This is a genomic window from Actimicrobium sp. CCI2.3 (assembly GCF_035019065.1).
Taxonomy (GTDB): Bacteria; Pseudomonadota; Gammaproteobacteria; order Burkholderiales; family Burkholderiaceae_D; genus Actimicrobium.
On sequence record NZ_JASJWR010000035.1, the window covers coordinates 1 to 57,166 of the forward strand.

The following is a 57,166-nucleotide window of genomic DNA, read 5'->3' on the forward strand; positions in this document are numbered from 1 at the left end:
TTGGCACCGCTTCGCGCTAAATCCTGCATTTACTACGAAGCAAAATTGGTCAAGACGTTGCTCGTGAGGCGCTTACCCTTGACGGCACCCGGGGCGTGGCGGTGCGCTGCGTGCAGACGCCGCAGATGAATGCGCAAGGCCAGATCCCCGGTGCTGTGTAAGCTCGGTCCGCGCCGGGTGGCTGCGTAATAGCTACTCCTGCTGATACCGACGACACGACACAGAGCCGCCAGACCGTACTGCGGTCGGAGTTGTTCGATGAATGCGTACTTCACAGCTTGCGGCGAGTTAAGTACGCATCGAACTTTTTTAGGATGGCCAGCTCCTCCTCGGTTTTTTTCAATGTGCGACGCAAGCGAATCAGTTCGCCTTCCTGCGTCACGGGTAAGCGCCCAGGCCCGTTGAAACTATCAACGTCGTCCCTGGTATCGAACACCTTCGCTCATTTGTAGAGCTAGTTGCGTCGAATCCCCAGCTCCAGCGCCAATGCGGTCGGATTTTGCAGACCGGCACGCATGCGCGCCAAGGTCGCCAGCTTGAATTCTTTTGCGATCACCGTAGGTGGCTGCCTCGTGACGACCGCTCCAGACGGTTCCGTCACACTAACGGACGATAGTTTATTTTTCATGACATCCTTTCGGGACTGTGTGTCCCTCTCTTGAAGTGTCCATCAAAACTAGGCCATCACAAGCGTGAATCTTGGCGGTCAAATCGAGGCCAAGTGCCTTCATTACTGCGAGGGTGGTTTTCAGGGTTGGGTTGCCGTTCTCACTGAAGGAACGGTAAAGCCGTTCGCGGGAAAGGCCGGTTTACCCGGCAATTTGCGCCATACCCTTTGCACCAGCGACAACGCCAAGTGCATGTGCGATGCAACCGGCTTCGTTCGTTTCGAATGCTTCAGCCACGAAGGTTGCCATTGCTTCGTAAGAAGCCAAATCCGTTCTCAGTGCTACTTTAGCAATAAATTACTTAGGTTATTACACTTCCTTTGTCTTTCGTCAGCCATGGATGGACTGTGCCACTAAACGCACCCCGAGCGCAGCACAGACACGGCTGACGGTATCGAAACGTGGTTCACTTCCCGGCCGAAGTGCTTTGTACAGCGCTTCCCGTGTAATGCCCGAATCCCTCGCAACCTGTGTCATACCCCGTGAACGGGCAATATCGCCGAGTGCGGTGGCCAGTAGCGCCGAATCGTTTTCTTCAAGAACGGTGGTGAGATACGCTGCGACAGCGTCTTCGCTGTTTAGGTACTCGGCTGCATCGAACTCAGGGAGTTCGGAAACCTTAATTTTCTTGGTCATAATTCAATCCTCCAAAGATTTTGCCAAATCAAGAGCCCTATTAATGTCGGCTTGTTGCGTTGACTTGTTGCCACCGTCGAGCATCACGATGATAGTGTCACCACTCTGGACGTAGTACATGCGCCAGCCGGGTCCGAGTGTTCGCGCATTTCATACACTCCTTCACCTACGGACTGTATGTCGCCCAAGTTACCAAGCTGAACCTTGCGCAAGCGCTTGATAAGCCGTTGTCGGGTCAGTCCATCTTTGAGGCACTTGAGCCAGTCAGAGAACTCTTCGAGGCGTTTTACCGTGTAGATCATGTCTAGAATGTAATCGAACGATTACACTTAGTCAAGAATAAATGTAATTTGAGGATGATGTGGGAATGTGTTGGCACCGACGCGTTTTTGACCACCCGACCAATTTTCACTGACCCACCCGAACTGGCGCAGAGGCAGACGCAGCAGGGCTTACCAAAGGCCCGGGTGGGTCAGTCGACGTCGGCGCCCAAGGTCAAAAACTCGTCGACGCCAACACTCGCTACTAAAATTACTACCCCTCCGTGCGCTTTCCCTCCCAAAACCGTTGCGACGCCAGCATGCGCCGGCGCTCCTCGCTGGTGGTGTAGCCAGTCGTCGTATCCAGTGACGCATGCCCCAGATTCTGCTGCACGATATCCAATGGCATGCCCGCCGCAACGGCATGCGTGCCGTGCGTGTGACGCAGCCAGTGGGTACTGGCCTGAGCGAACCGCATCGCGTCTCTCGTATCGGTGGCCATCATCACGGCCGCGCACTCTGCAAAAAATGTTTTTAGCTGGCCGTAGACGGTGCCGCTGCTGACCCCCTCCTTATTGTCCACGATGCGCCCCGCCCGGCTTGACCACGGCGCCTGCGCCGCCACATCGATGGCCTGGCCGATCAGATACGCGCCGCGATTGCGCTCGTGCAGCGGATCCCGGTCCAGTGCGCGTGAGGCCAGGTAGCGCGACAGCGTTCCTACGACCTCGATGGGTACGTTGACGATCCGTTCTTTATTGCCCTTGCCGAGTACCGTCAATTCCCATCCTTCGACGGCCTCCCCGCCGTCCGGTGACGGATACGACACCCACTGCAAGTCGTCGACCCGGGCTTGTACGCCCTCGACCAGCCGCACCCCGGTGGCATAGTAAAACGCCAGCACGAAACGCAGGCGCTGGTCGACCGAGCTCTCGCCCAATTGTCCGGCCTGCTCCTCGATGAACTGCCACTGTGCCTGACTGAAACTGCGGCCGCGATTGACGCCCACCCGCGTGGGCGTCGGAATGATCACGCCGTTCCACGGATTGCCGATCACGTAGCACTGGTCGACCAGAAACGTATAAAAACTTTTCAGAATAGTGATCGCACTGTGCTGCGCACTGGGCGACAACGGCCCCTCGAAGGGCCGCCACAGTGCGCTCCATTTTTGCCGGCTGCGCGGTGCGCACCAGCGATCGTGTGGCGACGGATCGGCCAGGAATTGCCGGTACGCTGCGCAATCTTCCAGCGACATCGACGACAACGGTTTTTTATGCTGGACGATGGCCCACAACATGAAACGTTCGGCTTCCTTCAGGTAGGCGCGCTGGGTGTGCGACAGATACTGCAACCAGTCCAGGTGCAACTCGGGTGCCTGCGGGTCGATACCGCGTTTTTTCTGCAATTCGCGCCGGGCCTCCATCGAGATGCCGCGCCGCGTCTTGATCCACAGGAGAAGCGCCTCGTGGTCGTTCTGGGCGCGCATCATGCACAGTGCTTTCGGCGCCCGATAGACGCCGTTGGCGCCGTTGAGTTCTTCCGGGACAATCAGCTTGTCGATCGGCACGATTGCTGTCGCACGCGGCACAATACGGGCCAGCTCGTGCGCAAACAATGCCGAGCGCTTGACCAGCACGTGATGGCCGATGCGCACACCGAGACTGTCCTCATGGGCGCGTAACCAGTCCATGATGCGCGCAGCCTTGACCGGACCAATCCAGGCAATAGAAGTGGACCAGCGTAGGCCGATGCCATTGATGTGCGCGACCAGCTCGCGCAGCGTGAACAGACCCGCCTGCTGCAGATAGCCTGCCTGTTCGGGATTGAACCAGGCCGCGATCGGATCACTGGATTCCGGTGGCTGCGCCACCAGCTGTTCCAGCCAGCGCAACGCATCAAGCTGCTTGTAGAGCAGCGCCGTGCGGCGATTGCGGCGCGTGGACGCGTCGCCGTGTACTGCCGCGTACGCCTCGAGCTGCTCGGCTTGCGAGAAGTCCTCGATACCCCGCTCCACAACAAAGTCGTCCAGGCTGGGCAGCTCCGGCTCGCTATCTCCTATCCTGGAAAGATCGAGCAGCACCAGGCGTGCGGTGCCGGGGCGCTGATGACGGCGCGCGGCAGCAGCGAAGGCGTCGCGCATCCAGGCGATGGTACGGCGCACCGAACTGGTATCGCGATGGTCGCCCTCGATGCGCAGATAGCGGTGCCAGCTCGCGCGCGTATCCAGTCCTTCGATGAGCGCGCGCATGAACGCAAAATGACCGATGTGCAGCCGGCGCGAGACCGGTTGTACCCGCTGCAGCACCAGTGCAGGCGAAGGATCTACCGGCGGCAGGCCCGCGCTGGCATCGGCCGGGGTGGTCATTGCAGTGGCCGGATCACGCATGGATGTGCGCCGCGTCTCGCAGCCGCGTGGCCGCAGCGGCGATCACTGGCCGACTTGCTGTCGCGACCTCATTCCACCACGCCACCGACGCGTTGTGGCCGATGTTCGGAGAGATGGCAGAGCGAGGAATCTGTTGGATGGTGGTGAGTGACATGGGCTTTATCGGTGATGTTGTGGGCGCGATATGGTCGATCAGCAGCGTGCCGGCATGTTCCCTGCCCTGCCCGCAAGCCGTTGCCTGGCGCGGGTTACGGACGGGTGGTGCCTGGATGCCTTAATTCTACCGGCTTTTCTCTTATGAATGATAATTAGACTTATCATTTATACGAGGCGCGGATCAGAAACATCTTGACAACAAAAACGGGAAGCACGTTCACGCAACTATCACTGCAAAACCACGCCGAGATACCTACCCGCGCAGCCGATAACCCCGCTGCTGCCGGCGTCGCGTAATCACCTCAATGACCGCCAGCCCCGCAGCAACATTCGGCACCACGGTACTTTTACCGCCACCACGCTCACTGACACGTCTGCCCCAGGCTTGGCAGAGTACCCACGTGCCAAACAGATCACGACTTAACAGCACCGTATAGACACGCGTATCTGTGACGAAACTACGCCACAGCGGGTTGTCAGACATCACGTCCAGCGACTGCGTCAGCGTGTCAGCGTGTCAGCGTGTCAGCAGTATCAATCATAGGTGGTTACCTCGCCATGAGATGACTCATTCCGGCACAAAAGACTACACTTAGCCATTACTGCGTAACGATGATGTCGTCGCACCAAACTTGCCGTCGTAATACTCGGCCTGCCCGTTCGGATAGAGCAAGACGCCGTTGACGGTTTCCGTCTCGGCGTCGACTAGCAATCGCTCAAGCAGTGCTCGCTGCGTTACGCCGTAACACTTTGCAAAACGCTCCAGTGCCCGTTTGGCGTGCAGGCTGACCACCTGGTTGATGCGCTCACAGTGGCCCTCTTCGTCCTGCAGATGACGCTTGCGGTAAGCGGATTGACGGCTTGCATTGCTGGTGACCATAGGTATCGTCCTCGATGACATCTTCACGTAGTGGCTACGTTACGCAGTAACTTGGCAGAATGCGCCAAATAGTCAATCACGCCGCATCAATCAATTGCATCAGCAATGTTGATGCCCGTTACGCCTTGAGGGGATCACAGGTGGCGTGGCGCATCCATACGGTCATGCAAGATACGAACGACTGCGATGCCATAAGTCGTGATCTGAAAGTAAATCATGTGCCGCTCACTATTTCGGCGACGATAGCCCGGTCGGATGAGGTCGCATGCCGGGGCGATCTTGGGCGACGCCGCCAATTCGGCAAAGGCCGTTATCAAGATGTCGATATAACAATTGGCCTGCTCTGCCCCCCACTGTTGCCGAGTATGGGGCTCCACGCCGGAACCCTCGGAAATTTTATCGTAGGACTCGGCAGATCCAGTTTCAGCTTCTTCGTTTAAACCGATACTGTTTCCAGTTCAGTTTTGTGACCGACCTAGATCATGATTTCCGGTGACTAACGTTTGGCGTTTGGCGCTTATCCCCATCAGTGCGGGCTTTACGCACCCCACAAAAAAATCGAGGTTTCCGGCGTGTAACCCCAGTTGGGAAAATTACGCAGATTTATGTGATTGTCACGCAAATGAGATAACTAGAAAACAGAGCGACGCCATGACGGCGCTTACAGCGCCCTCCCCCGGAGTACGTTCACACCGCCTACTTTGCTCGGCGAAAAGGTAGTTAGAGCAACATTAAGTTAGCCAAAAAACTTATTTCAACACCCTGTCTTTCAATGATTCTGGACTATTTCAATTGCTGTTCTTGCCGAGAGTACGCCATTGAAATTCAGATCGGTGTGGATGAATGCAGGGTCCTTCGCCGGCATGTCTGGTCGATGCATGCGCTGGTTGCAATGAATTCTTGTCGAAAAACCTGCTGGTTGCAGATCGGGCCGTATTGAATCGAGGTCACCGCACTGACTGTTTGATCGCCATCTGGTTTTCAATGCAAATATTTGAGCTTGGACGACGCGAAACCAACCTTTCCCGGTCCTTGATTTGGAAATAATCTACGCTATCGCTAGCAAACGTCGAATAATGACCATGTTCGCCTGAAAACCAGCCGGATATCGTAGCAACTCCAGTGGTACCCCCTCATGCTGACGCCGATCACTCATGCGCCCCTGCCCTGCCCTGCTGTTTTCCGACCTCCTGGCCAGCATTGTGCGGCCCCTCGATTGATGGGAGTCCCACGCCATGGCAAACGCGTCAGAAAACTGTTGGGCGGGTTGCATGTCATAGTCTGCGGCCACAATGCGCCGAATGACGGCCGTAAGTCGTACTTGCGTCCTGATCGGCTGCGATCGGTGCTCCAGTTCCAATGCAAATATCCCGTAGCGCAAGCACGTATGGTCCGTCAGGAACCGCGTCCGTACAAGCTTTTGAACGGCCCCGATACACAGGTCATGTTCAGCGAGGAATCCGGGTATCGGCAGGCCGACGGGAGAGTGACGCCAATACCCCTGCGAAATACGTGGCAGTTCGGCCCTCCATAGCGCTTGCCTTTCATCCGAATTTGTCTGGCAGATGTCTTCGGTATCAGTTGGTTTCATCGCTGCTCCTGTCATGGATAACATCACCCTCTGCTGTTACGCTCAGTTTTAAGATCTGGCAATCGCCATTGTCTGTCTTGCAAGTGATACCGAATGACCGCAGCAACATTTCCTGTGCGTCCAGTCTTGAACCTGACGTGCCTTCCCTTGCAGGAATGAACCTGGTCCCCTTTTCTGGTGGCACTTTTTTCATCCGACCAGAAAATCAATCATTTCCTGGTCCGTCACCGCACCCCAGGTCTTGTCGGCATACCACTGACAAAACGCCGTGCGCAACGCAATCGAGACCATGCACGCCAAGCCACGCCTTGTAATATCCTTGCGATAGCCATCCACCGTGCTCTGGTCCCGGAACTCGCGCAATAACGCCATTTGGTCTTCACCGCCCTGCTCTTCCCACAACCGCAGTGCATCCTGAATACGCTTGGCGGCAATTTGGGCACCCACCTGAACTTTCCGCTCTTGCGGCGAGAGTACCGGTGCCGGTAAAGCAGTCATGGGCACGACGGTAACGGCTACCGGAGCAGCTTTGGCATATTCACCGCTCAGGGCCTTTTTGAAAAACGCCGCCTTGGATTTCAATGGAGCGAGATTCGGGGCGAGTGCCCGCTGTTCTGTCAGAGCCACCGTCTTCATGACCAGTTTCAAGTCATGGTCGGCATACAGTGATCGTGCCTCTTGCTGGCTAATACCAAGGCGGATGATCGATTCGAGAAGTTCACCATCGAAAGGCTTGACCGCTTCGCGTTCCAGTGCCGGAGCGACTTTTTTCGTCACCTTGAACTGGAGCGATTCAATCCGGCGTCCATTCTTGTGCTCGATTAACTCAACGATGATGTCGCTGACCAGATTGACTTCGGCAATTGCCGGACGCAATGTCTCTCGTGCAAAATATTTGTACTCTTTGGCGTCGCGCTTGGAATTTCCCGTCAATCGCGGTTGCCACCATTCCCAAGCTTCCCGATTCGTCACTTTGGTCGGATTAGTCAAATAACGCGAGCAGATCTCGTAAAGCGCAATACTCGCTCCAGTCGTGAGCTTGCTGTGAATTTCCAATGTCAGCTTCGTATAAAAACGCGGATCCATCAACCGTTCACGAATGATGTTCGGCAGTGACCAGGCAATAGTGGTCGCGTGACCGGCAGTGATAACACGAGCCTCGGAAATCAGGCCGCTAATTCCCCACTCCTCAACCTTGCCGTCCTTGTTATTCCATTCGATTGCTGTTTCCTGCATCTGCCGGAAACAATTCTTGAGCCACTCGGAATCCTTTGACGTCGTCACATAGGCCATGACTTCGGTAATCGACCTGCTGTAGGTGTCCTTGATACCATCCTGTTGCGAAAAATACAGCAGCAAATTGAATAGCCGACGCGTCCCAAGCGTGATCTTGCCCCGTGTAGGGTTGATCGCGATTGTTTCATTCGGTCGTCGCACTGCAGCGTTTGTGGTGTCAGGGGAGTCCATGACCAATAATGTACATGAGAAGTGGAAAATAACGCCACGAATAATTCACTTAACTGCACAACCCCCAAAAACCCTCACCTGAGGCCGTACAACCCCCATATCCACTCACCAGTCACCCCCAAAAAACCTCACCTCAGCGACCATCACCCCCAAAAAACCTCACCTGGACCCCCAAAAAAAATCACCTAACTCTCTGAAACTTCAAGCTGTAAGCCATGTTTGAGCAATTCAATTAGTTTAAGTGTTTACATCTTTAATAAACACTCAATGCACACAGTGAGTTTTTGTCATGATTCTTTACTGAAACGATACCTGGAGATAAAACAGCCTGCATAACGACGACAACTTGGTTACGGTGAGGTTTTTTGGGGGTTCTATCTTAGATATGCACTGGTATAGCGTGGGTTCAACCTATACAATTGCTTAGGATGAAATAGGTTGAATTATTTATTTTTAGCATGTTTTGCACACACTGGAGTCATATGGAATTGAACATGAAACCGGTCGTCGTCAGTGGCGACGAACTTAATGCGCTGGCAGAACGGTCAGGGCGGATGTTAAAAAAAATCCGCGATTCGATGTTACAGCCATTCCCCCGAAAACAATCACCTACATTTACGAGCGGCAAGTTACAAAGCATCTGCGGGATTGATAAAACACGAATGAACTACTTGCTTGGAAAAGATTTTCCACAAGGATTCCAGTCAGGTAAAGGACGCCAGCGTACATTTACTCTTGAAGAATCGATTGCCTGGGTTAAAGGCACGATTGGTAAAGACCAACAGCGCCCACAGGGACAATTAGGCAAAGTGATTGCCGTAGCTAACTTCAAGGGCGGAGTTACAAAGACGACGACATCCATGATTCTGGCCCAAGGACTCGCGCTGCGCCATGCGCGTAAAGTCTTGATCATCGATCTCGACCCGCAAGGTTCGACCACCACGTTTTTTGGCATTAATCCGCATGCCGAGGTCGAAGCGGACCAAACAGTACTGCCTCTGATTGATAACTCACAACCAGACCTGACTTTTGCCCCAATGCAGACCTATTGGACTGGTGTCGATCTGATTCCAAGTTCAACGGACCTGTTTAATGCCGAGTTCATCCTGCCGGCAAAGGTACATAGCGAGGATCCAAGTTTTCAGTTCTGGAATGTACTGCGAAATGGCTTGATTCCCCTCCTCCCGATGTATGACTATGTCATTATCGATTCAGCACCAACACTGTCGTATCTGACAATTAACGCCCTCTTCGCTGCAGACTCGATCATTGTTCCCGTGGTACCGGACACACTATCATTTGCATCGATGGTGCAATTCTGGACTCTTTTTTCCGATCTAGTCAATGGACTCAAAGATATTTCCAAAGGTCCAAAACAGAAAGTATTTGATTACATCGATATCCTGATTACCCGGATGCCAGCCAAGTCATCGGCACAAATGGTGCGGGACTGGATTATCAAAACATACGGAGATCATGTCTTGCCCGTCGAGATTCCTGAAACATCGTTGGCTATGACTACCTCCGCCGAATTCGCGACGATCTACGATATGCCCAATTATCAAGGCAGCACCAATGCTTATGAACGGATCTGCGGACCATACGATCGACTGGTCGATATTGTAGATAGCAAAAGCTGTCTGCTATGGGGCATTGGCGATACACCGACAAAGGAAAAGTGAAATGGCATCTATTAAAGAACGGCAAGCGAACAAGGCTGCTTTGATCAATCTTGATGATGACGAACCGCAGCAACAAGCAGCTGTGCGCAGCGAACCTCGAACGGCACCGGGGCAGTTAATGAACCTGCAAGGAAAGTACGCTCAAGCTCTCGACGAAAACAAACAATTGCAGGAGCGATTACAAGCAGCCGTTCCTAGCGAATTGCCGCTTGACGACTTGCACGAGAAAGCAGGGCGGCGCAGGAAACTTACCGATGATCAATTTACCGAGCTCGTCAGCAACCTGAGAACTAATCCGCTCGTTACTCCCGTGACGGTACGAAGTCGTCCCGCTGGCGGCTACGAGATTGTGTCCGGTCATAACCGTGTGCAGGCATTTCGGGAATTGGGTCGCGACCGGATTCTTGCTGTCGTTATTGAAGCAGATGACGATCAGGCGGAACTCAATGCGTTCTATGCGAATTTGCTTCAGTCAGATTTGCCTGACTTCGAAAAGTATCTGGGATTTTGTCACATCGAGGAACGTCATCCAACACTCACACGTGTAGAGATCGCCGCGAACGCCGGTGTGTCCAAGTCAACCATTACACAGCTGATGAGTTTTAGCAATTTGCCTGCTGAGACTATTGATATCTTGCGCACGCATCCGCACCTCGTCGGTGCTAATGCAGCACAAGATCTCGCTAAGCTTAGTGAGCAGGGTAGGGCGGTTCAAGTTACAGATGCAGTGCGTCGTCTTGCCGCCGGCGAGTTTGATCAAACACGGGCGGTGAAATTTGCACGCCTGGATGCTGCGGTTAAATCAAAAGCAAAAGCATCCGAACCGCTACGGATCCGTTCTGGAAAAAATACGTTTTGTGATGTGCTTCAAGCTGACAAGGTGTTGCGACTGGTGTTTTCTTCGGCAGAAGATGCCGCGGTTACCCAGACGGCGATTCGTGCGGTATTACAAGCTTTGGCGGACGCAAAAAAAGAGAAGTAAGACGAGTTGATACTATCAACCCCATTATAATCAACGACTTATAAAAAACGTATAGTCCATTTGAAGGAAGAAGACACTAAGTGGACGGCGAAGAATAGTGATGAAAATTGCGATTAGTTGTCTGGTGCCTGGTTTTTTAGTTCAATAAATAGCCCCCTCACGAGCAGCACAAAATTGCATCATTTATCGCAAGCAAGGTGCTTCAGTCAGTTCATGGAGCGTTCGAGTTAGTGGACGTTGTCTTCGAACACAAAATTTAGTTATTTGTTCAAGACGATCGACGGCTTTTCAAGTTTATTTATGGTCAGGGAATTGCGGCGCAATCCCACTAAAAAACACGGATATGCAATGCGAGTCATCCTGGTCGATTTCTTGATTTATAAGTCATTGATATAAAAATACAAAAAAGTCCGAACGGATTTTTTTAGAGAGTTATTCGGTGGAATTGACAAATGCGTATTGATTGAAGTTAAAACAATTTCCTCATCTTTCGTTGGTAAGGGTGCTCCCAACGCCAGAAAAACGGCTCGCGATACGAGGCTAATCGATACTCTCTGGTTTTGCATCCTGCCATGCGAGCACATCGCACTGTGTCGTCATCACAGTTTAAAGACCAAGCCTAAGGTTCAAAACCGACCGGAATAATAAGCGTAACTGTTGCTGCATAGCAGTCTGTCTTTGATAATTGGAGGTGCTGCGCTAGCTAAATAGCAAAACGTCAGGACGCGTCAACCCGAGCCAAACTAGGATAACGACATGTAGAGGTATAAGGCCTTGCACTACCATTCAAAATCGCCGTACGACAATCGGAATGTGTAATCGTGGCGGGACTAACATCCATAAGTCTGACGCTCTCTACATCGGACTACACGGCGGTCAGCCGCCGAGCGGGGGCGTTACCAATTATGAAATTAACGTCAACAGCAAAGGGATCGCTGACCGTGTTGGTTGTCAGCGCAGGCCTTGATGTTTTTGGCGCATACCAGTAAACCGAAGAGATGGATGCCGATGCGTATGAACTACGCGAGACTGTTAATCAAGTCACGAACGCTGATTCGGTAACCCGGCTGACTGGAGACGGCACCATCCTGAATCTGGCAAATCAAAGTCACACACTGCATTGGTGTGTTGCTGAAGGGGCGGATAGAGAGTGATCGTTCGTTACTGTTTATTTGACTTAACTTTGATGAGCAACAAAGGAAAGTTGTAATTTTGTTTGGTGTGCCAGCGCACAGTTAAAACGAATATCTATAACCAAAGCGCTGAAAACGTATTTCAGCGCCTTTTTGATAGCCGGGGGACTAAACAACGTTTAGTCCCTAGCGCGGATTAAACGTAGCGCCTGCGGCTGTTCTTATTAACAGCTTTTATCAGGAGAAAAGTCATGTTTAAGCCTATCAGAAAAAACTACGTGAGCGCTGTTGCAACCGTCAACGGTCTGTATCGCATCGTCGATGTGAGGGTGTATTGATGCACCATATTACATCGCTAAGCATGCAACTGGAAGGCAAGGAGCGAAGTGTTTTGACCGAGTTTTATCCTCAACAAAACAGGAAGCTAAGCGAAACGCTGGGTGTTGAACCTATTGAACAGACCTGGTGGCCAATAAGCCAACACGAATATTGGAGGTGCGTGTTGAATTGCTAGATGTACGTAAACCGCGATTTAGTGAGGTTTGTACTGCTGAATTAAATGATGCAAAACTCAAGTAATTCATACCTTTGCCAGCACAATCGCTAACTCACGCTTAGAAGCACTTGCCGCGTTCATCAACCGTCGACAGTTCGCAACATGTCGAGTTTCAATCGCGTAACGTAGGGTAGGGGACAGGGATTGGTTTATACCAATCCCTGTTTGTCGAATCATAGGGCGAAATTTTCTGCATGACAGGCAATAGGATCTGTAGCAATCTGCTTTCCAATCCGGCCTGACCTGCATCTAGTCGCATTAGTCTGTAATTCGTTGATCAAAGCTGATAATAACTGCGACTGTCCATCAATGCGGTGGCTCTGCGAGCTAACGTGGGAATATGACGGCTGCCGAGTGGCGTGAGGTTCGGGCCACGTCCAAACCTGATTCTTGAACAAATCACACAAGCCCCCGATCAGATCGATCAGGACACCACCTCGATGAACTATGGGACCTCACTTTTTGGCGTTCATCGTGGCGTTGGTGCACTTCAAATCAGAAAACGACAGTCCCCCCAACCCATGCACGACCATGCTGCCATTTTTTGACTGCGAACGGAGTTTGGGCGTGCGGCGGCCAGCATGCGATTTAACACAGCGACCCCGATGGCAGCCTCGGTTTGTTGCGCCGCAAACCCTCGCGCACGCAGGCGCGGACCAATCAAGGATTTGTAGCGGCCCATGGTTGTCTCGACCAGGGCACGCTGCCCATAGCCAGTCGCTTTTTGCCAAGCCAACCGACCCTCTGTATTGATCAAGTCAAGATGCCGGTCACGCTGATTTGGCGAACGTGATTCCGTAGCGGAAACGGCGGTTTTTCGTGGCGGAATCACCACCTTAATATCGGCGCCACGTTGTGCGATCGCCTGGTAGGTGGGTGCGCCATCGTAGGCACCATCGGCGATGACTTTTTCTATTTCTTCTTCGATCTGCGTCAGCAGTGGCCCCACCTGCGACGCGTCGTCCATGTGCTGGTCGGTGAGCACTTGGGCGACGATCATGCCACTGTCGGCATCGACCGCGAGATGCAGCTTGCGCCACGTCCGGCGCGACTTCGCGCCATGTTTTGCTACCAGCCATTGGCCTGCTCCGAAGACTTCCAGACCTGTACTGTCAATCAACACATGCAGCGGTCCCTTTGGGGCCGGCGCTGATTTCATGATCGGCAACCTGACAGATCGGCGACTGACCGTCGTGTGATCCGGGGCAGAGATCGTCAGGTTCATCAACGTCAGCACCGACGCCATCGAACCTTCTGTTTGTCGCAGCGCCATCTTGAAGGCTGCACGCAGCATTAAGCACGTCTCGATGGCGATGCCCTGATAGCGTGCCTGCCCACGTGGCCCAACGCTTTGCCACTGGGCCAGTGCCGCATCTTCAATCCACGATGTCAGGCTGTTACGCCGCCGTAGTCCCGCTTCATATTCCGGCCAGTTCTGAACCTTGAACTTCATCTTCGCAATGTGATGACGGCGGTCGGTGTTGTGCTTGTTTGGCATCGGGAACACTCAGCAAAAATCGATCAGCATCGTATCATCGACCGTTTCTCGGGTTCGAAGTGCACCAACGCCCCTGTTAGGTCGACTGATTGGTGGAATCGGCGATCACTAGAACGTGGGCTGAAATGATGAACTGAGCAGCACTGTCGATATCGCCCTGCAGCGCAATGCGCGCGGCTTCGCTATCGCGTCGTCTCAGGGCATCGACCAACTGTGAATGATGACTTACCGCCACCCGTTCGTTAATGCGGGCCGAGCCGGCCCGCAAGTCGTGATTTAAAATCGGGCCGATGCGTACCCAAAGAGCCTTGATCAACTGCAATAACATCGGCATCCGAGATCCTTCATACACCGCGAAGTGAAATTCCTTGTTCAGCGTAATCAGACGTGCTCCATTTGGGCTGGCGCTTGCCATTTCCTCGAAAAAATCTTCATTTAATTGCACGATGCGGCGCAGTTCGGCTTCGCTTAGCGATTTCGCTGCGCGTTCGGTCGCCACCCCTTCGAGATTGATACGAATGCTGGTGATTTCACGAAATTGACTAACTGTCATCGTTGGCACGCGCATCGCCCTGTTGGGTGACAGTTCCAGCGCTTGCTCTGCTACCAGTCGTTGCATTGCTTCTCGCACTGGCATCACGCTGACTCCGAGCGCTGCAGCGACCGTGCGCAGCGACAATTGCTCGCCCGGCATCATGCGTCCGGTCATCAACAATTCCTTGAACTGTTCATAGACATCAGCACTGATCGTCAGGCGTTTTTTCGGTGGAACTAGTTCAGATAGGGACATGGGCGGAGTGTATAACAAGTGTTATTTGTGATCCCAATATTGTGCAGGATAGTGGGTACTACGTGGCTGGCATTTATACGCGTCAATGAGAACTAGCTCTCAGGAACAAGAAAAAGTGCCGCCGACGCGTGTCTTGACATACGAAAAACTGTGGGATATCTTTCAATTACTGTGATCACACATAACACATAACACATCACGAATCACACACGGTTTAGTGCTGATTGATATCGATGAACTCATAAAGGAACAAAACGATGAATGTACTGACATCAATGGTGCCGCGCTCAGGTTTGCGGGTTTTGGTAACAGGCGGCGCGTCGGGCATAGGACTTACGATCTCGCGGGCATTTGTCGAAGCAGGTGCCCGTGTACACGTATGTGACGTTGATGCAAGCGCAATCGCTGCGCTAGATAGCGTCATCAAAGGGACTCATGCCGATGTGTCTGACCTCGCTGGTGTGAAGCGCGTATTTGAAGACGTGCAAGCCAACTTGGGCGGGCTTGATGTGCTGATCAACAATGCAGGAATTTCCGGCCCAACTGGTGCCGTCGAAGACATCGACGTTGCGCACTGGGAACAAACCGTATCAATCAACCTTAATAGCCACTTTTATTTCGTGCAACAAGCGGTGCCGTTGCTCCGCGCAGGTAAGGACGGTGGCTCCATCGTGTTTATATCGTCGGTTGCCGGACGACTTGGGTATGCGTTTCGTGCACCGTATTCATCCACTAAATGGGCTTTGGTCGGTTTGGCCAAGAGCCTTGCGATCGAACTCGGTCCAGACAATATTCGTGTCAACGCAGTGCAGCCGGGCATCGTCGAGGGGCCGCGCATGGAGCGTGTCATTGCTGCCAGCGCAGCGCAAGCAGGCATCAACCACGACGAGATGCGGCAGCGTTATCTTGAAAAAATCTCACTGCGACGGATGGTGACGCAAGAGGAAGTAGCCGCCAGCGTGTTGTTCCTGTGTTCGCCTGCCGGCAGCGCGATTTCTGGTCAGGCGATTTCGGTGTGTGGCAACGTCGAAACTTTATGACTTAAGTCTGTCGCACTAACAAGACCCATTAAGAACGAGCATAGAACTCGTGGTCGGCCTACACACCATTAGAGGAGAAACCAACATGTCAGTTGTAAATGCAGAGCCTTACCGCAGCACGGCACCGGCCACGGCAATCGCCACGGACCAGATGACCCGGCGAATCTTTCGCAAGCTGATGCCGCTGTTAGTGATGGCATATGTCATCAGTTTTCTCGATCGTACCAACATTGCATTGGCGAAAACACATATTGAGATCGATCTAGGCATCTCTGCGGCCTCCTACGGCTTGGGCGCCGGCTTATTTTTTCTGACCTATGCGCTGATGGAAATTCCGAGCAACCTGATCATGCGTAAGGTCGGTGCCCGATTCTGGATAACGCGCATCATGATTACTTGGGGCCTGTTATCGACCGGCATGGCATTCGTGCAGGGCGAGACTTCGTTCTACGTGATGCGCATGCTGCTCGGTGTCGCCGAGGCCGGGTTGTTTCCTGGCGTGATGCTATACCTGACTTACTGGTTCGGCCGCGAAGAGCGGGCCCGTGCTACTGGTTATTTCCTTCTCGGCGTTTGCATCGCCAACGTAATCAGCGGACCGCTTGGTGGAGCGCTGCTGGAAATGAACGGTCTTTTTGGCTTACACGGCTGGCAATGGCTATTCATTATTGAAGGTTTGCCGACTTTGGCGCTGACCTGGGTCGTTTGGAAGAAATTGCCGGATGGCCCGTTATCTGCTCCCTGGCTGTCGACAGCTGACGCGCAGACGCTCGAAAAGCGATTGGCTTTGGAACGTGCTGAGGAAAACCAGAGTGGTCAGGTCGGGCATTCGTTACGAGAGTGCATCAAAGATCGCCAGATATGGCTTGCCATTTTTGTCTATTTTTGTCATCAGATTGCGATCTATACGGTAATTTTTTTCTTGCCAGGCATCATTGGCACTTACGGCAAACTGACGCCGCTGGAGATCGGGTTGCTCACTTCAGTGCCATGGATCGCCGCAGCCACTGGCACCGCCACGTTGCCCCGTTTTGCCAGCAATCCGCAGCGCTGTCGTCGCATGTTGGGTGTCGGTCTAGTCATCATGGCCGGAGGTCTGCTTATCGCTGCATCGTCCGGACCGGTACTGGCGCTGGTCGGATTTTCGCTCACCGCATCGATGTTCTTCGTGGTCCAGGCCATCATTTTTCTATACCCCTCGTCACGGCTGGCCGGAGCTGGCTTGGCTAGCGGACTGGCTCTGGTCAATACCTGCGGCTTGCTGGGCGGTTTCCTTGGACCCTCGGCGATGGGTTCGATCGAGCAAGCGACTGGCAGCACGACAAATGGCTTGCTGATCATTGCCGCCATGCTAGTACTTGCAGCGCTGGTAAGCACGCGGCTACGCCAGGGACAAGAAAAAATCACCAAAGAAATCTGAATTCATCCATATAAAAGGAGACACCATGTCGACCAAAAAAGTCATCATTACTTGTGCCGTTACCGGCGCGATCCACACCCCATCGATGTCACCACATTTGCCGGTGACCCCGGATCAGATCGCTGAAGCGGCAATTGGCGCAGCACGAGCCGGTGCCGCGATCGTCCATCTGCATGCGCGCGATCCCGATACCGGACGTCCGACTCAGGACCCAGAAGTCTTTTCCCGTTTCCTGCCACGCATTAAAAGCGAGACTGATGCCATCATCAACATCACGACCGGCGGCAGTCCGCACATGACAGTACAGGAACGATTGCAACCAGCCTTGAGCTTTCAACCGGAGCTGGCATCACTCAACATGGGTTCGATGAATTTCGGGCTGTACCCGATGCTCGATCGATTCCATGAATTTACTCATCCATGGGAACGCGAACATTTGGAGAAAAGCCGCGATTTAGTTTTCAAGAACACCTTCAGCGACATCGAATACGTGCTGCGTAATTGTGGAGAAAACGGCACCCGTTTCGAGTTCGAGTGCTATGACATTTCACATCTGTACAACTTGGCGCACTTTCTTGACCGGGGACTAGTGCAAACGCCGTTTTTGGTACAAAGCGTGTTCGGTTTGCTAGGCGGAATAGGCGCGCACCCTGAGGATTTGATGCACATGAGGCGCACCGCAGACCGGCTGTTCGGTAATGCTTACCACTGGTCAATCCTGGGCGCGGGCCGCAACCAGATACCACTGGCAACGATGGGCGCAGCCATGGGAGCCAACGTACGTGTCGGGCTTGAGGATTCACTGTGGGACGGTCCGGGCCGCTTGGCCGATAGCAATGCATCCCAGGTAGCACGCATTCGCGCGATCCTTGAATCGCTGTCACTGGAGGTGGCAACTCCGGCGGAGGCACGTACGATACTGGCGCTCAAGGGCGGCGATAAAGTGGCGTTCTAAAGGTAACGAGTTTAAGCGACAACCCCGCGTAAGTAAGGATTCGAACGCTTGCGCAGCAAGGTCAAATTTGTGTCACCGTTCCTGATGCAATTGATGCGGCATCCTTGACTGATCGGCGTATGCTGATTACGTTACTGCGTAACGTAATCAGCACGTACGAAATAATGTCATCAAGGAGAGCCCACCTATGGTCACCAGCAATGCAAAACGCCAATCTGCATACCGCAAGCGTCATCTGCATGACGAAGACGGTAACTGTGAGCGCATCAACCAATTGGTTAGCCTACATGCGAAAAAGGCTCTAGAACGTCTTGCTAAGTGTTACGGCGTAACGCAGCGAGGACTACTTGAGAAACTGCTGATCGATGCTGAGAACGAAACCGTCGACTGGGTCTCGATATATCTCAACGGGCAGGCCGATTACTACAATGGCGAGTTTGATGTGACAACATCGACGTTACGCAGTAACGGTCAAGCACAGTTCCTTGAACCAGAGTAAATGGGGCTTCTGTGGAGTTTTAGTGTGAGCCGATCACAACGAAACTTCAGCCAGAAAAGGGCACGGAAGATAGTTCATTTACGATTCCCCACAGCTAGCAAGGCATCGCTATAAGCTTGATTGATAACCTTCGACTTCCGTTCCGCGAGCTCCCGAAGTTCCTGACCCAAGGTGGCTACTTTGTCAGGATGGTACTGACGGATAAGCGATCGGTAAGCCGTTTTGACTTCATCGAGGCTCGCGCTTCGTGAAACGGAAAGCACTTCGTACCAGGCTTGAGATTGGTTTTCCGAAAATGGCTTGTCCTGGGCTCGTTGGTTTTGCTGGCTTCTAGCAGTTTGTCAGGCTTCAACCCATGACACGACTCGTCGTGGGAAAATTCTAGCTGTCTAAGCCAGCACTTTTCACGATGGCGAATTTCATCCTTACTGATCGCAAGACCGATTACCTATTGCCGCCATCACTCGATGATTGGCTGTCCGAAGATTATCTGGCACGGTTAGTTTTCGAAGTAGTTGATCAACTGGATATCTCGACTCTCACACGGCAGTATGCTGGGCGGGGCTCGAAGGTCTACCACCCCGCCACGATGCTCCCGATCCTGGTGTATGGCTACGCCAGCGGCGTATTCTCCAGCCACAAACAGGAACGCATCACCTATGACTCGGTGGCGTTTCGCTACATTAGCTTAGCGCCGGCAGCCATCCTGATCACGACACCTTGGCCGCGTTCCGGCGCCGCTTCCTCAGCGAGCTGGAAGCCCTGTTTGTACAGGTGCTGGCGCTGGCGCAGGAAATGAAATTGCTAAAGCTGGGCACGGTCTGTCTTGATGGCACCAAGATGCACGCAAACGCCTCACGCCATAGCGCGCTCTCACATGGCCACATCGAGAAGCTGGAAGTCCAGCTCAAAGCAGAAGTGCAAGAACTGCTGGCTTTGGCCGAGAAGGCAGATCAAGCAGATGTACCGGATGGCATGAGCCTACCCGAGGAAATCAAGCGACGGGAAGATCGGCTGGCGGTCATGGCCGAAGCCAGGCGCAAGATTGCCGCACGTGCCCAAGAGAGCAATGAACGCGGAAAAGCAGAGTACGACGAGAAGATGACGCAGCGTGCCGCCAAGGAAAAAGACAGCGACAAGAAGTCGAACCGCAAGCCGCTCAAGCCGCCGGAGGCGGGTCCGAAAGACAGCGACCAAATCAATCTGACCGACGAAGAATCCCGCATCATGCCGACGGCTGGCTGTGGCTTCGAACAAGCCTACAACGCACGAGCGGGCGTGGACGCGGCAACGATGCTGGTCATTGCCACGCAGGTCACTCAAGCGACCAACGACAAGGAGTAGGTTGAACCCATGTTGACCATCCTGGCGGCGCGGTCCCAGAGACTGGGCGAGGTGACGTGCCTGATTGCCGATACTGGATTCTGCAGTGAAAAGAACATCCTGGCATGCGAGAAAGCAGGGCTGGAACCACTTATCACGGTAGTGCGAGACGCGCACCATCCTCACTGGCGTGAGCGCCACAGCGAACCGGCGCCATTGCCAGACAATGCCAGCCCGACAGAGAAAATGCGACATCGTCTGAAGACCAAAGCGGGACGAGCGCTCTATACCTTACGCAAGCAAACCGTCGAACCGGTCTTCGGCATCATCAAATCGGTGATGGGATTTCGCCAATTCTCGTTACGTGGCTTGAAAAAAGTGCGTGGCGAATGGCAGCTGGTTTGTCTGGCGTGGAATGTGAAACGGATGGCCAAACTCCGTCCAGAATGTGGGTAAGCAAGGAAATCTAGCAGGAAAATCGTAAAAAGCAGCTATATTTGAATACTTCTGCATGTTTATTAAGCAGTATCAGGTGTTGGCAGTGCTTTGTTTGCTCAAGCCCGACAGGCTGCTAGAAGCCTCTCGATTTCGCCAACCGTCGGATCTCGCCTCGCCGTTAGCGTTAGCGGCAGCAGGAGGCTTTTTCTTACCCATGTAGGGAAGAACACAGAATTCGGTCAATTTAGCACGCTAAGTTCTCAGTATCGAGGTGAACGTTTAGTATATTGTCCAATCGCGCCACCAGTACCATGGCGTCAGCATAGTCGGTCAGTTCGATCGGACTACCGGCGCTGGTATCGCCGACCCCGACCAAGCCGTTTCACTGTTTACGGACAATAGCTCTGATCCTGGGCAACATTTTTTTACGAATGTCTTAGGGTGCTATTTTTTTCCGAATTCTGTTGCCAACCCAAGGTTCGTACTGACGCAGCGAGGTCACAGTTTCACTGCACGGCGACTACGTCAAACCGCGACCAACTCTTGGTAAGAGCAAGGTATATGCCTAAGCCACTTTATTGATGCGGTGGATACTCTTGTCGGTCGTGCAATACGCTCACGACTTCGATACGTTCAGCGGTTATTTAGTAGACCACGATGTAGTTCGGATGGGCGATGATTTCGCGTGTTCCTGAAACTCGGCCAGAGCGGTACAAGTACGGATGCTCAGCTACTGGCAGTACGGATGTCTCGATCAGTCCACGCATGCGGCGGGCCACAGGTGGACTATTGTTGGCGATGAAGTGGATGATAGAGGCAAGGTTTGCGCGTGCTGATGCACGTCAGAAAACCGGGAGCATTACGTCTGTCGACTGCTGTGCTTTTCAACTTCGGCAATGATCCCGTCCATTTCCGCCATGACTTGGTCATGCGGAATGCTGGGGCGCGGATCATCTAGCGAGGCTTGCACCCGGGCGGGAAACCAGAGGTCGTAGCTGGTCGCTTGCGCTTCTGTTTCAAATTCCGAAACGATTTAAGAGAGGACGATATTCATGTATTTAAGGTTACACCAGTTTCTACCGTCGTAGAAGCCGCTGAAACCCCCTCGTTTTTCGGCTGCAATTCAAAGCTCTAAGGCGGTGTGTGCCGTTTTAATAAAACAGTTTCTGCAGTGGAGGCGTTTTTGCGATGAAGCCGTGATGAAATTGCCGTAAAAACCGAGGTTTTTTGGCGGTATGTAGGCCAGATATCGTGCCTGTGCCGGGCTACGAGTTGCCCCGCGGACGCGAATGTACCCGTGCGCGGAGCAAGCCCTACCGGGCCGGCTCTACCGACACACCCGCTAAAGCGGGCTCTGGGCAACACGATATCTGTAGTTCCGATGTTCGAATTCCCGCGCCTTATCAGGACGCGGCGAACATCTCAACGGTGGTTTGCGGTGGTTTTTAACCCTGGTTTTGCAGGTAAAAAGTTTTTTTGGAAGACTTCTACGCTGGCTTTATTACGATTACCATGAGGCAGGTACTAGGACACTTTCGCCGGTTGCGATTAGTTTTTTGTTTGTTTTTCTCTTCGCTCTTGCCTCTTTCGCATCCTGTCTTTGTGTTGCTGCGATAGTGCTTGCGCTTGGATTGCTCCAGTCGGTGTGAATTTTTTCGGAGAGTTTATCAACTTTTTCTGTGGCGATACGGCGCGTTTTTTCTGCACCTTTGAGGATGCCGTTTGCAGTTTGTCGAATTGGCCGACATAAAGCGACGATGGTTTTTCTCGCTTGAAGCAATTTATCGATTTCCTTCAGCAAGTCTCTGACGATCCCGTCTTGTTCAAGCGGTGATCCGCTCTTCCCGACGACTCGTGCCAGGTGTAATTCGCCGGATTTTACTCGTAATTCGCGAATCATCCACGATCCATCATTTTTCCGAATGAAACGTGCCATCACTGGTTCGTTGTCGCCGAAGTTGTTAGCGTTTTTTGTCGGTAAAAAATTAAGGACTAGTGCGCAATTAATCGGGACCTGTGCTCTTACCAATTCGCGCTTGTACGTTAATAACAGATAATCAATTTCGTGAATTTCAGCGATCAGTGCTTGCGCTGAATCTTGGATTGATTTCAGCATGTATTTGTTGAGTATTGGCTTCGCGCTATTGGCGCCATTATTTTGCGAAAGTATTTTATCCATTTCTATATTTTACATCTACATTTAGCTTTTAAAATTGCACTGCCTAAATATATAACGATCCTATTTATCGTGCGTTTCATTGTGTTTCATTGCGTTTCAATGCGTTTCGTAGCAATTACTTGTCCGATCTTTCAGCAGAATAACTTTAACAATTGAAATATCTACTGCCTTCCTGATGGTAAATCCAAGAATTCCATGGCAAATGAAATAGAGAAATCCATCTGTTGAACGAGATCAGGAGCCATTTACTGGCGAGTGAGTAATTCCATGACGGGAGCGTTTCTACTGAAACGATTTGTCAAAGTAAGGATGAATGGGTATCAAGGTTTTGCAGTTTGGATTTCCACAATAAGGATTCATCGCTCTTGTATATTGATCGAGGTGATTATCGCGTGGGATATTGCCGGGCCCCTGCAGGATAAGCCTGGGGATTGCCGTAGGAAAATCCCTGAGTCGATTGAGTGAAGGAGCCGGTTACCGGCGAGTGAAGGATTCCATGCGTAGATGCACTCTGCATCGTAGCTACGTATTGCTGCATTTACGTTCGGGGTTGCTGTCTCAATTTTCCGTTTTGATTACGGTCGGCCGCACGGATCGTCGACTTGATTGATTGATCTGGTTGCGATTGCACTTGATGATTACGCCGATGTCGGGGCTAGGAAAATCCCTGCGTCGATTGAGTGAAGGAGCCGGTTACCAGCGAGTGAAGGATTTCATGTGCAGATGCACCCTTGCATCGGAGCTGAGTATTCTTGGATTCGCATCCGTAGTTGACGTTTGGATTTTCAATTTTCCGCTTGATAGTTTGCACGCCGGGGTGCCTTGTGGGCCTCCCTTGGGTGTGTGAATTGGCATGATGATCTCTCTATATATTTATATGCGGCGGGCTTTTGACGTTGGAATATCCCTATGGGCGATCCGACAAGCGCACGAGCCAGTTACTGGCGAGTGCGAGGCTTCAAGGGTGTGGAATCTGTCTGGACGGGTTCCACCTTCGACATTGATGGGTCGATCGTGACGCCGTTGCCGTTGCCGTTGCCGTTGCCGTTGCCGTTGGATATTCCTGATTGATTGATCGCGCATTCTCTCTATATATTTATATGGTGATCTGCTCCCTTCTCCCGATTCTGCGATCGCGCATCAACAGTCTCTATATATCTATATGCGGATAAACGAAGCTGATTCGACGCGTGTCCTGGCGGTAGATCGCGGCCGAATCGGACAATCGCATCTCTCTATATATTTATATGCGAAGAATCTGCGCCCGACTTGCTTGATGCCGACATGCTGATTTCTCCAAAGAAGCGATGACCGAGCGAGCGATCGAGCCAGTTACTGGCGAGTTCGAGAGTCGTGTTTTTCGCCAGTCCGTGGATGGCGAAAATTTGCGCGGTGAATTGCTCAGCCTTTGACCTTGCCTTTGACCTTGCCTTTGACCTTGACCTTGCGTTTGACCTTGCCTCTGCCTTTGACCTTGCCTCTGCCTTTGACCTGGCGTTGCCGTTGCCGTTGCCGTTGACGTTGACCTTGCCTCTGCCTCTGCCACTGCCTCTGCCCTTGACCTGGCCGCTTGGCATTACCCAATCGCGAGACGCCGTTTGGAAATGCCCTGCTTTGCTGGAGTCCCCTACTCGGGAAACCTTTACGCGAGATGCCATTTGGTTTCCCCGTTCTTCCAGGTCGGTCCCTTGGCTCACCCAAACACGCGAGACGCCTTTAGGCTGCGCCCTTGCACTTCAGGCCATCCTTCCATATGCCATCATTCACCCAGCGCGCTGTGGCCAGCCTTGGCACTTTTCGGCAGCATTCATCACAGACCCGAACCCTTACGCAAGTGCCCTTTGGGTTCGCCCGGTTTTTCTAGGTAGATCGATCGCCCTTTAGGAATCCCCCTTAGCCCTTTGGCAATATCCTTACGCGAGAGATTTTTGGATATCTGCCGTTAGGATCCGCTTTTCAGGGAAGCCTTACGCGAGATGCTTTTCGGCTTCGCCTTTTTGGAGTCCTTCGACCAAGGCCGAACCCTTGCGCGAGTGCTTTTTGGGTTCGCCCGGTTCTTCTCGGCAGATCGATCCCCTGAGATCGACCACCAATCATTCGACCAGGCCGGAATAACCTTACGCGAGCGCAGTTTGGTTATCGGTTTTTAGGAAAGTCCCACAGGGAAGCCATTACGCGAGGGCCGTTTGGCTTCGCCTCGTTCTTCTTGTCATCTCGCATCACAGGGACGCACCTCCAAGATACGGCAGTTGACCTTGGGCAGTCCTGGTCTTTCAGGCAATGCCCCCATGCGAGAGTATTCTGGGCATTCCGCCTTTCAGGCTCGACCTCCAGGGAATCCGGGTTGGCTTTTGGGGGGCTGGGTTCTCCTGAGGGTTCTTTGTCTCGCGCTTGCATATTTTGGCTTGGAGGTTTGGGTTTGATGGTTCGCAGTGTTTTGACCGGATGACGATAGATCGAGCATGGGACCTTGGTTTGGGGGTTTTGGATTGGGACTTTCGACCTTGATGCCTTACTTCCGCTTGCCTATTTTTTAATCAGATATTAAGAATTCTTCCCGCCCCATTCCTGCAAAGCTTCTAGTTAAATTCCCCGCCCCCCTTGGTTGAACTCCCCTAGCTCGAAAGAGGTGCGAAAAAGAGTCCGCAGATCTGGTTGATGAAGGCCGTGGCGCGATTGCTCGATCCGTTCAATCCCGCGGCGAATTCTTCTAGTTTCTTGTGCCCGCTCGAAGTCGAGCGCGGCGACCAAACGCATAGAGGGTGATACGCACCTGTTTATTCAACGATCCACTGGTACAGATTAGGGGGGCTGATCTAACGCGGTTACCCGAAATTGGACGTGACTAGGATGCTCAATCTATAAAAGCAAAAGGTCGCCCGTAACATTGATCGCGCTATATGCATTCATTCATGAACACGGCGCAGTTGGACCAGATCAGTTCATCTGATTCAGCTGCTATGAAGTCAAAATTCACGATAAATCCTATCGATAGACAAGGTCCGAAGAGGTGTTAAACCTCATTAAATTGTCACAGTCGTAACACAAATTACCAGGATATTATTATTCATAAATAAAGAATTTTACCGATTTAATTATGAAGAATTAAATCGTTTGGTGTTCTTTGCTCATTTGACTATCGTTGAATTAATTATTTAATTATTTAATTATTTAATTATTTAATTATTTATAATTAAATACGATGGAAATCAACCTCGGGAAGAAAACAGAATTCGGAAAAAAGCATGCGTGCGACGTGAAGTGGCGTTGGTGCACTTCGAACCCAAGAAACGATCGATGATACGATGCTGATCGATTTTTGCTGAGTATTTCCGATGCCAAACAAGCACAACACCGACCGCCGTCATCACATTGCGAAGATGAAGTTCAAGGTTCAGAACTGGCCGGAATATGAAGCGGGACTGCGGCGGCGTGGCAGCCTAACATTGTGGATTAAAGATGCGGCACTGGCCCAGTGGCAAAGCGTTGGGCCACGTGGGCAGGCACGCTATCAGGGCATTGCCATCGAGACGTGCTTGATGCTGCGTGCCGCCTTCAAGATGGCGCTGCGACAAACAGAAGGCTTGATGGCGTCGGTGCTGACGTTGATGAACCTGACGATCTCTGTCCCGGATCACACGACGGTCAGTCGCCGATCTGTCAGGTTGCCGATCATGAAATCAGCGCCGGCCCCAAAGGGACCGCTGCATGTGTTGATTGACAGTGGTTCTGTCGCGTTGTGCGGCACGAGACGGAATTTTCCGTGCTTAACATGGCTGCGGTTTAAGCAGGACGGACTTGTCCTGCCAAGGCATAAAACTGGTTTGCAAATGACATGACGGTGCCATCCATAGCGAACTGGCCCTTTCGAATCATGTGCATGAGTTCAACGCCAGCAATAACCTGGGCTGCGCCTCGGAATGACTTGAAGCCCAGCATCGGCCTGGTCACCCGTTTGATTGCACGATGGTCCTGCTCGACGATGTTGTTGAGGTACTTAACCTGGCGCACCACGATCGGGACGTCGCGGCCGGCGTTGATCGCATCGATGGCCGCCTTGTTGGCGCCGCTCTTGTCCATCGCGACCTTGTCAGGTTCGCCGTTTGCGCCCATGGCCTTGTCGAAGAAGCGCTTCGCCGCAGCCATGTCGCGCTTCGCCGTCAGCAGAAAGTCGACAGTCTTTCCTTGCTTGTCGACGGCGCGATAGAGATATTTCCAGACGCCCTTGACCTTGATGTAGGTCTCATCCATGCGCCAGCTCCCGCCGACCGGGCGCTTGTGTTTGCGAGCCATTTTCTCGATGAGCGGCAAGAAACGGATCGCCCACCGGTTGATCGACGAATGGTCAACCGACACACCGCGCTCTTCCATCATCTCCTCGAGGTGCCGGTAACTCAGCGGGTAAGCCACATACCAGCGGATGCAGAGCAGGATCACGTCGGTCGGAAAGCGCATCCCTTTGAAGTTAAGCATCTCGGTTCGTCCTAGGTTCGGGCACCGTAGTCTATCTGATCGGCCCAACGAATTCCGTTAATGCGACAGAGCCGGAAAGCGCATCCCTTTGAAGTTAAACATCTCGCTTCGTCCTAAGTTCGGGCACCGTAGTCTACCTGATCGGCCCAACGAATTCCGCTAACGCGACAGAACCCGCGCAGGTCTGGTGGTACGAGACCCCGCCGCGAGACAAGCCCTTGTCCAACCACTCTGCGTGCTCTCAGGCCGTCATTGAAGGAACGGTCTCCAGGATCTTAAGCACCGCGTCGAAGTCGGCCGGCTTGACCAGATGATGGTCGAAGCCAGCTTCGCGCGTGCGTTCACGGTCGCTGTCCTGCCCGTACCCGGTCAAGGCCACCAGCACCAGATCCTTCAGTGCAGGCAACTGGCGGATGCGTTGGGCCACTTCCAGCCCTGTGAGGCCCGGCAGGCCGATGTCCAGCAGCACCACGTCTACCGGAAAGCTCTGGACTGCCTCCAGCGCCGCTGCGCCATCGTGGACAACCCGGACCTCGTGCCCCTGCATGGCCAGCAGGGCCCCCATGGACTCGGCGGCATCTACGTTGTCGTCCACCACCAGCACGCAGCAGCACTTGTCGGCAGGCCGGACCACTTCTGCTTGCGGCGGCAACAGCGGCTTCAGATTGAGGGATGTGACGGGCAGCCGCACGACGAATTCACTGCCCTGACCCACGACGCTGGTGACGACTACGTTGCCCCCATGCAGTTCGACCAGGCGCTGCACCAGGCACAGGCCGATTCCCAGGCCGCCTTGCGAGCGCTCCAGTGACTTTTCCGCCTGCGTGAACAGGTCGAAAATGCGCGGCAGCAGGTCGGCGGCAATACCGATGCCCGTGTCCCGCACCCGCAGCACGGCCTCCTGGCCCTCCTGGGTGACCGACAGCCAGATGCGCCCGCCCGGATCGGTGTACTTCGCGGCGTTGGTGAGCAGGTTCACTACCACCTGCTCCAGCCGCGACGCGTCGGCCTGTAGCCAGACCGGGTGAGGCGGCGCACATACCTCAAGCACATGCCGGCGCTCCTCGATCAGCGGCTGGGCGGTCTCGATCGCGTGGTCCAGGACGCCGCTCAGGGCGATGCGCTCCAGGCGCAGCAGCACGCGGCCGGTCGAGATGCGCGCGATCTCCAGCAGCTCACCAACAAGGTGATTGAGTTGCCCGACCTGCCGCTCGATGATGCGGCGGGCCTGTTGCTGCAGCGGGTCTTCGTTGGCCTGCAGCCGCAGCATGTGCAAGGCATTGGTTAGGGGCGCTAGTGGGTTGCGCAGCTCGTGGCTGAGCATTGCCAGGAATTCGTCCTTGCGCCGGTCCTGGTCGGTGAGCGCCTGCGCCTGCTCCTGCAGCTTACGCTCGACGTTCCTGCGCTCGGTGATGTTGTTGAAGATCACCGCCACCAGCTTGAAACGGTCGATCGAATTTTCGATGGCACGGCACAAGCTGGGGGCCGTTGTCCAGCTTTTGCCAATGTAGTCCTGGGCACCGGCTTGCAACACGTTTGGCCCGGCGCTGTCATCTACACCGTCCCAGCCCGTCATCACCACGACGGGGCAGGGCGGCATGCTGGATGCACCGCACAGCGTGGTCAGCCACTGCGTGCCATTCTGGTCGGGCAAATTGAAGTCCAACAGCACGCAGTCAAAGGGGACGGCAGTGCCTGACAGGCTTTGCGCCCGGTTGTCCAGAACCATTTGCAAACCGGTTGCACCGATTGCGGCCTCGGTGAAACGGCAGGTGCGCCCAGACCCCGTGATCAGCAGCTTCCTGAATTCGGCCCGGTCATCGGGGTTGTCATCAATGATGAGAATGTGCCAATGCTTGGGGTGTTCCATTAGCGCTCCAGCGATTGCTCGGTCGGCAGCACCACATTGCCCAGCCAGTAAGCAAACACGCTTCGCAACACCTCCAGATGCTCCGCGTGGCTGACCGGCTTGACGTGGTAGGCATTGGCCCCAAAGGTGTAGCAAAAATCGACATCGCGCGGGTTGGAGGAGGTGCTTACCACCACCACCGGAATGGCGCGGAGCAGCTCATCCGCGTACATCTGCTCCAGTGCGTATCGCCCATCGCCGTGCGGCGTGTTGAGGTCCAGCAGCATTAGCGCTGCTTGGATTGGGGGCCGTTCGGGCGTGCCGCGCAGCAGCTGCAGGCAGTCATCGCCCGATACAGCCCGGCGCACCTCATACCCAATACCGGCCATCCGGGCCGCCGTCATCACGGTTTCAAAGTCTTCGTCCGAATCCTCTACCACCAGCACCGGGTGCGCGCGACGCAGCCGGGGCACCACCGGGGTAGCCGATGGCAGTGCTTGCGTGTCGTCCCTGGCGCTGGTCATGGATTGGCCTTGAGCGTTCCTGGAAGCGTGAAATAAAACGAGCTGCCCTCGCCCACAGTGGACTCCAGCCAGATGTCGCCGCCATGGCGCTGCACCACTTTTTGCACCACTGTGAGGCCCGCGCCCATTCCACCACCAAATTCGTCGTGCCCATGCAGGCGCTTGAACATGCGAAACACTTGTTCAAAATCGCGCGGCTCGATGCCAATTCCGTTGTCGCGCACGCAGTAAATGATCTGTTCTTTGGTCTGCGGCGGTGCGGCCTGGCGCAGGGCGGTGTCACCTTGGTCAATGTAAGTTAGCTCTACCAGCGGCTTGTCGTGCAGGTTGTACTTGAAGGCGTTGCCGATCAGGTTGCTGAAAACCTCCCGCACCCGCACCGGGTTGCATTCGATGGTGGGCAGGGGCCGGGGGATGCTGATGCGGCAGGTGTCGTCATTGCGGTGCACGCCGATCATCTCCAGCGCGTCTTCCACCAGTTCGTTCAGATTCACCGACTCGAACTCCAGGTTGGTGCGGCCCACCCGCGAGAAGTGCAGCAGCGAATTGAGCAGGCTGTCCATGCGCAGCGTCAGACGCATCAGGCTGTCCAGGCGCGTGCGGTCGCCCGGGGACAGCGTCTGGGCGTTTTCCAGCAGCTGGTGGGCGAAGCGGTTGATGCCGCGCAGCGGCTCCTTGAGGTCATGCGAGGCCACGTAGGCGAAGGCGTCCAGCTCTATATTGCTGGCCGTCAGGTCCACGTTGTTTTCTGATAGTTGTTCCGTTTGCGCGATCACCAATTCCATCACCAGTTGCCGCAGGCGCAGCGCCGAATCGACCTCCAGCGCGCTCCATGGCAATGCGCGGCCCTGCACCGATTCAATGAACAACTCAAACGAGCGGCGCGGCGACAAGCGCATGCCGTGGGGGCCAGACACCATGGGTTTGTCGGCGGGGTCACCGGCCCAATGCACGGTTTGCGGGGTCTCTGGCCGGAACCACAGGATGAGATCACGCCGCAGCCGCGATACGCGCACGGCAATTACGCCGCTGGCGACGTCGGCAAACGCGTGGCCCGCAGGGTAGTCGCGCGCCAGGCCGTCGGTGACATAGGCGGGGCGCGTGCTGGAGTCAAAGTCGGGACGTGCGTTGAGCCACTCCGCCAGCGCATCAAGCTGCTCTACCGTGGGGGTATTGCCCGCGCACCACCAGCGGTCACGGTGGTAGAGCGCCGCGCCGTCGGCTTCCATGGCGTCCAGGAGCGAAGGTTGGTTGTCGGACAAGGCCAACAAGTCGCCCTCGCGCGCGGCTTTAACCATGAGTTTTTGGTGCACGCTGTCCATCTTGACACGGTAGGCGAGTTGCTCTACCCGCTCGGTCACCTTGAGCTGCAGCGAGGCCACCTGGGCCAGCAGTTCGCAGGCCGAGCGCAATGCATGCGAAAAATGGGTGGGCGTCAGGTGGTGGCAGGCCACCATGCCCCACAGCTCGCCTTCAATCAAGATCGGCATGGTCAGCGAGGCGGCCACGCCCATGTTGGCCAGGTACTCGGTGTACATCGTGGAGGCACCGCGCAGCGCGCAGTGCGTCATGTTCAGCGGCTGGCCTGTGTCGGGGTTGGCCAGCGGCGTCATCTCGACCAGCGGCTCGGCCGCGTTGGGCACGGGCCGGATCCAGATGCGTTGGTAAATATCGCGGGCGGGTTTGGGAATGTCGGTTTCCGGGTAATGCAGCCCCAGCCACGCGGGCAGGTCACTGCGCTTGTTTTCCGCCACCACCTCACCATGGTTGTCGGCGTGAAACTTGTATACCATGACGCGGTCCAGCGCGGTGATGTCCCGCACTTCGTCGGCCACTTGCTGGCAAAAGGCGCGCACGCCCACCGCCGTCTGCAGGCGGCTGACGGTGTTGGTGACGCGGGTGAAAAAATCGCCATCGCCCACTCTGGCGGTGCGGCCGGTAGCCTCAAACTCCAGCAGCAAAGTGCCGTCGTAGGTGTGCGCGCAGACGTCAAGGGCCTGTACGTTTGCCTGTGCCGGCAGCGGCGTATCCATCGTGAAGGCGTAGACCGTGTTGCGTTCCAGCGTCTCGTGCGCCAGCATGCTCTGCAGCCGTTGCAGATTGATGGCGCCTATCACCCGCTCAACCGGTGTGCCAAGCAGCGCCGCTGCCGCAATGCCAAAAAACTCTAGGGCGTTTTCACTTATTTGCAGGATGGCCATGTCGGCCAGCCGCACCGCCATCAGCACACCATGTGCCTGAATGCAGCCCGGTGTCTGTACGGGCTCGCTGTCGCAGGTGGTAATCGTGGTGCCGTGGCGCTTGATGCTGTAGGGGCCGTTGGCCCAGTGCACGCCGCCTTCTGTGGAAAAATCGTCCGCCGTTGGTAAGTCAATGGGTTGGGCGTTAGGCAGATTGGAGGTAATGGTGGGCTGTCGTTTATGTTTGTGCATTGGAAAGTTGGAAACAGCCAGTGGGTCAGGGTTTAAAAGGTGCGGTTTCCGCCCGCAACGATCGCCGCGTGGCGGTGTTCATCGTCGTGCAGATCGGCATGATTCGACAACATGGTGAAAAAAGCCTTCCAGTTGGATCCAGTTTGCGCGCCGTAGCCATCAAAAAACGCGCCGCCTGATTCAGGTGTTAGGCCCAATTGGGTTTGCAGTTGCCGCGTGATGATGCGCCCGCCCAGAGTGGCACCCTCGATTACATAGAGGCAGCCCAAAAGATCCTCTGGGGTGGTCAGGTCAGGCAGGTTGGTGCAGCGGGGAATTGCAGCCAACTCTGCAGAACTACTGCCCAACGCCAACAAATCTAGCGTCAGACGTGGCGTCTTTTGTCGGGCGGTGTAGTCAAACGCCAGCGACCGCCAGTACGGTGAGACCATTAGTTGGGATTCTAGCGGTGCGTAAAAGCTGAAGAAGCGACCCACAAACTGACTATAGCTACTGAGCGACAAGCATCGTTCATCAACGGCAACTGGTCTTCCAATGCGGTATGGCAGGCGCTGGTTGCCAATTTCAGACGTTTCATTATCATGAATTTTACGAGCCCAAGCATTAAGCGCATAGGAAATTTAAACTACCCAACCAAATTATCGCACAAGAAATCAATAATCACAATGCAACTTTCATTGCCGTTGCTTGACAGAGTAGGCCGCTGTAGCGCGCTTGCGACTCGTTCAAGGCCTGCTCTTTGTGCCTGCGTTCGGTGATGTCGACGGCGTTGCCGATCCATTCACGGATAGACCCTTGCGCATCGAGCAGCGGCACCGCCCGCGAGTGCGTCCAGCCCACGCTGCCGTCCCGCCGACGGACCCGGTGCTCCATCTCGAACCTGCCCCGGGTGCGGATCGCCTCGGCGATCGTCGCCAGCACGCGCGTCTGGTCTTCGGGGTAGATGTACTCGGCCAGCCAGCCGTCCGTTGGCCGGGGACGTCGGCGAAGAAGTTGCGTCCGACCGGTTGGCACAGCTCGCTCCAGTCGGCGTTCATGCGGTAGACCACGTCGGTACCGGCTGTGATGAAGGCGTAAAAAAGTTTCTCGCTGATGCGCAAGGCTGCCATTGCCTCGACATGCGTCAATACCGCTTCCGGCGGCGGCTGGATCCAGCTTGCATTCGACATCGGCGACCCTAGGTTGCGCGGAAGACGGTGGTGCCGGAGAGTCCGAAGTCGAATTCAGCCATTGGATTATGACAGCTTCCCCCCTTAGCCACTTTGAAATTTCCCGACCATTGGCCGGGGTCGCGATAGGAAGGTCGAGCTGCGAAGCGCAGGCGCACCCGAACGCGAATCGCTAGGCGTTCTCGACGCATGGATGTGAGCCCGCAAAAAGCGTGGAAAGGATGGTATGCGTCAGGGTTGAAAGATCCTGAAATTTCAATGAACCCGCGCGTGCAGACGTTGGGGTCGAGCATTTTTGAGATTTATTTTACTTATCCATTCCCTACGGGCTTTGGGGTGTAAACAGCCGACCAATCGGCTCGGGAAAGACTCTTCAATATAGCGCCATAGGCTTAGCGTGCTATTTTTCCGTTTTCCCTCTTCTCTTCTATTATGGGCTGGAGGATGAGCCAGAGTTGCTGGCAATTGCTGAGGAATTGGTTGGTCGCTCGAAAAAAGTAGTGCGGCGCGACCGGCAGCTTTGGGGCGACAGCGGTCATTCCAAGAGTTGCCGGCAGCGCCCCAGATTGTCTGACGTCGCGCTTGGGGAACCAGCCTGGAGGCCGGCCAAGGTAAAGAGAGGGTACTCACGCCGGCATGGTTCGGAACGAATCCCCCTCAAACCTACTAACAATATAAACGATTTATAATAATAATAACGTCTATTGCGTCGGCGCCTTCCGCCCCTTTTCGGTTGGTGGTTTGGACGCTTCTGACGCCGGTGGCAAGGCACGATAGCTATCCCCATCGAGTACGAGCTTGTAAGCGCCATGGCGTAAGCGATCCAAGGTAGCCGCGCCGATCATCTTTTTAGCCGCGAAGGCGGCGCCCCATTCGTCGAAGTGGAGGTTCGATGTCAGGATGGTCGCCGTTCTATCGTATCGCTCAGCAATCAGGTCGTGGAAATCCTCGTCCTCGGGCGGACGGAGCGGCTTCAGGCCAAAGTCATCGATGATAAGCAGCGCCACCTTGCTGAGGTACTGCAAACGCCGTTCGTACGTTCCCATCGCCTGTGCGGTGCGCAGACTGGCCATCAGCTGGGTCTGGGTGATGAACAGCACGTCATAGCCCTGGCGCGCTGCGGCGTGTCCCAGGGACTGCGCCAGGTGGCTCTTGCCTGTCCCGCAGGGGCCCGCGATGAGCACAGCTACTTTCTCGTCAATGAAGCGGCAGGTGGCCAAGTCATGGACGGCGGCGCGGTTCAAGCCGGGCAAGCGGTTGAAGTCGAACCCGTCGAGCGTCTTCTGGTTGCGGAAGTTCGCCCGGCGCATGCGCTGCGCTAGCTTCTTCTGGTCGCGGCGGGCGACCTCGTCATGAATAAGCAGACTCAGGAACTCGGTGAAGGACAGCTTGCGGTCGATGGCTTCGCGGTTGCGCACCTCCAGCGAGTCGAGGATGCCGGACAGGCACAGTTGTTTGAGCGGGGAAGTCAGTTCTGGAATTGGATGCATGGTCGTTCTCATTGGAGGATGGTGCTGGTGGCGCGGTAGAAGCGGCCGCCCTCAGTATAGGTGCTGGCCAGCGCGTCGAACGCCGCCAGCAGGTCTTGCTGGTCGAGGCCTTTCTCGAGGATGCGCTTGACGACGTTGAGACCGGGCGTGCCATAGTGGTTGGCGCGCGAGCAGGCCGCTTCCAGCCTGACCGCGCCGTATTTCTTCTGCAGCCCAAGCACGCCCTGCACGACGCGCATGCGGATCAGCACCTTATCGCCGAACATCGCACGGACCATGGCCATGCATGCCGGGCCCACCCGTTCTGCTTCGGCCATGCACCACTTTGTGTCCTTGAGTAGCCAGGCCTGCGCCTCCGGCTTAAGCGCATCAGCAACCTTTCAATTACCCACAAATTCCTTGTAAACCGTCAGCAGTTCGGTTAACTTTTTCGCATGAGGAATTCGATCGCAATCAGATAACGACGAGGTAAACGCCAAGTGCTTCCGGGTCTCGTCGCCTGTTGTCCCATGAGCGGGAGCAGGAGCAGACTTGGATGGACAAAAAAAATGCCGCCTGTAATTTCCGGGACGAGCGCCTCAAGAAACGTTTTCGGCTATTGCTTGAGCAGTTCTGGACAAATATGGGGCAGACCATTCCGTTTGCCTGTCAGGATTGGGCAAATACGAAAGCAGCCTACCGATTTTTTGCCAACGATAAGGTTAGCGAACAAGACATTTTGGGCGAGCATTTTCAAGCGACGAGTGAACGCTTCGCCGATTCGGACGGGTCAATACTGATCCTTCAAGACACAACGACGTTTTCCTATCAGCGGGAGCACCCGGAACGCATCGGATTCACTGGGAAAAGTGGTATTCGCAAAGTCGATGGACGCAACAGGCTGTTGACTCAATGCGACATTCTCATGCATTCGAGCTTAGCCATCACCACGGAAGGCGTACCTCTTGGCCTTGCAGCGATCAAGTTCTGGACCCGCAAAAAATTCAAAGGCTGTAACGCACTCAAGAAAAAAATCAATCCGACGCGGGTACCGATAGAGGAGAAGGAAAGCTAGGTTCTGTCGCGTTGTGCGGCACGAGACGGAATTTTCCGTGCTTAACATGGCTGCGGTTTAAGCAGGACGGACTTGTCCTGCCAAGGCATAAAACTGGTTTGCAAATGACATGACGGTGCCATCCATAGCGAACTGGCCCTTTCGAATCATGTGCATGAGTTCAACGCCAGCAATAACCTGGGCTGCGCCTCGGAATGACTTGAAGCCCAGCATCGGCCTGGTCACCCGTTTGATTGCACGATGGTCCTGCTCGACGATGTTGTTGAGGTACTTAACCTGGCGCACCACGATCGGGACGTCGCGGCCGGCGTTGATCGCATCGATGGCCGCCTTGTTGGCGCCGCTCTTGTCCATCGCGACCTTGTCAGGTTCGCCGTTTGCGCCCATGGCCTTGTCGAAGAAGCGCTTCGCCGCAGCCATGTCGCGCTTCGCCGTCAGCAGAAAGTCGACAGTCTTTCCTTGCTTGTCGACGGCGCGATAGAGATATTTCCAGACGCCCTTGACCTTGATGTAGGTCTCATCCATGCGCCAGCTCCCGCCGACCGGGCGCTTGTGTTTGCGAGCCATTTTCTCGATGAGCGGCAAGAAACGGATCGCCCACCGGTTGATCGACGAATGGTCAACCGACACACCGCGCTCTTCCATCATCTCCTCGAGGTGCCGGTAACTCAGCGGGTAAGCCACATACCAGCGGATGCAGAGCAGGATCACGTCGGTCGGAAAGCGCATCCCTTTGAAGTTAAGCATCTCGGTTCGTCCTAGGTTCGGGCACCGTAGTCTATCTGATCGGCCCAACGAATTCCGTTAATGCGACAGAGCCGTAAACCGTGCTTTCGTACGCCTCGATGAGCATCAGCAAAACCTCGAAGCGGTCGCCTTCCGGCGAACCCGGAACGGGTTCGTGATCGACGTACCAAGACGCTGCCTCCAGCGCCTGCTGGTACTGCTCTTCAGTGCGGATTGGTTTGAGTTCCATTTCTTACTCCATGTTGATCGTGGCCGCGTCGATCCTGACGTATTCGGCGTGCGTGCCAATAAACTTGATGTAAATCGCGCCAAACTGGTAGGCGATCGCGACAATCAGGCGGTGGTCATTGCCCTTGATGTTGAACACCACCCGGTTCTGCCCGACCACACTGGCATTGCGGTACTGATTCTTGATGTCCTGCGGCGTCTGCCAGCGCGCCGCGCTCGCTTCCTCGTGCCAGGCTTTCAATGGCTGCTCGGTGCCGGGGTGCCGTGTCCAGTACGCGACCAAGTGTTTTTTCGAGATGATGCGCATGGGTGTAGTTTAGTCCCGCAACGGGACCAATGCAAGCACCATGGATCGTTGACAAGGGGATGTATACCGCAACCGCCGATTTTTCCAGCCATTGCTTAGAGCGAGCACTGGCGAGGTTTAACGCTAAAAAGCGTTTCTCGAAACTGGCTGCTGTTGGGTTTAATCGACGTTATCGCACGGATAAAACTAGTACAGAAGCCAACGACGGACCGATTAAATGACTGAAGACCTTGCCTGCGAGATTTTACGGCGGAATTTTCGGCGGTTGCGGCGTTCATCCATTCCCGGACCATTAAAATTCCATTGCTTTGATGGAAGTATTTCGCTCGCCGGTGTTAACCAAAATTGGCAGCTTTTAAACCACGCCCATAAACCAACGTAGTTACACTTTTTGGCTTTTTGCTTAAGTACTAACGGAGTGTGCGCCACCGAACAGACTTGAGAATGCACCCTTCCGCATAGTGCGCCATAACCCTCACGACCTTACGCATCGATCACCTTACGTACCCGATTGGCAACAAAAGAGATGATGCAGCAGTCGACCCGAGCCGTGATGTCGGCGTTTAATCCCGCCGTTTGCAGCCCAGGCCGTTCGGCTCACGGACGCGGGCCTTCGGCTCCCAACGTATTAACGTGCGCGCATCACATTACTTGAAAGGAACTCCTATGATTTCCGTCCGCGGCTATGCCGCCCATGACCCGCACAGTCCCCTGCGTGCCTTCGCCTTCGAACGGGACGAGCCGGGCGAGCGCGACGTGCAGATTCAGGTACTGTTCTGCGGCGTCTGCCACTCTGACATCCACCAAGCAAAGAACGAGTGGTCGAACACCGTATATCCTTGCGTGCCGGGCCACGAGGTGGTTGGCCGTGTGACGAAGATCGGCGCTGGCGTGACGACACACGCCGTTGGCGACATGGTCGGCGTGGGCTGCATGATCGACAGCTGCCGTCAATGCAAGCCGTGCAAGCTCGGCCTGCAGAACTACTGCGAAGGTCCGAATAGCTGGCTGGCCACCTACAATGGGCCCATGGTGCCCGCCAAGTTAGCGCCTGGCGGCAACAACGCCTACGGACGCGATAACACCTACGGCGGTTACTCCGACGTGCTGGTGGTGAGGGACGACTTTCTGATCAGGATTCCTCCGGCGCTGAAGCCCGAGGTCGCCGCGCCCATCCTGTGCGCGGGCGTCACCACCTACTCACCCATGAAGCACTGGGGGGTCCAGGCGGGGCAGAAGGTCGGCATCATCGGGTTCGGCGGCCTGGGCGACATGGCTACCAAGTTGGCACTGGCCATGGGCGCGCAGGTTGTCGTGTTCACCAGCACCGACTCCAAGCTTGCGGAAGCGCGCAAACTCGGCGCCGACGCCGTGCTGGAAAGTGAGGCAAAGGCCTTGGAGGCCCATACGTCGAGCTTCGACTTCATGTTGTCCACGGTTCCGCAGCGGCACGACCTGAACCCCTACCTGCCTTTGTTGAAGCGCGACTGCACGCTGGTGGTGGTCGGTGCGCTGGAGGTCATGGCGCCTGTGAACAACCAACAAGTCGCCTTTCACCGTCGAAGCATCTCGGGGTCGCTGATTGGAAGCATCGCCGAGACCCAGGAGGTGATCGACTTCTGCGCCCGTTATGGCATAGGCCCGGACATCGAAATGCTGCGCATCCAGGACCTGAACGAGGCCTACACAAGCATCGAACAAGGTGAAGTTCGCTTCCGCTACGTCATCGATATGGCGTCCCTGGCTGAGGAATCGGTGCCTACCTGAGCCCATGCATTTACCAATTAAAAGTTTGATCCATCTCGAAAGATCCATTGATGAACACATCCAGCCTTGACAAGACCAACACGGCCGCGCACCGCATGGAGGGCAGGTGCCCGTTCGGCGGAGACCGGGTGGGCGGCGCATTTGGAACGCCTCCTACCCTCGAAAACTGGTATCCGGACCGTCTGCGTGTTGAGCTCCTGCATCAGAACGGTCTTGCGGCGGATCCGCTAGGTCCGGATTTCGACTACGCCGCTGAGTTCGCGAAGCTCGACTTCGAAGCGCTGAAGGGCGACATCAAGCAGTTCCTGACCACCTCGGTCGACTGGTGGCCGTCCGACTATCACAACTACGGTCCGCAAATGGTTCGCATGGCATGGCACGCGGCAGGCACCTACCGGATTGCCGATGGCCGCGGCGGTGCCGGGACAGCCATGCAGCGCTTCGCCCCCATCAGCAGTTGGTGGGACAACGGGAACACCGACAAGTCGCGTCGTCTTCTCCAGCCGATCAAGCACAAATACGGCAATGGATTGTCCTGGGGCGACCTCATGGTCCTGACCGGCAACTGCGCGCTGGAGATCATGGGGTTCCCGACCTACGGCTTCGGTGGCGGGCGACTCGACGCCTGGGAGGCCGACAACGCGACGTATTGGGGCCCCGAAATCTGGGACCCGAAGAATGTTAATGGCTTCGACAGTATGGTCACGCGAGACAAGCGCTGGCGAGGCAACAACGGCGACGCCGACTACGACCTCGAAAATCCGCTGGCGGCAACGCATCAGGCATTGATCTACGTGAATCCGGAAGGGCCGTATGCCAATGGCGATCCCATGGGGTCGGCTCGCGATATCCGCATCTCATTCACCCGAATGGCGATGAACGACGAAGAGACCGTCGCGCTTATCGCAGGAGGCCACGCATTCGGTAAGAGCCACGGCATGGTCTCGCCAAAGGATGTGGGTCCGCCTCCCGAGATCGCGCCCATGGAGGCCATGGGTCTGGGGTGGGCCAATCCGAACGGCCCGGGCTTTGCGCAGTACACGATGACGAATGGGATCGAAGGAAGCTGGACGCCCAACCCCACGCAATGGGACAACAGTTATCTCGAGAATCTGTTCAAGTTCGAATGGAAGCAGATCAAGAGCCCAGCCGGCGCGCTGCAGTGGACGCCGACGGATCCAAATGCGCCAAAGACACCTGATGCTCACGTCGAAGGCCAGATGAACGATCTAATGATGATGACCAGCGACATCGCGCTCAAGGTCGATCCGGAGTTCCGCAAGGTCTGCGAGAAGTTCTTGGCGGACTTCGACGCCTTCACCCAGGCGTTCTCGAAGGCCTGGTACAAGTTGACCCACCGCGACATGGGGCCCCGGCATCGGTACCTCGGCCCGGAGGTGAGGATCGAGGACGGCCTCCTGTGGCAGGACCCCCTGCCTGAACGCAGGCACGAGCTGGTCTGCGAGGCGGACATCGTTGGGTTGAAGCAGGCCGTCCTGGCCACAGATGTGTCGGTGTCCGATCTCGTCTTCACCGCTTTCTCTGCGGCCGCGACGTACCGCGACAGCGACAAGCGCGGCGGTGCGAACGGCGGACGATTGGCGCTGGCGCCGCAGAAGGACTGGGTGGTTAACCGCCGGGCGGCTCCGGTCGTCGAGAAATTGCGCGGCATAATGGCTGACTTCAACGGCGCTCTGGGCGCTGGCAAGAAGATTTCGCTGGCGGACTTGATCGTTCTGGGCGGCTGCGCGGCCGTCGAACGTGCGGCGCGTGAGTCGGGCATCGAGGCGACTGTTCCGTTCACGCCGGGCCGGGTCGACACCACGCAGCAACTCACGGACGTGGAGATGTTCGAGTGGTTGAAGCCCGTCGTGGACGGCTTTCGCAACTACACCGACGAGCGCTTCGGGCAGATCTCGCAGGGTGTCGCTCCGGAAGAGTTCTTTCTCGACAAAGCCAACCTGATGAAGCTGTCGGCCCCGGAATGGACGGTGCTCACGGGAGGGTTGCGTGTGCTCAATGCAAACCACGATGGCTCGGATCTCGGCATCTTCACGAAGAGGGTGGGTATGTTGACGAATGACTTCTTCGTCCACCTCACCGATACCGATTTGATCTGGGAAAAAGCCGATACGGATGGCTTGAGCTTCGTGCTCAAGGATCGCGCCTCGGGTGCCCCGAGGTTCAGGGCGTCAAGAAACGATTTGGTCTTCGGGTCCAACGCGCAGTTGCGTTCAATCAGCGATGTCTACGCCTCCAGCGATGGGCACCCACGTTTCGTGAAGGACTTCATCATGGTATGGGACAAGGTGATGATGCTGGACCGCTATGACGTCAAGGGACATCGGCGCACGGCGCCGATGGCTTCTTAGCACGTTGGCGCCCATCGAATATTGACCCAAGCACGATCGCTACATTTTGAATGATTAGCTGTGGATAAGTTTATTGAACGATTGATTTTTGACGCTCTCCTTTTTCACAGTAGTGTCCGGTTAAAAATCGAACAAAATCAATTGGCTTTCGGCGGGTGGTGCAATGGTTCTGGTGACATCGGTGTTGGTACCGACGAGTTTTTGAACCACCCGACCGATTTTCACTGACCCACCCGAACCGGCGCAGAGGTAGCGGCAGCCGGAGCGCCCCAATATTTTCAGTTAATCTGGTCCCGAAAAGCGGATGTAATCAGGTCGAGGCGTTTATGTTATCGGGCCGCTACAGTTATCGGTGATTTAACCGATCCACCATTAGTTTCTGCACAAGTTTTACTAGTGCTTTAGCGTCGATTTAACGCAACCGCTGCCATTTTCGAGAAACGCTTTTTAGCGTCAAATCACGCTAGTACTCGCTCTGAGCACTAGCCAGAAAAATCGACGGTTCCGGCTTAGTTCTCCAAATACGAGCTACAACACCTGCCCGTCGGTCGCCACACTGCCCGGCCGCACCCGCTCCCACGCATCGATCAGGTCGCGCGCTTCCTGTTCGGTATAAATCATCGTCGTGGCCAGGTCGGCGTGACCTAACGCGCCGGCGACATCGCGCATGCTCTGACCCGTGAGCAGCGCGGCTTTGGCAAATGTGTGCCGCAGCCAGTGCGGGGACCCCTCGCGCAGGTGCTGCGCGTCCGCCGCCCTGCCCGCTTACTGCAACCGTGCCGCCGCTTGTTCGAAGCGGTCGGTCACAATCTTGTAGAGTCCTTGGCGCGTCGTCACTTCACGCTAGGCGCCGAAGTAGCGCCGCGTGCTGGTCTCGTTAATCAGATTCACGCCGAGGGCAACCCCGTGCGTGCGCGTCGATAAAATTACTCTGCCTGACTCGTCCGCTGCCGGCGTCGCCGGCAAGCCGAACGCCTGGGCGGTAGCGGGTGAGGGCCGACCACACGTCTTGCGGGACCGGGATGCGACGCGCCTTGCCGCCTTTGCCCGTGGCAGCGGTGACGTGAAACACCCAACCCGTCTTGCCGGTCGCGGGTACCGACAACGGATAGAACGCGTCCATGCGCGCCTGAATCAATTCCGAGGCGCGCAGTCCGAGTCCGCGCAGTGCCGGTAAAATAAACGTAACGCGTACCGCACTTTGCCGCTGCGTAAAGTTTTCGGTGGGCTCCTGGGTCAGCTGGTCAATCACGATCTCCACCAGTTCCGGACGCAGTGCACGGGATACATTGACGGAGCGCACCACGCCCGCGTCGTGTAGTGCCATCGGGTTGTGCCGCAGATACCCCATCTTATGCCAGGCAGTGAACAACGCGTGCACGAAGCGACGCAGGTCAGCCTCGCTCCCCATCGATGGTTGACAGCGGAACGGTCGCCATCCCGCCTCATCGGGTGCATGACCCCGCCCACCGATCGCGTTCTCCGGCACCTGCGCCAGAAACGCAGTGAAGTGATCCACTTCCTGCATCGACCAGCACGATGGGGTCACGCCACGAACCTGCTCGACGTACCAGCGCAACTTGGCCAGGTGATGACGATAGGTCGCTTCGGTATTGGCTGCCGCATTGGCATTGCGACTTTTGGCGCGCACGGCGCGCAACCAGACCTCGGCCGCCTCCCAGTCATCCTGCACCGGGCCGAGAATGTGATCAGCGGGCAGGTTCGGTAGCATGGCGTTGGCCGGCCGCGCCGTCATCACAACGGTTGAAGGCAGGATTCGGGCGGTCGTCATGAAGGTGAATCCTGCTGCATCAACGCCGGAATCGCCGCGCCGCGGGCATACGCCGCTTGCCGGAACACTTCCAGTAATTGTTGGGAGCGCGCTAGCTGTGCGGTCAGCTCGGCGCAGCGCTCTTTCCAGACGCGTGTTTCGCCACGTACCGCGTCGATCGATTGCATCGCGTAGCGGCACTGCTATGACAACCCGTATGCCGAATCGTTGTTCCGGACCTGCAAATACCGACCTGGCTATCCGTGCAAACCGTTCGCCACGGTCGAGGATGCCCGTCACTGGACGACGCAGTTTGTGCGCTGGTACAACCATCAGCACAAGCACAACGGACTGAAATTCATCACGCCGGCAGAGCGTCATGACGGCAAGGCATCGGCCATCCTGAAGCAACGTGACGAGGTCTATGCTGCCGCAAAAATGCGCACCCCTGAGCGCTGGTCAGGTGCCACCAGAAACTGGGTGTTGAAGGATGAGGTCTGGCTCAATCCGGAGCGCAACCACCCAGAAATTATTAAGGAAATTGTTTGAAGTGACGCGACAGGTAGGTTGACAGTTACCGCCAACCCATTCGGCCAGCGTCGAGCGCTCAAGCTCCACGCCTTCGCGTGCGTAGATCTGACTTTGCCGGTAAAGCGGCAAATGGTCGCCGTACTTGGCGACCAGAACATGTGCCAGTAACCCTGGACCGGCGATGCCACGGGCGATCGGACGGGATGGTTCCGGTGCTTGTACGAGCGTTTCGCACCGTGTGCAGCTCAGTTTCGGTCTTACATGCCGAATGACGCGGAAGCTCGCCGGAATGAATTCGAGCTGCTCGGCGACGTCTTCGCCGATCGCTTGCAGTGCACCGCCACAGGTCGGGCAGTCACAGGCTGGCGCGGGATAAGTAATGGTCTCGCGCGGCAGATGGTCCGGCAAGGGTTTGCGAACGCGCGAGGCCCGTGCGGTCTTGACCGCTTCGGTTGCCGGTGCCGGATCTTCGGCTTCATCGTCCTGGAATTCCTCGAGCTTCAATTCCAGCTGCGCGATCTGTTCGTCAAGTTTCTCGGATTTGCGGCCAAACTTCTGGCGGCGCAGTGCTGCCAATTGAATTTGCAGCGTCTCGATGATCAGTTGGCGGGTACTCAATGCCGATTCCAGCGACTTGATCTGTGCACCTAAGCTGAGTATTAGCGCCTTCAGGGCTGCGGGGTCGTCGGGCAGGGTTGCGGTGAAAACGTCCATGTCCGTAGTTTACGGAAGTTGACGAATGTGTACGAGCGTGACTTGCTCAAGCAGCGCAGGTTGGTGCCGTACGCACGGTGTGCCGCCAGTCAATACCTTCGAGCAGCATCGATAGCTGCGCCGAGCTCAGGTGAATGCCACCAGCAGTGGCCTGTGGCCAGACGAAACGGCCCCGTTCCAGCCGCTTGCAGAACAGGCACAAACCATGACCGTCCCACCAAAGAACCTTGACGAGATCACCACGCTTGCCCCGGAAGACGAAGACATGACCACCGAAGGGATTGACGTCCAAGGCGGCCTGCGCAACGGCCGCCAGTCCATCGAAGCCACGTCGCATGTCGGTGACGCCAGCGACCAGCCAGACGCGCGTGCTGGCAGGAAGGCCGATCACCGCGACGATCCGAAGTCGCCCTGCAATAACTCGCGCAAGAGCGCGCCGACGACGGCTTGGTCCGATGCGCCACGAATAAAGACGGTCGTGTCGCCACGTCGAAGTTCTATCCCGGCGTCACGAGGTGCGATAGTTGGCCGTGTTCGAGCCGGTAATGGGGCCGGCGGGCTCTCAACGACATGCACTGTAATTAGCGTCGGCGTGGTCGTGGCAACTTGAGCCATGAGATAGTCGCGGCGCCAGCCAGCTAACAAATTAGTGTTGAGTCTATTGGCAAGCGCAACACCGGCGACGGACACATCAGGCCGTAATGTTTGCTCAACCAACTCTCGCTTGAAGAGGCCGGTAAAACTGCGTCGTCTGCCAGAGTTCGGAGAAATTGCAACGATCGATTGCTCGTGATTGTCCATGCTCATATTCGTCTGATCAGAAATACGCGGGCATGCCGCGTTGTGCGATCAGGTGGAAGATGCCGTGGATGGAGGCTTACCTAAGGGCTAAGCGGGTCTCTTTGCCGCAACTGTATGCCGCAGTCATGACTCGGCTAGGACGGACATGAGCGAGGCAATAAATTTGTCCTCCGGAGTGCCCAGATCGAATTGCAGGCCCGGCTGGGCAATCAGCGAAATCTCCACGCCTGGAGTTCGCCCGGCGTGCGAAACAGATCGATTGTCGAGTGGCCCCAGCGGATCAGCTCGGTGACCAATACCATGTCGACATCGCGCGCCTGGTTCAGTGCCATGTCCTTCTTGCGCTCAACGTGATTATCCTTGGCATTCGAGACCGTTTCCTTCCAGACGCCCATGACCTCGAAGCCTGCGTTTGCGGTAAACACCCGCAAGTCTCCTAGCGCTCACAGAACTAGTTGACACTCCCGTAAGCAAGGAAGAGACAGCATGGGCGCATTACCCAGAAATGGCATTCCAGCAAGAAAATGCGACATTTATATTTGGGAGAAAGGGGGGCAATTTTAGGTCGGCATCAACAGCCATCGACCGTCAAATGCCACTTACGCCATGTCCGGCGGGACTTCGCGCCATGTTTTGCTTCCAGCCATTGACCGGCACCGAAGACTTCCAAGGCAGTGCTGTCGATCAACACATGCAGCGGTCCGTTTGGTGCCGGCGCTGATTTCATGATCGGCAACCCGACCGATCGGTGACTAACCGTCGTGTGATCCGAGGCAAAGACCGTCAGATTCATCAACGTCAGTACCGTCGCCATCAAGCCATCTGTTTGGCGCCGCACCATTTTGAACGCTATGCGCAGCATCAGGCACGTTTCAATGGCGATGCCCTGGTAACGTATCTACCCACCCGGTCCAACGCTTTGCCACTGGGCCAGTACAGTATCTTCAACCCCCAAAGTCAGGCTGCCACGCCGCCGCCGTCCCGCTTCGTGTGCCGGCCAATTCTGCACCTTGAACCTCATCTTCGGAAGACGATAGCGGCGGTGGGTGTTGTGCTTGTTTGGTATCGGAATGACCCAGCGAATATTGACTCGCTCCGTAACATTTGCCACTTTCCGGATTTGAACTGCACCAACGCCCGAAGGCGTGGCACATCCGGCTTTGATTATTTAAGGTGGCTGCGTAGCCGCCCCGGGTTCGGCCGACACGCTGGACGGCGGCAGGCGCTTGTCCTCGCGCAGCATCGCTTCGAAATCGGCGGCGGGCACAGGCCGACTGAAATAATAGCCCTGGATTTCGTCGCAGCCGTGGCGCCGCAAACAATCCAGTTGTTCCTCGGTCTCGACGCCTTCTGCAACCACCCGCAGGCCCAGGCTGTGTCCCATCGCAATCACCGCAATAGCAATCATCGCGTCCTTGGAGCTTTTGGTGATGTCGGTGATAAAAGCGCGGTCGATTTTCAAGAAATCGAACGGGAAGCGCTTCAAGTAGGCCAACGAGGAATAACCGGTGCCGAAATCGTCGAGCGCCAGTTTGACATGGAGTTGCTTTAAGGCCTGTAAATCGCGGGCGGCTACTTCCGGATCGCTCATCACGATCGATTCAGTCAATTCGAATTCAATGTACTTTGACGCGAGTCCGTGCCGCGCGATGCTGTCGCGGATGGTGTGCAGCACCTGCCCTTTCTTGAACTGGGCGGCCGACAAATTCACCGCGACCGGCACGATGACCACCTGCTGCGCCAGCCAGGCGCTCTGCTGCGCGCACACAGTGTCGATCACCCACGCTCCGATCGGCACTATCAGACCGGTCTCTTCGGCCAGCGGGATGAAATGGTCGGGTGGCACCGTGCCACTCTGCGGATGCTGCCAGCGGATCAACGCTTCGGCGCTGACGATACACCCACTCTGCAAGTCGACGCGCGGTTGATAGAACACCACGAACTGGCCCAGATCAAGCGCCTCCTGCAGTTCACTCCTGAGCTTCAATCTGGCCGCAAGGGCGGCGTTCATCTGCGGCGCGTAATACAGATAGCGCTCATCAAGTGACTTTGCTTTCTTGAGGGCGATCTCGGCATGTTTGAACAGCGTTTCCGCATCACGCCCGTCGTCCGGGTACAAGGCCAGGCCGGCGCGCGCCGTCATACGTACTTCCTGCAGGTCGACGGTAAAGGCGCTGTTGAAGGCACTGAAGATCTGCTGCTCGAGGATGCTGGTCAGGTCAGTCGAGACCTGCAGATTCGGCACCGCGATAGCGAAGATGTCGCCGCTAATACGGGCCAGACTGTACGGTTCGGTCAGGGTAGCGCTAATGCGCTCGGCCACTTGCAACAAGACTGCGTCGCCCGCGTGACGCCCCAGCACGTCGTTCAGCTGGGAAAAATGGTCGAGGTCGAGCAGGATCACGCAGGTGCACGGCGTTATTGAATTGTCGTGCCTGACTCCTTGCAGAAACTGGGTAAGGCGGTCGTGAAACAGCATGCGGTTCGGCAGGCCAGTCAACACATCGTAGCAAGCCAGGTAGCTGAGCTTTTCTTCCTTATCGATGAAGCGCAGTCCGAACGAAAGGTCTCCGGCCATTTCGTTGAGCAGTTTTTGTTCTTGCTCGTTGAAATTTCCGACCTCGTCCGACAGCAGGGTGAACACGGCAACCGCCTGTTGGTCCAGCATCAGGGGAATCGCCGCCAGCGAGCGGTAGCCGTGTTTTTGCATCGCGCCCGTTGTCGGCAACAGGGTATCGATGTCATTGCAGAAGACGGGGCGCAGCTCGCGCACCGCCACGCTCCATGGCAAGTCGCTGTCGACGGTGTTGGCGCGCGCACTGAATGGCGCGGCATGCTCGTCCTTGCCGCCAAAGCTGGCCACAACCTTGCCCTTTTGCGTGGTCGGATCAATGATTCCGACCCAAGCCATGCCGAAGGCCCCCTGGTTGACGGCGACCCGGCACGCTTCCTGAAACAGCGCGTTGCGATCGTGAATCCGCACAATCGCCGAGTTGATCCCGGACAGAATCACGGCAACCCGGTTCAAGCGGGCTACCCGGCGCTCCTGATCCTTTTGCAAGGTCACGTCCTGTAGCGTATGGAACAGGCGCTTGCCAATTGCGTCAGCGCACTCCGGAAACGGTTCGAGCACCTGGTGTAATTCGATAGTTGTCCCATCGCTATGACGCACCCGGTAGCCAACCTGCATCCGCGTGGTGCTGATGCCGGCGGTGCGGTAGCAGGCCAGAAATTTGGCGCGGTCGGCGATCTCGACGAGCGCCAGCCAGGCCTCGATTGTGGTCGGCATCGCGTGCTCGGCCACGCCGATCAGCTGGGGCAGGGTCTTCGACCAGCTCTCGAACCGGCCATCGTTAGCACTGACAATGTGGGCCGATTTGGTCAGGATCTGGGCGCGGCGCAGGCCGGCCTCGCTCAACTTGAGCTTGTCGGCGACCAGTTTGCGCTCGACGACCTCTCTTTCGAGCAGGCCGACATGCTGCTGGACCGCTTCATATAGGTTCAGGTTCTCATACAGCGGCGCCAGCTGAGCCGCCAAGATGGTGCCAAATTCCTTGTCTTCGTCGCTGAAGTCGATGGCGCCGGTCTTGCCGGACAGGTATAGCCAGCCTTGCTGTTCGGCACCCTGCATGATCGGCACCATTAGAAAGCTGTGGCGCAACGGGTGATACCACGGCAGGTGGCGCACCTCGGCTGCGACGCCGCCAAGGTCGAGCATGCAGCCGCCGGCCAGGCGCTCGCGCATCACGCCGGCGTCCGCGGTATAGGCGTCGAGCGCTTCGAAAATCTGATCGATATCGCCACCCGCCATGTCGCAGTTAGCACTACGCCGGGGCTGGCCCCTACCGTGCATACAGACCGCACTGCGGGTGGTACCCATGATGTTTTGTGCGGTCCGGCAAAAGCGTTCGAGCAGGCACTGCGAATCACGCTCGGTCGACAAGGTCATGCTCAGCTCAAGCAGTGCCGCCAGACGCAGACTGAGGGTCTGGACGTTTGCCAACGCATACATCGGGTGACTCGGCATGTCTGGGGTGGCGTCGACATCAATGTCCGCGGACAGCGCCTGCTGCAGGCGCTGTTGCAGGCCGGTCAGTTCCGGCATAATCGTTAGGTCGTGCGTGTCCGATGGATCGGTCTCGGACGGCAGGACAAAGACATTGCCTAGCGCCAGCGCTACGGTTTCGAGGATTTTTTGCGGTTCGGCCGGCTTAGTCAGTACTGCCGTCACGCCGAAGGTCTGGGCCATTGCCTCGGCCTGACCAACGCTGTAGGTCGCAGTGTAAAAAATCACCGGAATCTGCGCCGTGACCGGATTGGCATGCAGCCGGTTGACCAATTCGATGCCATCCATAACCGGCATCAGGATGTCCGAGATCACCAGGTCCGGCGGTTGGAGCAGCGCCATCTTGAGAGCCTGGGCGCCATGCACGGCACGCTGCACCCGGTAGCCACCGTAGTCCAGCAGCGTGGCGAGGAACTCGAGGTTGATGATGCGGTCATCGACGATCAGAATGGTTTTCATGGTGCGGGCCTACTGGCGCGCAACGCGCAGGCAGTCTTCGATTTCCCGGATCAGCATGTGGGCCTCGATCGGATGCTGGATGAAGTGCACAGCGCCGAGTTGCAGGCATTGCTGGATAATGTGTTCACCCAATGCGGCGCTGATGAACACGAACGGTACCGCTTGCAGGACAGGGTCCGCCTTCACTTGCGCGATGAAAACTAGGCCGTCCTCATCGGGCATGCGCAAGTCGCACAGGATCAGATCGATCTCCGACGCGTAGGCGTGTACCAAGCCATCTTTCGCGCTGCTTGCCAACACCACCTGAAAGCCGCACGGCTCCAGCGCACAGCGGATGAATTCACGGTTGGCCGGCAGGTCGTCGACCACCAAGATGCACCCGTTGCGAACCGGGTGCGGTGCGCTGCTATCCTCCACGGTGGCGTTCGGTGCGACGATCGAAATGGTCGAATGCAGGTCGTGGTCGATATATTGCTCGACTTGGCTGACAAACAGTTCCGGTTCGATTGGTTTGCCGAGATAGCCGTCAAAGCCGGCCGCCAATAGTTTCTGGCGGTCGCCTACCATCGCCAGCGCGGTGACAGCGATGACCGGGATGCTGAGCAGCGCCTCGCCAGACCTGCGTTTCAGTTGTTCCAACACGTCGTAACCGTCCATCTTGGGCAAGTGGACGTCGCAAATGATCAGGTCGGGCAATTCACGGCGCGCCGTTTCAACGCCCTCCTCGCCGTTGTAGGCAGATAAAACGGTGTGGCCGAACGCTTGGAGCAGGTAAGTCATCAGCTCCATGTTGGCCGGGTTGTCTTCGATGATTAAGATACGGGCTGACATATAAATGTCCCTTTTATAAAAAGTGACGAACAGCGTAACGAACAGTGCAATTTGAATCGCTCAGGACTTTAATTCCAGCACAAACGTGCTGCCGTGGCCATATTCGCTATGGAACGACAGGTTGCCGCCGACCAGCGAAGCCAGCTTCTGGCTCAGATATAGGCCAAGCCCGGTGCCTTCGTAGCGGCGGGTCGACCCGGTGTCGAGCTGGGTGAACGCCTGGAATAATTTGGCCTGGTCTTCCGGGCGGATACCGACGCCCGAATCGGTGACACTGAAATGAGTCAGTGTGTGGCCGTCGTCGTCGTCATTCACACGGAGTTCCGACAGCGACAGTACGATACTTCCGGAATCTGTGAACTTGATCGCGTTATTGACAAAGTTGAGCAAAATTTGGTTTAGCGCGCGGCGATCGGTGCGCAGCGTGATCGGCGCGATCGGCGTCTCGGCACTCAAGGACAGTCCTTTTTGCTCTGCTAGGGTCAACAGCGTGTCGATGACTTCTTTAATGACTTCCTGGCACACGACCGGCAACAATTCGAGTTCAACATTGCCGGCCTCGATCTTGGCCACATCGAGCAGGTCGTTGATAAGCGACAGCAGGTGACGCCCGCTGCTCTGGATGATTTTCAGTTGCTTATCCTGGCCCGCAGTCAAAGGCCCCGGCAGCTTCATCAACAAGGTGCCGGTAAAGCCAATGATCGCATTGAGCGGCGTACGCAATTCGTGCGACATGCTGGCTAGGAAACGGTCCTTGGCCAGATTGGCGTTTTCCATCTCGATGTTTTTTGTCTGCAGCGTTTGCTCGAAACGCTTGCGTTCCGTGACGTCGCGCGCCGAAGCAAACACCCCCTGCAGCTTGCCGTCGCGATCATGGAAGGTCGAAGCGTTGTAAGACACCACGGTTTCCATCCCGGTGCGCCCGAGCGCGGTCAGTTCATAGTCTGTGACCTTGCCTTCTTGCAACGCCCGCTTGATGCCCTGCAAGGCCCGCTCGGGATCGGTGAAATAGTCCTTGAACGGGGTACCGATAAGCTCCGCCGACGGGTAGCCAGTGAGCGCCTCCATCTGCTGGTTGACGTCGCTGATGACGCCGAGCGAATCGGTGGTCATCAAGGCGTCGATGTTCGATTCGATCAGTGAACGGGTGTAGAACTGCTGATCGCGCAATTGCTGCTCCATTACCTTTTGCCCGGAAATATCGCGCGCTGCGGCCAGGATGCCGATCGTCGCACCTTGCGCATCGCCGAACACGCCGGCATTGAAGCTGACCGTGATGCGCCGCGCATGGCGGGTAATCAGTTCCAGTTCATAACCAAACACGCGCGCTTCAGCCAACGTTTTCTGCACACCGCCGGTAGCGAGACCCGCATCGGTGAAGTACTTGGGAAATGGCGAATTAATCAGGTGCTTGCGCGAAAAGCCGGTAAGGCGGATCGCCTCGGCGTTAACGTCGGTAATGATGCCGTCCGGCGAGATGGCGAATTGGGCATCGGCCGACGCTTCGATCAGCGAGCGGTTGTAGGCTTGCTGCTCGGTCAACTGACTCTGCAACCTGGCTTGCTCCGAGATGTCGCGCGCCGACGCGAAGATCCCCTCGATCTGCCCTTCCAAGCCCCGGTAGACTGAGGCATTGAACGACACTGTCGCTTTACGCAAGTTTTTGGTCTTGAGCACTAGTTCGTAGTTGGTGACCACCCCTTCGGCGAAAGTACGCATGACGCCGATGTCGGCCCGGGCCGGCTCTGTGAAATACTGCTTGAATAGCGAGCCGATCAATTCCCCCCGCGAATAAGCTGTCATGCGGCACATCTGGTCGTTTACGTCGGTGATAAAACCTTGTGGATCAACCGTGACCAGGCCTTCGATCGAGGCTTCGATGAGGCCGCGCAAGTAGGTTTGCTGTTCGCGGAACTGCTCTTCCAGCCGGACCCGGTCGGTTATGTCGCGCGCGGAAGCGAAGATGCCCTGCACCGTGTCATCCGCATTGGTGTATACCGAAGCGTTGAACGAGACGTGCAGCAGACGCCGCGTGCGCGACACCAGGGTAAGCGCATATTCGGTGACGACGCCTTTTTCGAACGTTTCAACGGTCACCGCGCGGGCCCGTTCCGGTTCAGTAAAGTAATCGGTGAACGGCGAGCCGAGCAGTTCGGCCTTGGTGTAGCCGGTCATCTGGCACATGCGCGCATTGACGTCGGTGACCGTGCCGGACGGATCGACAGTGATCAAGCCGTCGACCGAGGCTTCGATTAGGCCGCGCAGGTAAGTTTGCTGTTCACGCAACTGTTGTTCGAGTTTCTTTTGCTCGGTGATGTCGCGCGCGCTGGCAAACACGCCTTGCAATTTACCGTGGCTGTCATGGAAGATCGATGCGTTGTACGAGACAACGGTTTTGCGACCGTCGACGGCATGCGCGGTCAGCTCGTAGTTGCTGACCTTGCTTTCCTGCAGCACCAGCTTGATGCCCTGTTCAGCCCGCTGGGGGTCTGTGAAGTAATTCTTGAACGGCGTGCCAATCAGTTGCCCGCGCGTGGCACCGGTCAACGCCTCCATTTCTTGGTTGACGTCTCTGATGATGCCCATCGCGTCGGTCGTCATCAGGGCATCGATGTTCGATTCGATCAGCGAACGGGTGTAGAACTGCGACATCTGCAACTGCGCTTCGAGTTGCTGCTGCGCGGTAATGTCGCGGGCTGAGGCGAAAATGCCGCGCACCGCGCCGCTAGTGTCGCGGAACACGGCGGCGTTGAACGAGACCGGTAGGCAAACTTCTTCGGCCGCCTGCAAGGTCAGCACATAGTTGGTAACCGAGCCTTCCAGGAACGTCCGCTGCACGCCTTGAGCGGCTAGTTCGCGTTCTAAAAAAAAGGTCGGGAACAAAGATCCGATCAATTGCGAGCGTCCACGCCCGACCATACGGCACATGGTCTCATTGACGTCCATAATCAGCATCGCCTCATCGACCGTGATCAGACCGTCGACCGAGGCCTCGATCAAGCCGCGATTGTAGGCTCGTTCCTCAATCAGTTGGTTTTGCACGAGCGCCTGTTCGGTGATGTCGCGGGCGGACGCGAAAATGCCACGTACGGCGCCGCCCGGGTCACGGAAAATGGCGGCATTGAACGACACCAAACGTTCCCGCTGATCGCGGGAGCCCAAGGTGAGCTCGTAGTTGGTCACAGAACCGGTGTCGAGCGTCAGGCGTACGCCTTCGGCTGCGCGCTTATGGTCCTTAAAATAGCGCGGGAACGACGAGCCGATCAGCTCCTCGCGCGCGTAGCCCGACATGCGACACATGGTGTCGTTGACGTCGGTAATATTGAGCATTGGATCGACAGTGATTAGGCCGTCCAGCGATGCCTCGATCAGGCCCCGGTTGTAGGTCCGTTCGACGCCTAGCTGGCTTTGCAGTCGCGACTTCTCTGTGATGTCGCGCGCGGAGGCGAAAATACCGCGCACCACACCTGCCGGGTCGCGGAACACCGAGGCGTTGAATGATACGTCAATCAGTTCGGCATGCGCGGTGGTCATGGCCAGAACGTAGTCGGTGACGGCACCGTCGTCGAAGGTCTTCTGTACGCCCGCAGTGGCGCGCCTTGGGTCAACAAAGTAATCGGCAAACGAGGTGCCAATTAGGTCTTCACGTGAAGTTGCTACCATCTGGCACATGCGGGCGTTGACGTCGCTGATGATGCCATCTGCAGCGACTGTAATCAGGCCGTCGACAGAAGATTCGATCAGCCCCCGATTGTACGACTGCGAGTCGCGCAACTGGCTTTCCAACGCCTTTTGTTCGGTGATGTCGCGCGCGGAGGCAAATACACCCAGCAACCGATTCTGGCCATCATGGAAAGTCGATGCGTTAAACGACATCACCGTCTGACGCCCGTCCTTCGCTTGGGCAATCAATTCATAATTAGTGACCTTGCCCTCGCGCAGCACCAACTTTATGCCTTCTTCGGCGCGCGCCGAATCTGTGAAGTAAATCTTGAAGGGCTTGCCGATCAGGTCCTCGCGGCTGTGCCCGGTCAGGTCTTCCATTTGCTTGTTGACGTCGCTGATGATGCCGACCGGGTCAGTGGTCATCAAGGCATCAATATTTGACGCGATCAGCGAACGGGAATAGAACTGGGTCACATTGAGTTCTTTATCCAGGTTGATCTCTCCCGAAATATCTTTTGAAATCAACAGATAGCCGATAGGAGTGCCGGCCGAATTACGGCGCGGCGTGATCACCACACGGGCTGGGAAATAGCTGCCGTTCTTACGCCGCCGCTGCAGGGTGCCTTCCCACTTTCCTGCGACCACAGCGGCTGCGAGGATTTCTTTCGGCTTGTCGGTTAACAAGTCCTCCGGCGTATGCAGGACAGACGAATTCATTTTGCCAACCACCTCCTCAGCCTCGTAGCCGTAGAGGCGCCGTGCGCCTTCGTTCCACAACAGAATCTTGCCCTCCATGTTTTTGCCGATGATCGAATATTCGGTCGATGCCTGAAGCAGGGTGACGATAAAGTCCGCCGCTTCCTTGCCGTTTAGGACCACCTCGGTATCGGAAAGTGTCGCCATGTTAGCGTCCTTGGGGAGAGCAGGTTGTATGGGTGCCATCGAAACTGAAGCTTTACTGAGAAAGTGTATTTTTCGACCAGGTTTTTTGAATCATTTCAAAAATAGCGTCGCCGTATGGGCCGCTCCAGAGGTCCACTGATGGACCTCAACGCTTCCAAAACCGGAAAAAACCGAACTCACAAGTTATCCGTGAACATTTTGACGGAATATTCAGTGGACATGTGGCCCGAATAATTTCCAAAGTGAAATTGTAAAATAGTATTTAAAAAACTACTTTCGGTGTGTTTATAGAGCGCAGTTCGTAACTAAGTTTAACACGCTAATGGATCGTAGCCGATTCGGCCTGTTTCATATTGTCGATGATCTCGTCATAGACTTCGAGGGGGCATCGATAGTCGAGCTCTTTGCGAGGTCGAGTATTCATCTAGTAAGCAATGACGTCGAGATCGCCTTGCGTCAGTTGCGATAAGTCGGTGCCCTTGGGCATGTACTGGCGCAATAATCCGTTGGTATTTTCATTGCTGCCGCGTTGCCAAGGGCTGTGCGGATCACAGAAGTAGACGGCAACGCCGATGTGAGCTGTCAATTCGCAGTGCCGGCTCCTCTCGCGGCCCTGATCAGAGGTCATCGTCTGGCGCAACGGCGCGGCAACTCTGTTGAGGGCCTCCGTAAAGCCCGCCAATGCCGACGCAGCGCTGGCGTTAGGCATGCGCGCCAGTATCACTTGACGGGTACTGGGCTCTACCAGCGTCCCAACCGCCGAGCGATTGAAGGCACCCTTGATCAAATCGGCTTCCCAGTGGCCGGGAATCAACCGGTTGGCCACTTCCGGCGGGCGAATGTGCAGGCTTTGCATCGGCGTTGGTGCACTTCAAATCCGAGAAGGGGCAAATGTTACGATGTGAGTTGATTTTTGCAGAGCTCTCCTGATGCCAAACAAGCACAACACCGACCGCCGCCATCACATTCCGAAGATGACGTTTAAAGTGCAGAACGGGCCAACCTATGAAGCGGGACTGCGACGGCGTGGTAGCCTGACTTTATGGATTGAAGAGGCTGCACTGGCCCAGTGGCAAAGCGTTGGACCGGGTGGGTAGGCACGTTATCAGAGAATCGCCATTGAGACGTGCTTGATGCTGCGCGCCGCCTTCAAGATGGCGCTGTGCCAAACAGAAGGATTGATGGCGTCGGTACTGACGTTGATGAATCTGACGGTCTCTGCCCCGGATCACACAACTGTTAGTCGCCGATCGATCGGGTTGTCGGTCATGAAATCCCCGCCGGCAGCAAACGGACCGTTGCATGTGTTGAACGACAGTATCGGCCTGGAAGTCTTCGGTGCAGGCCAATGGCGGGAAGCAAAGCATGGCGCGAAGTCGCGCCGGACGTGGCGCAAGCTGTATCTGGCGGTCGATGCCAACAGTGGGATGATCATCGCCCAAGTGCTCACTGATCAGCAGTCGGACGATGCATCGCTGATGGAACCGCTGCTGATGCAGATTGAAGAAGAAATAGCAAAAGTCATCGCCGATGGTGCTTGCGATCGCGCGACGGGGTTCCTATATTGAGGTAGTGATGCCGTTACGAAAAACCGCTGTTTCCACTACGGAATCAAGTTCGCCAAGTCAGCGTGATCGTCATATTGAAGTGATCAATACAGAGGGCCGGATGGCTTAGCAAACCGCCACCGGTTATGGTCAACGCGCCTTGGCGGAAACATCCATGGGCCGGTATAAATGCTTGATTGGTCCTCGGCTGCGTTCACGCGGGCTCGCGGCGCAAGAAATCGAGGCTATCATCGGGGTTGCTGTGTTAAACCGCATGCTGGCCGTCGCTCGCCCAAACTCCGTTCGCAGTCAAAAAATGGCCTCGTAATCGGCTAGGGGTTGGGGGGACTGTCGCCTTCAACTTTGAAGTGCACCAACGCCCCGTCGAAGCGTAGATTCGCGGAAAGCTACCGGATAAGCGACGAGAAATCCGCATGACGCAGACCCAACCATTGCTTGATGACATGCACCGCTGGTTGACCAGTTTGCTGTCAACGCTATCAGCGAAAGTGGCTTTAGCCGGGGCGATTCAATACGCCTTCAATCGGTGGGGGGCGCTGAACGTCTTCGCCGGAGACGGTCGCGTTGAAATCGACAACAATGCCGTCGAGCGCTCCTTGCGCGCAGTGTCATTAGGCAGAAAAAATTTCATGTTCGTCGGCTTAGACGCGGGCGGTGAGCGGGCTACAGCAATGTACAACCTGATCGGCTCGGCCAAACTGAACGGCCTTGATCCTGAAGCGTATCTGCGCAACGTGCTCTCACAGATCGCCGAGCATCCGGTGAATCGGATCGACGAACTGCTTTCGTGGAACTTGGCTAGCTCTGCTCTGGCTGCAGCCGAAGAGACGTAAGCGCCTCACGAGCAACGTCTTGACCAATTTTGCTTCGTAGTAAATGCAGGATTTAGCGCGAAGCGGTGCCAA

46 protein-coding genes and 9 pseudogenes are annotated in these 57,166 nt (G+C 55.8%); 17 read left to right on the plus strand and 38 right to left on the minus strand.

The features are described from left to right. Positions 1–271 precede the first annotated feature (271 nt). The 6 genes and pseudogenes from QN370_RS17275 to QN370_RS17295 form a co-directional block, all read right to left on the minus strand. On the minus strand, positions 272–436 hold the full coding sequence (locus QN370_RS17275; protein WP_323581758.1) for a hypothetical protein: 165 nt from the start codon (positions 434–436) through the stop codon (positions 272–274). An 18-nt stretch (positions 437–454) separates the two neighbouring features. After that, on the minus strand, positions 455–628 hold the full coding sequence (locus QN370_RS17280) for a hypothetical protein (RefSeq protein WP_322129344.1): 174 nt from the start codon (positions 626–628) through the stop codon (positions 455–457). Between the two features lie 76 nt (positions 629–704). Continuing rightward, a pseudogene (locus QN370_RS20720) lies at positions 705–917 on the minus strand (addiction module antidote protein); the annotation flags it as partial. 81 nt (positions 918–998) lie between these two features. Then, positions 999–1,304, minus strand: coding sequence for an addiction module antidote protein (locus QN370_RS17290; RefSeq protein ID WP_322129345.1), 306 nt, complete (start codon positions 1,302–1,304; stop codon positions 999–1,001). 3 nt (positions 1,305–1,307) lie between these two features. Next, positions 1,308–1,603 (minus strand): annotated as a pseudogene (locus tag QN370_RS20725) (type II toxin-antitoxin system RelE/ParE family toxin). Between the two features lie 235 nt (positions 1,604–1,838). Next, complete coding sequence (locus QN370_RS17295) at positions 1,839–3,950, minus strand: phage integrase family protein (protein ID WP_322129346.1); 2,112 nt, start codon at positions 3,948–3,950, stop codon at positions 1,839–1,841. Between the two features lie 2 nt (positions 3,951–3,952). Here QN370_RS17295 and QN370_RS17300 point away from each other — a divergent pair, with 2 nt between their 5' ends. Continuing rightward, complete coding sequence (locus tag QN370_RS17300) at positions 3,953–4,228, plus strand: hypothetical protein (RefSeq protein WP_322129347.1); 276 nt, start codon at positions 3,953–3,955, stop codon at positions 4,226–4,228. A 470-nt stretch (positions 4,229–4,698) separates the two neighbouring features. Here QN370_RS17300 and QN370_RS17305 read toward each other — a convergent pair whose 3' ends face one another. The 3 genes from QN370_RS17305 to QN370_RS17310 form a co-directional block, all read right to left on the minus strand. Continuing rightward, positions 4,699–4,986, minus strand: a complete 288-nt coding sequence (locus QN370_RS17305) for a hypothetical protein (RefSeq protein WP_322129348.1) — start codon at positions 4,984–4,986, stop codon at positions 4,699–4,701. Between the two features lie 134 nt (positions 4,987–5,120). Beyond that, entirely contained in the window at positions 5,121–5,363 is a 243-nt protein-coding gene (locus QN370_RS20730; RefSeq protein ID WP_416172194.1) for a type II toxin-antitoxin system RelE/ParE family toxin, read from the minus strand. A gap of 1,403 nt (positions 5,364–6,766) precedes the next feature. Beyond that, positions 6,767–8,044 carry a replication initiation protein gene (locus QN370_RS17310; RefSeq protein ID WP_322129349.1) on the minus strand — a complete coding sequence of 426 codons (1,278 nt, stop codon included), beginning with the start codon at positions 8,042–8,044 and terminating at the stop codon, positions 6,767–6,769. 494 nt (positions 8,045–8,538) lie between these two features. Between QN370_RS17310 and QN370_RS17315 the strand changes: the two genes are divergently transcribed. The 3 genes from QN370_RS17315 to QN370_RS20735 all read left to right on the plus strand — a co-directional run bounded on the left by QN370_RS17315 (position 8,539) and on the right by QN370_RS20735 (position 11,697). Then, on the plus strand, positions 8,539–9,726 hold the full coding sequence (locus QN370_RS17315; protein WP_322129350.1) for a ParA family protein: 1,188 nt from the start codon (positions 8,539–8,541) through the stop codon (positions 9,724–9,726). 1 nt (position 9,727) lies between these two features. After that, positions 9,728–10,708 (plus strand): ParB/RepB/Spo0J family partition protein, encoded by a 981-nt coding sequence (locus tag QN370_RS17320; RefSeq protein WP_322129351.1) that lies wholly within the window; start codon positions 9,728–9,730, stop codon positions 10,706–10,708. Positions 10,709–11,499: 791 nt separating this feature from the next. Then, positions 11,500–11,697 carry a transposase gene (locus QN370_RS20735; RefSeq protein WP_416172196.1) on the plus strand — a complete coding sequence of 66 codons (198 nt, stop codon included), beginning with the start codon at positions 11,500–11,502 and terminating at the stop codon, positions 11,695–11,697. A 1,190-nt stretch (positions 11,698–12,887) separates the two neighbouring features. Here QN370_RS20735 and QN370_RS17325 read toward each other — a convergent pair. Together QN370_RS17325 and QN370_RS17330 are read right to left on the minus strand one after the other, a co-directional pair. Further along, positions 12,888–13,895: an IS5 family transposase gene (locus QN370_RS17325; RefSeq protein ID WP_322129352.1), complete on the minus strand. Its 1,008-nt coding sequence runs from the start codon at positions 13,893–13,895 to the stop codon at positions 12,888–12,890. A gap of 76 nt (positions 13,896–13,971) precedes the next feature. After that, positions 13,972–14,685 carry a GntR family transcriptional regulator gene (locus QN370_RS17330; protein ID WP_009665793.1) on the minus strand — a complete coding sequence of 238 codons (714 nt, stop codon included), beginning with the start codon at positions 14,683–14,685 and terminating at the stop codon, positions 13,972–13,974. A 257-nt stretch (positions 14,686–14,942) separates the two neighbouring features. Here QN370_RS17330 and QN370_RS17335 point away from each other — a divergent pair, with 257 nt between their 5' ends. The 4 genes from QN370_RS17335 to QN370_RS17350 all read left to right on the plus strand — a co-directional run bounded on the left by QN370_RS17335 (position 14,943) and on the right by QN370_RS17350 (position 18,599). Continuing rightward, positions 14,943–15,725: an SDR family oxidoreductase gene (locus tag QN370_RS17335; RefSeq protein WP_322129353.1), complete on the plus strand. Its 783-nt coding sequence runs from the start codon at positions 14,943–14,945 to the stop codon at positions 15,723–15,725. A gap of 85 nt (positions 15,726–15,810) precedes the next feature. Further along, complete coding sequence (locus tag QN370_RS17340) at positions 15,811–17,145, plus strand: MFS transporter (protein WP_416172195.1); 1,335 nt, start codon at positions 15,811–15,813, stop codon at positions 17,143–17,145. A gap of 25 nt (positions 17,146–17,170) precedes the next feature. Further along, complete coding sequence (locus QN370_RS17345; protein WP_009665797.1) at positions 17,171–18,100, plus strand: 3-keto-5-aminohexanoate cleavage protein; 930 nt, start codon at positions 17,171–17,173, stop codon at positions 18,098–18,100. A 187-nt stretch (positions 18,101–18,287) separates the two neighbouring features. Beyond that, complete coding sequence (locus tag QN370_RS17350) at positions 18,288–18,599, plus strand: hypothetical protein (RefSeq protein ID WP_322129354.1); 312 nt, start codon at positions 18,288–18,290, stop codon at positions 18,597–18,599. 74 nt (positions 18,600–18,673) lie between these two features. Here QN370_RS17350 and QN370_RS20740 read toward each other — a convergent pair whose 3' ends face one another. Continuing rightward, positions 18,674–18,862, minus strand: coding sequence for a J domain-containing protein (locus tag QN370_RS20740; protein ID WP_083823003.1), 189 nt, complete (start codon positions 18,860–18,862; stop codon positions 18,674–18,676). A 146-nt stretch (positions 18,863–19,008) separates the two neighbouring features. Between QN370_RS20740 and QN370_RS17355 the strand changes: the two are divergent. Further along, positions 19,009–20,378: pseudogene (locus QN370_RS17355) on the plus strand (transposase). A 626-nt stretch (positions 20,379–21,004) separates the two neighbouring features. Here QN370_RS17355 and QN370_RS17360 read toward each other — a convergent pair. From QN370_RS17360 to QN370_RS17370, 3 genes and pseudogenes are all read right to left on the minus strand, one after another. Then, positions 21,005–21,184, minus strand: a pseudogene (locus QN370_RS17360) (type II toxin-antitoxin system RelE/ParE family toxin); the annotation flags it as partial. A gap of 35 nt (positions 21,185–21,219) precedes the next feature. Beyond that, a complete protein-coding gene (locus QN370_RS17365; RefSeq protein ID WP_323581759.1) occupies positions 21,220–21,393 on the minus strand; it encodes a stability determinant in 174 nt (57 codons plus the stop codon). 474 nt (positions 21,394–21,867) lie between these two features. Further along, positions 21,868–22,539, minus strand: coding sequence for a hypothetical protein (locus QN370_RS17370; RefSeq protein WP_322129355.1), 672 nt, complete (start codon positions 22,537–22,539; stop codon positions 21,868–21,870). 909 nt (positions 22,540–23,448) lie between these two features. On the opposite strand from QN370_RS17370, the gene QN370_RS17375 reads away from it, so the two are divergent. Continuing rightward, the gene (locus tag QN370_RS17375) at positions 23,449–23,610 is read left to right on the plus strand and encodes a hypothetical protein (RefSeq protein WP_322129356.1); all 162 of its coding nucleotides are present in this window, start codon (positions 23,449–23,451) and stop codon (positions 23,608–23,610) included. Between the two features lie 2,264 nt (positions 23,611–25,874). Next, positions 25,875–26,378 carry a transposase gene (locus QN370_RS17380; RefSeq protein ID WP_322129357.1) on the plus strand — a complete coding sequence of 168 codons (504 nt, stop codon included), beginning with the start codon at positions 25,875–25,877 and terminating at the stop codon, positions 26,376–26,378. On the opposite strand, the gene QN370_RS17385 is transcribed toward QN370_RS17380, so the two are convergent. The 8 genes from QN370_RS17385 to QN370_RS17420 form a co-directional block, all read right to left on the minus strand. After that, positions 26,323–27,012, minus strand: coding sequence for an IS6 family transposase (locus QN370_RS17385; protein ID WP_322129358.1), 690 nt, complete (start codon positions 27,010–27,012; stop codon positions 26,323–26,325). The two genes, QN370_RS17380 and QN370_RS17385, sit on opposite strands and share 56 nt — an antisense overlap. Positions 27,013–27,253: 241 nt before the next feature. Then, positions 27,254–28,882 carry a response regulator gene (locus QN370_RS17390; RefSeq protein WP_322129359.1) on the minus strand — a complete coding sequence of 543 codons (1,629 nt, stop codon included), beginning with the start codon at positions 28,880–28,882 and terminating at the stop codon, positions 27,254–27,256. After that, positions 28,882–29,385, minus strand: coding sequence for a response regulator (locus QN370_RS17395; protein ID WP_322129360.1), 504 nt, complete (start codon positions 29,383–29,385; stop codon positions 28,882–28,884). Before QN370_RS17395 ends, QN370_RS17390 begins: the two co-directional genes overlap by 1 nt. Then, a complete protein-coding gene (locus QN370_RS17400; RefSeq protein WP_322129361.1) occupies positions 29,382–31,817 on the minus strand; it encodes an ATP-binding protein in 2,436 nt (811 codons plus the stop codon). Before QN370_RS17400 ends, QN370_RS17395 begins: the two co-directional genes overlap by 4 nt. A gap of 32 nt (positions 31,818–31,849) precedes the next feature. Beyond that, positions 31,850–32,320 carry a biliverdin-producing heme oxygenase gene (locus QN370_RS17405; protein ID WP_322129362.1) on the minus strand — a complete coding sequence of 157 codons (471 nt, stop codon included), beginning with the start codon at positions 32,318–32,320 and terminating at the stop codon, positions 31,850–31,852. 157 nt (positions 32,321–32,477) lie between these two features. Then, positions 32,478–33,113, minus strand: coding sequence for a PAS domain-containing protein (locus tag QN370_RS17410; protein WP_322129381.1), 636 nt, complete (start codon positions 33,111–33,113; stop codon positions 32,478–32,480). Between the two features lie 574 nt (positions 33,114–33,687). Further along, on the minus strand, positions 33,688–34,476 hold the full coding sequence (gene istB / locus QN370_RS17415; RefSeq protein WP_322129363.1) for an IS21-like element helper ATPase IstB: 789 nt from the start codon (positions 34,474–34,476) through the stop codon (positions 33,688–33,690). Positions 34,477–34,484: 8 nt separating this feature from the next. Continuing rightward, complete coding sequence (locus tag QN370_RS17420; RefSeq protein ID WP_322129364.1) at positions 34,485–34,793, minus strand: hypothetical protein; 309 nt, start codon at positions 34,791–34,793, stop codon at positions 34,485–34,487. Positions 34,794–35,011: 218 nt separating this feature from the next. Here QN370_RS17420 and QN370_RS17425 point away from each other — a divergent pair, with 218 nt between their 5' ends. After that, positions 35,012–35,530, plus strand: coding sequence for a transposase DNA-binding-containing protein (locus QN370_RS17425; RefSeq protein WP_322129365.1), 519 nt, complete (start codon positions 35,012–35,014; stop codon positions 35,528–35,530). A 57-nt stretch (positions 35,531–35,587) separates the two neighbouring features. Here QN370_RS17425 and QN370_RS17430 read toward each other — a convergent pair whose 3' ends face one another. Genes QN370_RS17430 through QN370_RS17440 form a run of 3 tightly spaced genes read right to left on the minus strand, consistent with a single transcriptional unit; the run spans position 35,588 to position 36,812 of the window. Continuing rightward, positions 35,588–36,277 carry an IS6 family transposase gene (locus QN370_RS17430; protein WP_322129358.1) on the minus strand — a complete coding sequence of 230 codons (690 nt, stop codon included), beginning with the start codon at positions 36,275–36,277 and terminating at the stop codon, positions 35,588–35,590. Positions 36,278–36,308: 31 nt separating this feature from the next. After that, positions 36,309–36,506, minus strand: a complete 198-nt coding sequence (locus QN370_RS17435; RefSeq protein ID WP_322129366.1) for a hypothetical protein — start codon at positions 36,504–36,506, stop codon at positions 36,309–36,311. Positions 36,507–36,509: 3 nt separating this feature from the next. Continuing rightward, positions 36,510–36,812 (minus strand): type II toxin-antitoxin system HigB family toxin, encoded by a 303-nt coding sequence (locus QN370_RS17440; protein ID WP_322129367.1) that lies wholly within the window; start codon positions 36,810–36,812, stop codon positions 36,510–36,512. Between the two features lie 666 nt (positions 36,813–37,478). Here QN370_RS17440 and QN370_RS17445 point away from each other — a divergent pair. After that, positions 37,479–38,579, plus strand: coding sequence for an NAD(P)-dependent alcohol dehydrogenase (locus tag QN370_RS17445; protein WP_009665149.1), 1,101 nt, complete (start codon positions 37,479–37,481; stop codon positions 38,577–38,579). 50 nt (positions 38,580–38,629) lie between these two features. Then, positions 38,630–40,951: a catalase/peroxidase HPI gene (gene katG, locus QN370_RS17450; RefSeq protein WP_040722800.1), complete on the plus strand. Its 2,322-nt coding sequence runs from the start codon at positions 38,630–38,632 to the stop codon at positions 40,949–40,951. 528 nt (positions 40,952–41,479) lie between these two features. Here the strand turns inward: katG and QN370_RS17455 are convergent. From QN370_RS17455 to QN370_RS17465, 3 genes are all read right to left on the minus strand, one after another. After that, positions 41,480–41,689 carry a site-specific integrase gene (locus QN370_RS17455; protein WP_322129382.1) on the minus strand — a complete coding sequence of 70 codons (210 nt, stop codon included), beginning with the start codon at positions 41,687–41,689 and terminating at the stop codon, positions 41,480–41,482. 139 nt (positions 41,690–41,828) lie between these two features. Further along, a complete protein-coding gene (locus tag QN370_RS17460; protein ID WP_322129368.1) occupies positions 41,829–42,743 on the minus strand; it encodes a hypothetical protein in 915 nt (304 codons plus the stop codon). Next, complete coding sequence (locus QN370_RS17465) at positions 42,740–42,910, minus strand: hypothetical protein (RefSeq protein WP_322129369.1); 171 nt, start codon at positions 42,908–42,910, stop codon at positions 42,740–42,742. The genes QN370_RS17460 and QN370_RS17465 overlap by 4 nt, the downstream gene beginning before the upstream one ends. A gap of 19 nt (positions 42,911–42,929) precedes the next feature. Here QN370_RS17465 and QN370_RS17470 point away from each other — a divergent pair. Beyond that, positions 42,930–43,271 (plus strand): annotated as a pseudogene (locus tag QN370_RS17470) (integrase core domain-containing protein); the annotation flags it as partial. Positions 43,272–43,301: 30 nt separating this feature from the next. Here QN370_RS17470 and QN370_RS17475 read toward each other — a convergent pair. From QN370_RS17475 to QN370_RS17515, 9 genes and pseudogenes are all read right to left on the minus strand, one after another. Beyond that, positions 43,302–43,967, minus strand: a pseudogene (locus QN370_RS17475) (transposase); the annotation flags it as partial. Positions 43,968–44,013: 46 nt separating this feature from the next. Further along, a complete protein-coding gene (gene tnpB, locus QN370_RS17480) occupies positions 44,014–44,358 on the minus strand; it encodes an IS66 family insertion sequence element accessory protein TnpB (RefSeq protein ID WP_322129370.1) in 345 nt (114 codons plus the stop codon). Then, positions 44,355–44,768 (minus strand): IS66-like element accessory protein TnpA, encoded by a 414-nt coding sequence (gene tnpA, locus QN370_RS17485; RefSeq protein WP_322129371.1) that lies wholly within the window; start codon positions 44,766–44,768, stop codon positions 44,355–44,357. The genes tnpB and tnpA overlap by 4 nt, the downstream gene beginning before the upstream one ends. Before the next feature lie 209 nt (positions 44,769–44,977). Then, positions 44,978–45,193, minus strand: coding sequence for a hypothetical protein (locus QN370_RS17490; protein ID WP_322129372.1), 216 nt, complete (start codon positions 45,191–45,193; stop codon positions 44,978–44,980). A gap of 146 nt (positions 45,194–45,339) precedes the next feature. Next, entirely contained in the window at positions 45,340–45,666 is a 327-nt protein-coding gene (locus QN370_RS17495) for a transposase (RefSeq protein ID WP_322129383.1), read from the minus strand. A gap of 270 nt (positions 45,667–45,936) precedes the next feature. Next, a complete protein-coding gene (locus tag QN370_RS17500) occupies positions 45,937–49,293 on the minus strand; it encodes an EAL domain-containing protein (protein ID WP_322129373.1) in 3,357 nt (1,118 codons plus the stop codon). 9 nt (positions 49,294–49,302) lie between these two features. Further along, positions 49,303–50,124: a response regulator gene (locus tag QN370_RS17505; RefSeq protein WP_322129374.1), complete on the minus strand. Its 822-nt coding sequence runs from the start codon at positions 50,122–50,124 to the stop codon at positions 49,303–49,305. Positions 50,125–50,184: 60 nt separating this feature from the next. Next, the gene (locus QN370_RS17510) at positions 50,185–54,693 is read right to left on the minus strand and encodes a PAS domain S-box protein (RefSeq protein ID WP_322129375.1); all 4,509 of its coding nucleotides are present in this window, start codon (positions 54,691–54,693) and stop codon (positions 50,185–50,187) included. Positions 54,694–55,012: 319 nt separating this feature from the next. Next, positions 55,013–55,549: pseudogene (locus QN370_RS17515) on the minus strand (IS30 family transposase); the annotation flags it as partial. Positions 55,550–55,622: 73 nt separating this feature from the next. Between QN370_RS17515 and QN370_RS17520 the strand changes: the two are divergent. Together QN370_RS17520 and QN370_RS17525 are read left to right on the plus strand one after the other, a co-directional pair. Beyond that, positions 55,623–56,568 (plus strand): annotated as a pseudogene (locus QN370_RS17520) (IS5 family transposase). A 67-nt stretch (positions 56,569–56,635) separates the two neighbouring features. Beyond that, positions 56,636–57,094, plus strand: a pseudogene (locus QN370_RS17525) (IS66 family transposase); the annotation flags it as partial. Positions 57,095–57,166 lie beyond the last annotated feature (72 nt).

Bases quoted from the DNA above. Each gene is read 5' to 3' on its own strand.
- QN370_RS17400 (WP_322129361.1), bottom strand. From the start codon at position 31,817: ATGCACAAACATAAACGACAGCCCACCATTACCTCCAATCTGCCTAAC.
- QN370_RS17435 (WP_322129366.1), bottom strand. From the start codon at position 36,506: ATGGAACTCAAACCAATCCGCACTGAAGAGCAGTACCAGCAGGCGCTG.
- QN370_RS17315 (WP_322129350.1), top strand. From the start codon at position 8,539: ATGAAACCGGTCGTCGTCAGTGGCGACGAACTTAATGCGCTGGCAGAA.
- QN370_RS17345 (WP_009665797.1), top strand. From the start codon at position 17,171: ATGTCGACCAAAAAAGTCATCATTACTTGTGCCGTTACCGGCGCGATC.
- QN370_RS17335 (WP_322129353.1), top strand. From the start codon at position 14,943: ATGAATGTACTGACATCAATGGTGCCGCGCTCAGGTTTGCGGGTTTTG.
- QN370_RS17425 (WP_322129365.1), top strand. From the start codon at position 35,012: ATGGACAAAAAAAATGCCGCCTGTAATTTCCGGGACGAGCGCCTCAAG.
- QN370_RS17380 (WP_322129357.1), top strand. From the start codon at position 25,875: ATGCCAAACAAGCACAACACCGACCGCCGTCATCACATTGCGAAGATG.
- QN370_RS17340 (WP_416172195.1), top strand. From the start codon at position 15,811: ATGTCAGTTGTAAATGCAGAGCCTTACCGCAGCACGGCACCGGCCACG.
- tnpA (WP_322129371.1), bottom strand. From the start codon at position 44,768: ATGGACAATCACGAGCAATCGATCGTTGCAATTTCTCCGAACTCTGGC.
- QN370_RS17325 (WP_322129352.1), bottom strand. From the start codon at position 13,895: ATGCCAAACAAGCACAACACCGACCGCCGTCATCACATTGCGAAGATG.
- QN370_RS17440 (WP_322129367.1), bottom strand. From the start codon at position 36,812: ATGCGCATCATCTCGAAAAAACACTTGGTCGCGTACTGGACACGGCAC.
- QN370_RS17390 (WP_322129359.1), bottom strand. From the start codon at position 28,882: ATGGAACACCCCAAGCATTGGCACATTCTCATCATTGATGACAACCCC.
- QN370_RS17300 (WP_322129347.1), top strand. From the start codon at position 3,953: ATGTGCGCCGCGTCTCGCAGCCGCGTGGCCGCAGCGGCGATCACTGGC.
- QN370_RS17505 (WP_322129374.1), bottom strand. From the start codon at position 50,124: ATGTCAGCCCGTATCTTAATCATCGAAGACAACCCGGCCAACATGGAG.
- QN370_RS17460 (WP_322129368.1), bottom strand. From the start codon at position 42,743: ATGACGACCGCCCGAATCCTGCCTTCAACCGTTGTGATGACGGCGCGG.
- QN370_RS17295 (WP_322129346.1), bottom strand. From the start codon at position 3,950: ATGCGTGATCCGGCCACTGCAATGACCACCCCGGCCGATGCCAGCGCG.
- QN370_RS17370 (WP_322129355.1), bottom strand. From the start codon at position 22,539: ATGGATAAAATACTTTCGCAAAATAATGGCGCCAATAGCGCGAAGCCA.
- QN370_RS17430 (WP_322129358.1), bottom strand. From the start codon at position 36,277: ATGCTTAACTTCAAAGGGATGCGCTTTCCGACCGACGTGATCCTGCTC.
- QN370_RS17510 (WP_322129375.1), bottom strand. From the start codon at position 54,693: ATGGCGACACTTTCCGATACCGAGGTGGTCCTAAACGGCAAGGAAGCG.
- QN370_RS17385 (WP_322129358.1), bottom strand. From the start codon at position 27,012: ATGCTTAACTTCAAAGGGATGCGCTTTCCGACCGACGTGATCCTGCTC.
- QN370_RS17305 (WP_322129348.1), bottom strand. From the start codon at position 4,986: ATGGTCACCAGCAATGCAAGCCGTCAATCCGCTTACCGCAAGCGTCAT.
- QN370_RS17395 (WP_322129360.1), bottom strand. From the start codon at position 29,385: ATGACCAGCGCCAGGGACGACACGCAAGCACTGCCATCGGCTACCCCG.
- QN370_RS17420 (WP_322129364.1), bottom strand. From the start codon at position 34,793: ATGGCCGAAGCAGAACGGGTGGGCCCGGCATGCATGGCCATGGTCCGT.
- QN370_RS17350 (WP_322129354.1), top strand. From the start codon at position 18,288: ATGGTCACCAGCAATGCAAAACGCCAATCTGCATACCGCAAGCGTCAT.
- QN370_RS17310 (WP_322129349.1), bottom strand. From the start codon at position 8,044: ATGGACTCCCCTGACACCACAAACGCTGCAGTGCGACGACCGAATGAA.
- QN370_RS17330 (WP_009665793.1), bottom strand. From the start codon at position 14,685: ATGTCCCTATCTGAACTAGTTCCACCGAAAAAACGCCTGACGATCAGT.
- katG (WP_040722800.1), top strand. From the start codon at position 38,630: ATGAACACATCCAGCCTTGACAAGACCAACACGGCCGCGCACCGCATG.
- QN370_RS17465 (WP_322129369.1), bottom strand. From the start codon at position 42,910: ATGCAATCGATCGACGCGGTACGTGGCGAAACACGCGTCTGGAAAGAG.
- QN370_RS17320 (WP_322129351.1), top strand. From the start codon at position 9,728: ATGGCATCTATTAAAGAACGGCAAGCGAACAAGGCTGCTTTGATCAAT.
- QN370_RS17375 (WP_322129356.1), top strand. From the start codon at position 23,449: ATGGGCGATCCGACAAGCGCACGAGCCAGTTACTGGCGAGTGCGAGGC.
- istB (WP_322129363.1), bottom strand. From the start codon at position 34,476: ATGCATCCAATTCCAGAACTGACTTCCCCGCTCAAACAACTGTGCCTG.
- QN370_RS17500 (WP_322129373.1), bottom strand. From the start codon at position 49,293: ATGAAAACCATTCTGATCGTCGATGACCGCATCATCAACCTCGAGTTC.
- QN370_RS17445 (WP_009665149.1), top strand. From the start codon at position 37,479: ATGATTTCCGTCCGCGGCTATGCCGCCCATGACCCGCACAGTCCCCTG.
- QN370_RS17280 (WP_322129344.1), bottom strand. From the start codon at position 628: ATGAAAAATAAACTATCGTCCGTTAGTGTGACGGAACCGTCTGGAGCG.
- QN370_RS17290 (WP_322129345.1), bottom strand. From the start codon at position 1,304: ATGACCAAGAAAATTAAGGTTTCCGAACTCCCTGAGTTCGATGCAGCC.